The 57002-nt window shown below is 72.9% G+C and carries 46 protein-coding genes and 2 pseudogenes (2 of these 48 cut by a window edge); 25 read left to right on the plus strand and 23 right to left on the minus strand.

What is annotated here, in order from left to right:
• The 3 genes in view from IAG44_RS06245 to IAG44_RS06255 are tightly spaced (each overlapping or abutting the next) and all read right to left on the minus strand, a layout consistent with a single transcriptional unit that may run on beyond the window.
• Window positions 1–247 carry the 5' end (the start) of an iron-containing alcohol dehydrogenase family protein gene (locus tag IAG44_RS06245; RefSeq protein ID WP_187746119.1) on the minus strand. 815 nt of this gene lie to the left of the window's left edge, so the window shows 247 of its 1062 coding nt (coding positions 1–247); its start codon is at window positions 245–247; its stop codon lies off the left edge, out of view.
• Window positions 235–972 (minus strand): phosphocholine cytidylyltransferase family protein, encoded by a 738-nt coding sequence (locus tag IAG44_RS06250; protein ID WP_187746120.1) that lies wholly within the window; start codon window positions 970–972, stop codon window positions 235–237. Before IAG44_RS06250 ends, IAG44_RS06245 begins: the two co-directional genes overlap by 13 nt.
• Window positions 969–2771 carry a DUF5941 domain-containing protein gene (locus IAG44_RS06255; RefSeq protein ID WP_187746121.1) on the minus strand — a complete coding sequence of 601 codons (1803 nt, stop codon included), beginning with the start codon at window positions 2769–2771 and terminating at the stop codon, window positions 969–971. Before IAG44_RS06255 ends, IAG44_RS06250 begins: the two co-directional genes overlap by 4 nt.
• A gap of 412 nt (window positions 2772–3183) precedes the next feature.
• On the opposite strand from IAG44_RS06255, the gene IAG44_RS06260 reads away from it, so the two are divergent.
• Together IAG44_RS06260 and idi are read left to right on the plus strand one after the other, a co-directional pair.
• On the plus strand, window positions 3184–4119 hold the full coding sequence (locus IAG44_RS06260) for a cation diffusion facilitator family transporter (protein WP_187746122.1): 936 nt from the start codon (window positions 3184–3186) through the stop codon (window positions 4117–4119).
• Window positions 4120–4358: 239 nt separating this feature from the next.
• Window positions 4359–4952 carry an isopentenyl-diphosphate Delta-isomerase gene (gene idi, locus IAG44_RS06265; protein ID WP_187746123.1) on the plus strand — a complete coding sequence of 198 codons (594 nt, stop codon included), beginning with the start codon at window positions 4359–4361 and terminating at the stop codon, window positions 4950–4952.
• A 32-nt stretch (window positions 4953–4984) separates the two neighbouring features.
• On the opposite strand, the gene IAG44_RS06270 is transcribed toward idi, so the two are convergent.
• A complete protein-coding gene (locus tag IAG44_RS06270; RefSeq protein ID WP_187752536.1) occupies window positions 4985–5488 on the minus strand; it encodes an ATP-binding protein in 504 nt (167 codons plus the stop codon).
• A 214-nt stretch (window positions 5489–5702) separates the two neighbouring features.
• On the opposite strand from IAG44_RS06270, the gene IAG44_RS06275 reads away from it, so the two are divergent.
• Window positions 5703–6446 (plus strand): enoyl-CoA hydratase/isomerase family protein, encoded by a 744-nt coding sequence (locus IAG44_RS06275; protein WP_187746124.1) that lies wholly within the window; start codon window positions 5703–5705, stop codon window positions 6444–6446.
• 317 nt (window positions 6447–6763) lie between these two features.
• Window positions 6764–9091 carry a Tex family protein gene (locus IAG44_RS06280; protein ID WP_187746125.1) on the plus strand — a complete coding sequence of 776 codons (2328 nt, stop codon included), beginning with the start codon at window positions 6764–6766 and terminating at the stop codon, window positions 9089–9091.
• Between the two features lie 56 nt (window positions 9092–9147).
• Here the strand turns inward: IAG44_RS06280 and IAG44_RS06285 are convergent, their stop codons facing one another.
• Complete coding sequence (locus tag IAG44_RS06285; protein WP_187746126.1) at window positions 9148–10788, minus strand: ABC-F family ATP-binding cassette domain-containing protein; 1641 nt, start codon at window positions 10786–10788, stop codon at window positions 9148–9150.
• A gap of 91 nt (window positions 10789–10879) precedes the next feature.
• Here IAG44_RS06285 and IAG44_RS06290 point away from each other — a divergent pair, with 91 nt between their 5' ends.
• Window positions 10880–11821, plus strand: coding sequence for an FAD-dependent oxidoreductase (locus IAG44_RS06290; RefSeq protein WP_187746127.1), 942 nt, complete (start codon window positions 10880–10882; stop codon window positions 11819–11821).
• A gap of 78 nt (window positions 11822–11899) precedes the next feature.
• On the opposite strand, the gene IAG44_RS06295 is transcribed toward IAG44_RS06290, so the two are convergent.
• The 7 genes from IAG44_RS06295 to IAG44_RS06325 all read right to left on the minus strand — a co-directional run bounded on the left by IAG44_RS06295 (window position 11900) and on the right by IAG44_RS06325 (window position 21526).
• Window positions 11900–13846 carry a Xaa-Pro dipeptidyl-peptidase gene (locus tag IAG44_RS06295; protein WP_187746128.1) on the minus strand — a complete coding sequence of 649 codons (1947 nt, stop codon included), beginning with the start codon at window positions 13844–13846 and terminating at the stop codon, window positions 11900–11902.
• A gap of 60 nt (window positions 13847–13906) precedes the next feature.
• Entirely contained in the window at window positions 13907–14803 is an 897-nt protein-coding gene (locus IAG44_RS06300; RefSeq protein ID WP_187746129.1) for an adenosine kinase, read from the minus strand.
• Between the two features lie 2 nt (window positions 14804–14805).
• Window positions 14806–15225, minus strand: coding sequence for a macro domain-containing protein (locus IAG44_RS06305; protein ID WP_187746130.1), 420 nt, complete (start codon window positions 15223–15225; stop codon window positions 14806–14808).
• 42 nt (window positions 15226–15267) lie between these two features.
• Window positions 15268–16713, minus strand: a complete 1446-nt coding sequence (locus IAG44_RS06310) for an amino acid permease (protein WP_187746131.1) — start codon at window positions 16711–16713, stop codon at window positions 15268–15270.
• Between the two features lie 217 nt (window positions 16714–16930).
• Window positions 16931–19102 carry a 3-hydroxyacyl-CoA dehydrogenase NAD-binding domain-containing protein gene (locus tag IAG44_RS06315; protein ID WP_187746132.1) on the minus strand — a complete coding sequence of 724 codons (2172 nt, stop codon included), beginning with the start codon at window positions 19100–19102 and terminating at the stop codon, window positions 16931–16933.
• Between the two features lie 32 nt (window positions 19103–19134).
• A complete protein-coding gene (locus IAG44_RS06320) occupies window positions 19135–20349 on the minus strand; it encodes an acetyl-CoA C-acetyltransferase (protein ID WP_187746133.1) in 1215 nt (404 codons plus the stop codon).
• A gap of 55 nt (window positions 20350–20404) precedes the next feature.
• Window positions 20405–21526 (minus strand): CaiB/BaiF CoA transferase family protein, encoded by a 1122-nt coding sequence (locus tag IAG44_RS06325; RefSeq protein WP_187746134.1) that lies wholly within the window; start codon window positions 21524–21526, stop codon window positions 20405–20407.
• A 173-nt stretch (window positions 21527–21699) separates the two neighbouring features.
• Between IAG44_RS06325 and IAG44_RS06330 the strand changes: the two genes are divergently transcribed.
• A complete protein-coding gene (locus IAG44_RS06330; RefSeq protein ID WP_187746135.1) occupies window positions 21700–22878 on the plus strand; it encodes a saccharopine dehydrogenase family protein in 1179 nt (392 codons plus the stop codon).
• Between the two features lie 25 nt (window positions 22879–22903).
• On the opposite strand, the gene mmpA is transcribed toward IAG44_RS06330, so the two are convergent.
• The 3 genes from mmpA to IAG44_RS06345 form a co-directional block, all read right to left on the minus strand.
• Window positions 22904–23050 (minus strand): morphogenic membrane protein MmpA, encoded by a 147-nt coding sequence (gene mmpA, locus IAG44_RS06335; protein WP_187746136.1) that lies wholly within the window; start codon window positions 23048–23050, stop codon window positions 22904–22906.
• 65 nt (window positions 23051–23115) lie between these two features.
• Complete coding sequence (locus tag IAG44_RS06340) at window positions 23116–23823, minus strand: endonuclease V (protein ID WP_187746137.1); 708 nt, start codon at window positions 23821–23823, stop codon at window positions 23116–23118.
• Between the two features lie 140 nt (window positions 23824–23963).
• On the minus strand, window positions 23964–25070 hold the full coding sequence (locus IAG44_RS06345; protein WP_246561550.1) for a WD40/YVTN/BNR-like repeat-containing protein: 1107 nt from the start codon (window positions 25068–25070) through the stop codon (window positions 23964–23966).
• A gap of 832 nt (window positions 25071–25902) precedes the next feature.
• On the opposite strand from IAG44_RS06345, the gene ssgD reads away from it, so the two are divergent.
• From ssgD to IAG44_RS06365, 4 genes are all read left to right on the plus strand, one after another.
• Window positions 25903–26319, plus strand: coding sequence for a spore wall synthesis regulator SsgD (gene ssgD, locus IAG44_RS06350; protein ID WP_187746138.1), 417 nt, complete (start codon window positions 25903–25905; stop codon window positions 26317–26319).
• 281 nt (window positions 26320–26600) lie between these two features.
• Window positions 26601–28202 (plus strand): ABC-F family ATP-binding cassette domain-containing protein, encoded by a 1602-nt coding sequence (locus IAG44_RS06355; RefSeq protein WP_187746139.1) that lies wholly within the window; start codon window positions 26601–26603, stop codon window positions 28200–28202.
• Window positions 28203–28332: 130 nt separating this feature from the next.
• Window positions 28333–29109, plus strand: coding sequence for a dimethylargininase (ddaH, locus tag IAG44_RS06360; RefSeq protein ID WP_187746140.1), 777 nt, complete (start codon window positions 28333–28335; stop codon window positions 29107–29109).
• Between the two features lie 216 nt (window positions 29110–29325).
• Window positions 29326–30300: an acyl-ACP desaturase gene (locus IAG44_RS06365; protein ID WP_187746141.1), complete on the plus strand. Its 975-nt coding sequence runs from the start codon at window positions 29326–29328 to the stop codon at window positions 30298–30300.
• Between the two features lie 106 nt (window positions 30301–30406).
• Here the strand turns inward: IAG44_RS06365 and IAG44_RS06370 are convergent, their stop codons facing one another.
• Window positions 30407–30646: a WhiB family transcriptional regulator gene (locus IAG44_RS06370; protein WP_187746142.1), complete on the minus strand. Its 240-nt coding sequence runs from the start codon at window positions 30644–30646 to the stop codon at window positions 30407–30409.
• A gap of 143 nt (window positions 30647–30789) precedes the next feature.
• Between IAG44_RS06370 and IAG44_RS06375 the strand changes: the two genes are divergently transcribed.
• A complete protein-coding gene (locus IAG44_RS06375) occupies window positions 30790–31578 on the plus strand; it encodes a VOC family protein (protein ID WP_187746143.1) in 789 nt (262 codons plus the stop codon).
• Between the two features lie 191 nt (window positions 31579–31769).
• Here IAG44_RS06375 and IAG44_RS06380 read toward each other — a convergent pair.
• The 3 genes and pseudogenes from IAG44_RS06380 to IAG44_RS06390 form a co-directional block, all read right to left on the minus strand.
• Window positions 31770–32303, minus strand: a pseudogene (locus IAG44_RS06380) (LacI family DNA-binding transcriptional regulator); the annotation flags it as partial.
• 516 nt (window positions 32304–32819) lie between these two features.
• Window positions 32820–33296, minus strand: a pseudogene (locus IAG44_RS06385) (LacI family DNA-binding transcriptional regulator); the annotation flags it as partial.
• A gap of 52 nt (window positions 33297–33348) precedes the next feature.
• Entirely contained in the window at window positions 33349–34284 is a 936-nt protein-coding gene (locus tag IAG44_RS06390) for a multicopper oxidase domain-containing protein (RefSeq protein ID WP_187746144.1), read from the minus strand.
• A 190-nt stretch (window positions 34285–34474) separates the two neighbouring features.
• On the opposite strand from IAG44_RS06390, the gene IAG44_RS06395 reads away from it, so the two are divergent.
• Together IAG44_RS06395 and IAG44_RS06400 are read left to right on the plus strand one after the other, a co-directional pair.
• Window positions 34475–36934, plus strand: a complete 2460-nt coding sequence (locus tag IAG44_RS06395; RefSeq protein WP_187746145.1) for a ThuA domain-containing protein — start codon at window positions 34475–34477, stop codon at window positions 36932–36934.
• Complete coding sequence (locus IAG44_RS06400) at window positions 36934–39117, plus strand: OmpL47-type beta-barrel domain-containing protein (protein WP_187746146.1); 2184 nt, start codon at window positions 36934–36936, stop codon at window positions 39115–39117. The genes IAG44_RS06395 and IAG44_RS06400 overlap by 1 nt, the downstream gene beginning before the upstream one ends.
• Here the strand turns inward: IAG44_RS06400 and ligD are convergent.
• Window positions 39114–40127: a non-homologous end-joining DNA ligase gene (gene ligD, locus IAG44_RS06405; RefSeq protein ID WP_187746147.1), complete on the minus strand. Its 1014-nt coding sequence runs from the start codon at window positions 40125–40127 to the stop codon at window positions 39114–39116. The genes IAG44_RS06400 and ligD overlap by 4 nt on opposite strands.
• A 64-nt stretch (window positions 40128–40191) precedes the next feature.
• Between ligD and IAG44_RS06410 the strand changes: the two genes are divergently transcribed.
• Window positions 40192–41268 (plus strand): ATP-dependent DNA ligase, encoded by a 1077-nt coding sequence (locus IAG44_RS06410; protein ID WP_187746148.1) that lies wholly within the window; start codon window positions 40192–40194, stop codon window positions 41266–41268.
• Window positions 41269–41345: 77 nt separating this feature from the next.
• Window positions 41346–42344: a DUF3048 domain-containing protein gene (locus IAG44_RS06415; RefSeq protein WP_425508424.1), complete on the plus strand. Its 999-nt coding sequence runs from the start codon at window positions 41346–41348 to the stop codon at window positions 42342–42344.
• Between the two features lie 4 nt (window positions 42345–42348).
• On the opposite strand, the gene IAG44_RS06420 is transcribed toward IAG44_RS06415, so the two are convergent.
• Complete coding sequence (locus IAG44_RS06420) at window positions 42349–42819, minus strand: MarR family winged helix-turn-helix transcriptional regulator (RefSeq protein WP_187746149.1); 471 nt, start codon at window positions 42817–42819, stop codon at window positions 42349–42351.
• Window positions 42820–43013: 194 nt separating this feature from the next.
• Here IAG44_RS06420 and IAG44_RS06425 point away from each other — a divergent pair, with 194 nt between their 5' ends.
• From IAG44_RS06425 to pcaDC, 7 genes are read left to right on the plus strand one after another with little or no spacing between them, the layout of a single operon-like run.
• Window positions 43014–43769 (plus strand): CoA transferase subunit A, encoded by a 756-nt coding sequence (locus IAG44_RS06425; RefSeq protein ID WP_187746150.1) that lies wholly within the window; start codon window positions 43014–43016, stop codon window positions 43767–43769.
• Window positions 43769–44413 (plus strand): CoA transferase subunit B, encoded by a 645-nt coding sequence (locus IAG44_RS06430; RefSeq protein ID WP_187746151.1) that lies wholly within the window; start codon window positions 43769–43771, stop codon window positions 44411–44413. The genes IAG44_RS06425 and IAG44_RS06430 overlap by 1 nt, the downstream gene beginning before the upstream one ends.
• A complete protein-coding gene (locus tag IAG44_RS06435) occupies window positions 44410–45612 on the plus strand; it encodes a thiolase family protein (RefSeq protein WP_187746152.1) in 1203 nt (400 codons plus the stop codon). The genes IAG44_RS06430 and IAG44_RS06435 overlap by 4 nt, the downstream gene beginning before the upstream one ends.
• A gap of 48 nt (window positions 45613–45660) precedes the next feature.
• Window positions 45661–46434 carry a protocatechuate 3,4-dioxygenase subunit beta gene (gene pcaH / locus IAG44_RS06440; RefSeq protein WP_187746153.1) on the plus strand — a complete coding sequence of 258 codons (774 nt, stop codon included), beginning with the start codon at window positions 45661–45663 and terminating at the stop codon, window positions 46432–46434.
• Complete coding sequence (gene pcaG, locus IAG44_RS06445) at window positions 46434–47039, plus strand: protocatechuate 3,4-dioxygenase subunit alpha (RefSeq protein ID WP_187746154.1); 606 nt, start codon at window positions 46434–46436, stop codon at window positions 47037–47039. The genes pcaH and pcaG overlap by 1 nt, the downstream gene beginning before the upstream one ends.
• Window positions 47036–48355 carry a 3-carboxy-cis,cis-muconate cycloisomerase gene (gene pcaB, locus IAG44_RS06450; protein WP_187746155.1) on the plus strand — a complete coding sequence of 440 codons (1320 nt, stop codon included), beginning with the start codon at window positions 47036–47038 and terminating at the stop codon, window positions 48353–48355. The genes pcaG and pcaB overlap by 4 nt, the downstream gene beginning before the upstream one ends.
• Window positions 48352–49470 carry a bifunctional 3-oxoadipate enol-lactonase/4-carboxymuconolactone decarboxylase PcaDC gene (gene pcaDC / locus IAG44_RS06455; RefSeq protein ID WP_187746156.1) on the plus strand — a complete coding sequence of 373 codons (1119 nt, stop codon included), beginning with the start codon at window positions 48352–48354 and terminating at the stop codon, window positions 49468–49470. Before pcaB ends, pcaDC begins: the two co-directional genes overlap by 4 nt.
• A 96-nt stretch (window positions 49471–49566) precedes the next feature.
• On the opposite strand, the gene IAG44_RS06460 is transcribed toward pcaDC, so the two are convergent.
• Window positions 49567–52230, minus strand: coding sequence for an ATP-binding protein (locus IAG44_RS06460; protein WP_187746157.1), 2664 nt, complete (start codon window positions 52228–52230; stop codon window positions 49567–49569).
• Window positions 52231–52528: 298 nt separating this feature from the next.
• Between IAG44_RS06460 and IAG44_RS06465 the strand changes: the two genes are divergently transcribed.
• Entirely contained in the window at window positions 52529–53683 is a 1155-nt protein-coding gene (locus IAG44_RS06465; protein ID WP_187746158.1) for a DUF2510 domain-containing protein, read from the plus strand.
• Between the two features lie 918 nt (window positions 53684–54601).
• On the opposite strand, the gene IAG44_RS06470 is transcribed toward IAG44_RS06465, so the two are convergent.
• Window positions 54602–55213 (minus strand): TetR/AcrR family transcriptional regulator, encoded by a 612-nt coding sequence (locus IAG44_RS06470; RefSeq protein WP_187746159.1) that lies wholly within the window; start codon window positions 55211–55213, stop codon window positions 54602–54604.
• A gap of 191 nt (window positions 55214–55404) precedes the next feature.
• Between IAG44_RS06470 and IAG44_RS06475 the strand changes: the two genes are divergently transcribed.
• Both IAG44_RS06475 and IAG44_RS06480 read left to right on the plus strand, forming a co-directional pair.
• Entirely contained in the window at window positions 55405–56199 is a 795-nt protein-coding gene (locus IAG44_RS06475) for a phosphatase PAP2 family protein (RefSeq protein WP_187746160.1), read from the plus strand.
• On the plus strand, window positions 56196–57002 hold the 5' portion of the coding sequence (locus tag IAG44_RS06480) for a DMT family transporter (protein WP_187746161.1). Its footprint extends 318 nt past the window's final position; 807 of the gene's 1125 nt are visible here — the first part of the coding sequence; its start codon is at window positions 56196–56198; its stop codon lies beyond the right edge, outside the window. Before IAG44_RS06475 ends, IAG44_RS06480 begins: the two co-directional genes overlap by 4 nt.

Here is a 57002-nt window from a genome sequence, read left to right on the forward strand (position 1 = left end):
TTATGGCGCCGGCGAGCTGGATCGCGTCGTCGAGGGTGCCGCCCCCGACCTCGTACCAGCTCGCGCCCGGCAGCAGCGGCAGCAGCCGCTCCTTGAGGCGGGCCCCGGAGCCGGGGCTCACCGCGACGGCCAGCTTTCCCGAGTGCGAGATGCGCTCGTCGGCGAGGACCCCGGCCAGGTCGTCGAGGGCACCCGGGCGGATGTCCACGACGACCGGCGACGGGATCAGCCGGGTCAGTACTGGCATGCGATCTCCCGCCCCTTGGCCAGGTCGTCGTGGTTGTCGATCTCGACCCACTTGACGTCGCCGATGGGCGCCACGTCGATCTGGAAGCCCCGGTTGACCAGCTCCTGGTAGCCGTGCTCGTAGAACTGCTGCGGGTCGGTCTCCCAGACGGTCTTGAGCGCGTCGGCCAGCGCGTCGGTGGCCTCGCCCTCGATGAGGGTGACACCGATGTACTCGCCCGTCGCCTCGGCGGGGTCCATCAGCTTGGTGATCTTGCTGACGCCCTTCTCGGGGTCGGCGACGACCTTCATCTCCTCGTCGGCCAGGGACTTGACCGTGTCGAGGGCGAGGATGATCCGCTTGCCGTCGCCGCGCGCGGCGAGCAGCGTCCTCTCGACGGAGACCGGGTGGACGGTGTCGCCGTTGGCGAGGATCACGCCGTCCTTGAGGGCGTCACGGCCGCACCACAGGGAGTAGGCGTTGTTCCACTCCTCGGCCTTGTCGTTGTCGATGAGCGTGAGCGTCAGGCCGTACTTGGCCTCCAGGGCGGCCTTGCGCTCGTAGACGGCCTCCTTGCGGTACCCGACGATGATCGCGACCTCGGTGAGGCCGATCTCGGCGAAGTTGCCGAGGGTCAGGTCGAGGACGGTCGTGTCGCCGTCCACCGGCACCAGGGCCTTGGGCAGGGTGTCGGTGTAGGGGCGCAGTCTCCGGCCTGCGCCGGCCGCCAGCACGAGGCCGATCATGCGGATTCTCCTTCGTCGTGTACGGCTGGGGCGCCGGCCTTGTGTGCGGCGACCCAGAAGCGGATGCTCTCGACGAGCACCAGCAGGGCGACGGCCACGGCGAGCGCCGTGAGCGCGAGCGTGAACGGCTCCCCGGTGAGCAGGGCGGCGAGGACGCAGGCGAGCAGCGTCCGTCCCTCCTGCCCCCCGGTGGCGCGCACCAGCCAGGCCGGCGGCGCTCCGGCGCCACCGCGGATGCGGTACACCGTGTCGTAGTGATGGTAGGCGACGGCGGCCACCAGCCCGAAAGCCGCCGGAAGCGCTCCGTTCACCTCCGCGCGCGCGGCGAGGAGGAGGACGGTGGCGTACTCGGCGGTACGGAAGAGGGGGACGATCAGCCAGTCGAGGGGGCCGGTGAGGGGCCGGGCGGTGACGGTCGCCGAGGCGAGGACGTGGAGGGCGGCGAACAGGACGGCCCAGCCGCTGCCGTACCCCGCGAGGGCGACGGCGAGCAGCAGCGGTGCCGCGGTGCCGGCGACCGTGCCGACGCGGGCGAGGGTGCCGTGGTCGCGGACGCCGATCCGGCGTGCCACCGGGTGCAGCGCCTCGACGAGCGCGCCGTTGTCCGCCATGTCCGCCAGCGCCCGCGCGGAGCGCTCCGTGTTGGGCGTACGGCGGCGCAGCGAGCGCAGGACGCGGCCGGCGGTGGTGTAGAGGGCCGCGAGGCCGCAGCCGATCAGCAGGGCGTAGAAGGTGATCCGGGGGGTGGCGGCGGCCGTCAGGACCGCGATCATCGCCCAGCGTTCGCCGATCGGCAGGATGATCATGCGGCGCACCCAGACGGACAGGCCCACCTTCTTGACGGGGCCGGTCGCGGGCGGGGCGACGTCGTCCTCGGCCTCGTGGTAGGCGAAGTCGACCATGTGCCGCACGGTCTGCACCGCCATCGCGGCCAGCGCGAGCCCCCACACGTCGTCGCCGCCGCGCGCCGCTCCGAGGGCGAGGCCGGCGTAGTACGCGTACTCCTTGGCCCGGTCGAAGGTCGCGTCGAGCCAGGCGCCGAGCGTCGAGTACTTGAGGGCGTAGCGGGCGAGCTGGCCGTCCGTGCAGTCCAGGACGAACGACACGATCAGCAAGGCGCCGGCCGCGACGAACCCGGTGCGGGTGCCGGTCGCCGCGCAGCCGGCCGCGATCAGGGCCGTCAGCAGGGAGGCCGTGGTGACCTGGTTGGGGGTCAGGCCCCGGCGGGCGCACCAGCGGGCCAGGTAGCGGGAGTAGGGGCTGATGAAGAAGGTCGTGAAGAACCCGTCGCCCGACTTCACGGACGACCGGAGGCGGACGGCCTCCTCGTCGACGGCGGCGACGGCCTCCCGCGCCTCGCTCCTGGCCTGCGGATCCCGCGGGACGACGGCGACGAGGCTGCCGAGCGCGGGCCTGTGCACGGCGGCGCCCTCGGCGTCGAGGGCCGTGACGACCCGGTCGGCCAGGCTGTCGACGGCGGTGGCGGTACGGCCGCCCGCCGACGTCTCGCGCGCCAGCGCCCGCGTCAGCGTGGCCCGTGCGTCGGCGCGGGCCACCACGACGCCGGGGACGGCGGCCAGCGGGAAGCGGGGGTCGGTCAGGGCGAGGCGCAGCGCGTGGAGGTGGCCCACGAAGCGGGCGTCCACCAGCGCGACGCGCTCCTCGCAGGGGGTCCGCGCCATCGCGCGTTCCGCCTCGGCGGCGCCGGCGACCGTCCTGACCTCGAACCCCAGCGCTCTCAGGTCCGCCTCGATCGAGGATCCGGGGACCGGAGAGCCGGCGAGGATGGCGGTCGACAACCGAACTCACTCCCTGAGTGCCGGCGCGCCCCGGCCACGTACGACGTTTTCCCGATGCCCCGCTCCCGAAAGCGGGGCGGGCGGCATGACGGCAGAGGCTATCGGATAGCGGAAGGCTCCCGTTCACTGCCCGTTCAGCCGTGCTCAAGACCGTCCACACCGGGCCTGGGCGAGATCATCATGGGTGATCAAGGGGGTTGCGGACAAACCGCGGGCGGGGGTCGTCACCGGGGGTGAGGACGCGGTGCGGCGGGCGTGAGCGCGGGGCACGGACACGGCGGGCCGCGACTGTCTGACCTGCGGTTCGTTTGCGCAGGTCAGAGCACATGACAACGGTGTTCAGTGCCGCGTTGCCGGATACCCCCCACCCGTAGTTCACTGTGGGCCGGACGAGTGGCGGGAGGACGGTTTCATGGGGGCTGGACACGATCACGGGCACAGCCACGCGCCGCAGGGCGGGACGGCCGCGGCGGCGTACGCCGGGCGGCTGCGGATCGCGCTGGGGATCACGCTCGGTGTGATGGTCGTGGAGATCGTCGGCGGGATCGCGGCGGACTCGCTGGCGCTGGTCGCGGACGCGGCCCACATGGCCACCGACGCCGTGGGCCTCGGGATGGCGCTGCTGGCGATCCGGTTCGCGGGGCGGCCGGCGAGCACGCACCGGACGTTCGGGCTGGCCCGCGCGGAGATCCTGGCGGCGCTGGCGAACTGCCTGCTGCTGCTCGGGGTCGGCGGGTACGTGCTGTACGAGGCGGTGTCGCGGTTCTTCACGCCCGCGCCGACCGAGGGCGGGCTGATGATCGTGTTCGGCGCGATCGGCCTGGTCGCGAACATGATCTCGCTCACGCTGCTGATGCGGGGCCAGCAGGAGAGCCTGAACGTGCGGGGCGCGTTCCTGGAGGTCGTCGCCGACGCCCTCGGGTCGGTGGCGGTGCTGGTGTCGGCCGTGGTGATCCTGACGACCGGCTGGCAGGCGGCCGACCCGATCGCCTCGCTGGTCATCGGGCTGATGATCGTGCCGCGGACGGTCAAGCTGCTGCGCGAGACGCTGGACGTGCTGCTGGAGTCCGCGCCGAAGGACGTCGACATGGCCGAGGTGCGCAGTCACATCCTCGCGCTCGACGGGGTGGAGGACGTCCACGACCTGCACGCCTGGACGATCACCTCGGGGCTGCCGGTGCTGTCCGCGCACGTCGTCGTCCGCTCCGACGTGCTCGACGCGGTCGGCCACGAGAAGCTGCTGCACGATCTGCAGGGGTGTCTCGGGCACCACTTCGACGTGGAGCACTGCACGTTCCAGCTGGAGCCGAGCGGGCACGCGGAGCACGAGGCGCGGCTCTGCCACTGAGGGGTGGCGCGGGGTGCGGGGCTTGTTCGGGTGGTCGGACGATCGGATCATCGGGCAGGTTTGCGACGGGCCACTCGTCCGGGTTGCTTTGCCGCCCCGGGTCCCGCTCCGGGCGGTTCCGGGGCGTCCGGGGCGGGCAAGATCACCCTTCGGGCCCCGTTCCCGGCACGGCTCGACGTCGGGAGAGCCGGACGTGTGCGGCAGACTGGGGGGCGCCAGGACCGATGCTAAGGATGGGTATGCCGATCACACCTGCGACCACGACGCACAGTTCACCGAACGGCACCGCGGACCCGATTCTGCTCGAACTGGTCGACGAGGACGGCGTCACGATCGGCACCGCCGAGAAGCTGACCGCGCACCAGCCGCCGGGACAGCTGCACCGCGCGTTCTCGGTGTTCCTCTTCGACGAACAGGGCCGGCTGCTGCTCCAGCAGCGGGCCCTGGGCAAGTACCACTCCCCCGGCGTGTGGTCCAACACGTGCTGCGGCCACCCCTACCCCGGCGAGGCCCCGTTCGCGGCGGCGGCCCGGCGCACCCACGAGGAGCTGGGCGTCTCGCCGTCGCTGATGGCGCAGGCGGGCACGGTCCGCTACAACCACCCGGACCCGGAGTCCGGCCTGGTGGAGCAGGAGTACAACCACCTCTTCGTCGGTCTCGTGCAGTCGCCGCCGCGGCCGGACCCGGAGGAGGTCGGCGACACGGCCTTCGTGACGGCTGCGGAGCTGGCCGAGCGGCACGCGAAGGATCCGTTCTCCTCCTGGTTCATGACCGTCCTGGACGCCGCCCGGCCCGCCGTCCGCGAGCTGACGGGCGACATGGCCGGCTGGTGAGCCGGGGGCCGGCCGTCGCGCGAAGCGGCTGGTCAGCCCGTGCGCAAAGGTTTCAGCGGAAGGGCCGCCCAGATGACCTTGCCACCCGTCGTCGTGTGCTCGACGTCGCACACCCCGCCCGCCTCCCGGGTGACCTCCCGCACGAGCAGCAGACCCCGCCCGCCGGTCGGGCTGTGGGGGTTCTCCAGGGCGGTCGGGCGGTAGGGGTGGCTGTCCTCGACGGACACCCGCACCCATTCCGCGCCGACGGCCACCTCCAGCGCGAGCGTCGGGGAGAGCAGCGCCGCGTGCTTGACGGCGTTGGTCACCAGCTCCGACACGATCAGCAGGAGGCCGTCGACGACGTCGTCCGCGACGGGCACCCCCTGCCTGCGCAGCAGGTCGCGTACGGCCCTGCGGGCCTGCGGGACCGAGGCTTCCACCGCCGGCGCGGTGAACCTCCAGACTCCCTCGTACGGCAACGGGCCGGGCGCCTGTCCGGTCGTGCTGTCGCTGTCCTGGGGGCGTGGGTCGGGCCCGCGCCCGTGGTCGTCCATTGTCCGGTCGCCGCCTCTGTGCTCGGTTGTCACCACACGTCGAGTGTTGGGAGAGGGAGCGTTCACTCCGGTTGACTGGGCACAATTCGCCCGGCATCGATCGGTATTGATCGTTTCGCATGTCCTCAGGGGTGACGGTTTACGTTTGCGACCGGTTCGTTGATCACACGGTTGCCGGAATCGTCCCTCCGGGCGGCGGTTAGCATCGCCTCCCATGGAGCCCCGCCTGTCCCACCACGTCGCCGACTCGGTCGCCACCGTCGTCATCGGCCACACCGCCCGGCGCAACGCCATGACCCCCGCGATGTGGCGCGCCCTGCCGCCGCTGCTCGACTCCCTCGCGGGCGACCCGCGCGTGGGGGTGCTGGTGCTGACCGGTGAGGGCGGCACGTTCTGCGCGGGCGCCGACATCTCCGCCATGGGCGACTCGGCCGACGAGGCGCGGGAGCTGGCGGTGCTCGCGGAGGACGCCCTCGCGGCGTTCCCGAAGCCGACGCTGGCCGCCGTGCGGGGGCACTGCGTGGGCGGCGGGGCGCAGTTGGCGGTGGCCTGCGATCTGCGGTTCGCCGAGGAGGGCGCCCTGTTCGGCGTCACGCCCGCGAAGCTCGGCCTCGTCTACCCGGCGTCCACGACCCGCCGCCTCGTCTCCCTCGTCGGACCCGCCACCGCCAAGTGGCTGCTGTTCTCCGGCGAACTGATCAGCACGGAGCGCGCCCTGCGCACCGGTCTCGTCGACGAGGTACTGCCCGAGGGCGAACTCGACAAGCGCGTCGACGAGTTCACCCGCATCCTGCTCTCGCGCTCGCGCCTCACGCAGGCGGCGGCGAAGGAGTTCGTGAACGGGCAGGACGATCGCGAGGCGTTCTGGGCCGAGACCGAGCGCGGGAGCGGGGACATCGCCGAGGGGGTGGCCGCGTTCATGGAGCGGCGGGCTCCCCGGTTCGAGTGGCGGGTGTGAGGGGCCTTCCCCCGGGACCCCGCGTCGTACGGGGGCTGAGGGTCGTACTCCATGGCCAGTGATCCGGTGGCTGCCGGGGGCGGACGTGTCGGCGTCTGCGAAGACCTCTGCCGGGCCGGTCGCGTCGGGGCTCTGGGCGCCGTCGACGAGGGTGGTGCGTTCCGCCATGTTCCTGGTTCTTCGCGGGTGTTCGGGGGGCCGCGATGACGGGCTTCCCAGCTTTTCCGGCGTGGCCGATTCCGCGTCCGGGTCACCCGCTGTCAGTGGCACCTGCCACAATTGCGACGCAAGCTGACGTGGAGAAGGCGGTACGGGTCGTGACCGAAGCAGGGTCCATCGAAGGCAGGATCGCCGAGGAGCTCGGCGTACGGGAGCGGCAGGTCAGGGCGGCCGTGGAGCTGCTCGACGGCGGCTCGACGGTGCCGTTCATCGCCCGCTACCGCAAGGAGGCGACGGAGACGCTCGACGACGCGCAACTGCGCACGATCGAGGAGCGCCTGCGCTACCTGCGCGAGCTGGAGGAGCGGCGGGCGGCGATCCTGGAGTCGGTCCGCGAACAGGGCAAGCTCACCGACGAGCTGGCGGCGCGCATCCGGGGCGCCGAGACGAAGGCGCGCCTGGAGGACATCTACCTCCCCTACAAGCCGAAGCGGCGTACGAAGGCCCAGATCGCGCGCGAGGCGGGCCTCGAACCGCTCGCCGAGGGCCTGCTCGGTGACCCGTCCGTCGACCCGCTGGCCGCCGCTGCGGCGTTCGTGGACGCGGAGAAGGGCGTCGCCGACCCGCAGGTCGCCCTGGACGGCGCGCGGGCGATCCTCACCGAGCGGTTCTCGGAGGACGCCGACCTGATCGGCGAGGTCCGCGAGCGGATGTGGACGCGCGGGCGGCTGGCCGCGAAGGTCCGCGCGGGCAAGGAGGAGGCGGGCGCCAAGTTCGCCGACTACTTCGACTTCGCCGAGCCGTTCACGGCGCTGCCCTCGCACCGGATCCTGGCGATGCTGCGGGGCGAGAAGGAGGAGGTCCTGGACCTCGTCCTGGAGCCGGAGGAGCCCCAGGAGGGCGCCGTCTCCTCCTCGTACGAGCCGATCATCGCCTCCCGGTTCGGGATCGCCGAGCGGGGCCGCCCGGCCGACAAGTGGCTGCTCGACACGGTCCGCTGGGCCTGGCGCACCCGCATCCTCGTCCACCTCGGCATCGACATCCGCCTGCGCCTGCGCACGGCCGCCGAGGACGAGGCGGTGAACGTGTTCGCCGCCAACCTCCGCGACCTCCTCCTCGCCGCCCCCGCGGGCACGCGCGCGACGCTCGGCCTCGACCCCGGCTTCCGCACGGGCGTGAAGGTCGCCGTCGTCGACGCGACCGGCAAGGTCGTCGCCACGGACGTCATCCACCCGCACGTCCCGGCGAACAAGTGGGACGAGGCGATCGCCAAGCTCGCGCGCCTCGCGAAGGAGCACGCGGTCGAGCTGGTCGCGATCGGCAACGGCACCGCGTCCCGCGAGACCGACAAGCTCGCCGGTGAACTCATCACCAAGCACCCCGAGTTGAAGCTGACGAAGGTGATGGTCTCCGAGGCCGGCGCGTCCGTGTACTCGGCGTCCGTGTTCGCCTCGCAGGAACTGCCCGGTATGGACGTCTCGCTGCGCGGCGCCGTCTCCATCGCGCGCCGGCTCCAGGACCCGCTCGCCGAGCTGGTGAAGATCGACCCGAAGTCGATCGGGGTCGGCCAGTACCAGCACGACCTGTCCGAGGTGAAGCTCTCCCGCTCGCTGGACGCGGTCGTCGAGGACTGTGTGAACGGCGTCGGGGTCGACGTCAACACGGCGTCCGCGCCCTTGCTCGCCCGGGTCTCCGGGGTGACGTCGACGCTCGCCGAGAACATCGTGGCCCACCGCGACGCCAACGGGCCGTTCCGGTCGCGGACCGAGCTGAAGAAGGTGGCCCGGCTCGGGCCCAAGGCGTACGAGCAGTGCGCCGGGTTCCTGCGGATCCGGGGCGGGGACGACCCGCTGGACGCGTCCAGCGTCCACCCCGAGGCGTATCCCGTCGTCCGGCGGATGGTGAAGACGTCCGGGCAGGAGGTCGCCGCGCTGATCGGGAACACGGGGGTGCTGCGGTCGCTGCGGGCGGGTGACTTCGTCGACGAGACGTTCGGGCTGCCGACCGTCTCCGACATCCTCCGGGAGCTGGAGAAGCCGGGGCGCGACCCCCGGCCCGCGTTCAAGACCGCCACGTTCAAGGAGGGCGTCGAGAAGATCGCCGACCTCGCGTCGGGGATGGTCCTCGAAGGGGTCGTCACGAACGTGGCCGCGTTCGGGGCGTTCGTCGACGTCGGTGTGCACCAGGACGGTCTCGTGCACGTGTCGGCCATGTCCAAGACCTTCGTCAAGGACCCCCGGGACGTGGTGAAGCCGGGGGACATCGTCAAGGTGAAGGTCCTCGACGTGGACATCCCCCGCAAGCGGATCGCGCTGACGCTGCGGCTGGACGACGAGGCAGTTGCCTCCGGCGGGGGTGGGGAGCGGCGTCAGCGAGGTGGTGGGCGTCCGCCTCAGCAGCGGCCTGCGCCGGCTCCGGCCAACAGTGCGATGGCGGATGCTTTGAGGAAAGCGGGGTTGGTGAATCCCAAGAGGGGGAAGCGGTAAAGGTTTCGTGGGGGACTGCGGGGCCGATGTGGCTGGTCGCGCAGTTCCCCGCGCCCCTAAAAAACTTCCACCTGGCCTGCGTTGACCCGAAGGCGGCGGGTCACCCGCACCGCGTCCAGCATTCTGCGGTCGTGGGTGACCAGGAGCAGCGTGCCCTCGTAGGCGTCCAGCGCCGATTCCAGCTGCTCGATCGCCGGCAGGTCGAGGTGGTTGGTCGGCTCGTCCAGGACCAGGAGGTTGACGCCCTTGCCCTGGAGCAGCGCCAGGCCCGCCCTGGTCCGCTCGCCCGGTGAGAGCGTCGCCGCCGGGCGCAGGACGTGGTCCGCCTTCAGGCCGAACTTGGCCAGGAGGGTGCGGACTTCTGCCGGTTCCGTGTCCGGGACGGCCTCGCAGAACGCGTCCAGCAGCGACTCCGGGCCGTAGAACAGCTTGCGGGCCTGGTCGACCTCGCCGACCAGGACGCCGGAGCCCAGGGCCGCGTGGCCCGAGTCGAGGGGGAGGCGGCCGAGCAGCGCGGCCAGCAGGGTCGACTTCCCCGCCCCGTTCGCGCCGGTCACGGCGACCCGGTCCGCCCAGTCGACCTGGAGGGTGACCGGGCCGAACTCGAAGTCGCCCAGGCGCACGCGCGCGTCGCGCAGGGAGGCCACGACCGCGCCGGAGCGGGGCGCGGCGGCGATCTCCATGCGGAGTTCCCACTCCTTGCGGGGCTCCTCGACGACGTCCAGGCGTTCGATCATCCGCTGGGTCTGGCGGGCCTTCGCCGCCTGCTTCTCGCTGGCCTCGCTGCGGAACTTGCGGCCGATCTTGTCGTTGTCGTTGTTCGCCTTGCGCCGGGCGTTCTTGACACCCTTGTCCATCCAGGAGCGCTGCATCTGGGCGCGGTCCTGGAGGGCGGCGCGCTTGCCGGCGTACTCCTCGTAGTCGTCGCGGGCGTGCCGGCGGGCGGTGGCGCGCTCTTCGAGGTAGGCGTCGTAGCCGCCGCCGTACAGGTTGACCTGGCCCTGCGCGAGGTCGAGTTCGAGGACCTTGGTGACCGTGCGGGTCAGGAACTCGCGGTCGTGGCTGACGACGACCGTGCCGGCGCGCAGGCCGGTGACGAAGCGTTCGAGGCGGTCCAGGCCGTCGAGGTCGAGGTCGTTGGTGGGCTCGTCGAGGAGGAAGACGTCGTAGCGGGACAGGAGCAGCGAGGCGAGGCCCGCGCGGGCGGCCTGGCCGCCGGAGAGGGCCGTCATCGGCTGGTCGAGGCCGACGGCGAGGCCGAGGGAGGCCGCGGTCTCCTCCGCGCGTTCGTCGAGGTCGGCGCCGCCGAGGTCGAGCCAGCGCTCCAGGTGCAGGGCGTAGGCGTCGTCGGCGCCGGGGACGCCGTCGGCGAGGCCCTGGGCGGACTCGTCCATCAGGCGCTGGGCCTCGGCGACGCCGGTCCTGCGGGCCAGGAACTCGCGGACCGTCTCGCCGGGGCGGCGTTCGGGCTCCTGCGGGAGGTGGCCGACGGACGCGGTGGGCGGGGAGAGCCTGAGTTCGCCCTCCTCCGGGGCGGTCAGGCCCGCGAGCAGTCTGAGCAGCGTGGACTTGCCCGCTCCGTTGGCCCCGACCAGGCCGATCACGTCCCCGGGGGCCACGACGAGGTCGAGTCCGGAGAAGAGGGAGCGGTCGCCGTGGCCGGCGGCGAGGTTCTTGGCGACGAGGGTGGCGGTCACAGAGGGTAGATCCTAGCGGGGGTTCGGGGGTGGGGGCTTCGGGGTTTCCACGGACCGCTTGGAGGGCGGTCGTCGTGGGGAGGTTCGGGGGATGAGCCGTGACGTGGTGATCGTGGGTGGCGGGGTCGTCGGGCTGACGACCGGGGTCGTGCTCGCCGAGCGGGGGTGGCGGGTGCGGGTGTGGACACGGGAGGCGGTCGAGGAGACGACGTCGTCGGTCGCGGGCGCGCTGTGGTGGCCGTACCACATCGAGCCTCAAGTCGCCGCGCGCGGCTGGGCGTTGGAGTCGTTCGCGGTGTACCGGGAGCTGGCGGCGGACGTGCCGGAGGCCGGGGTGCGGATGGCCGAGGGGGTGCTCGGGGAGACGTCGCTCGACGAGGTCGGGTGGCTGGCCGGGACCGTGCCGGGGCTGCGGGCCGCGACGCCGGACGAGTACGCGGCCGGGCCGGGGTTGTGGGCGCGGCTGCCGCTCGTCGACATGGCCGCGTATCTGCCGTGGCTGCGGGGGCGGTTGGAGCGGGCGGGCGGGAGCGTGGAGCTGTGCACGGTGTCCGACCTCGCCGAGGCGGACTCGGCCGTGGTGGTGAACTGCGCCGGGCTCGGGGCGCGGGAGCTGGCCGGTGACGACGGAGTGCGGCCGGTGCGCGGGCAGTTGGTCGTCGTCGAGAATCCCGGGGTCGAGCACTGGGTGGTGTCCGACGGGGCGGACGGGTCTCTGACGTACTTCCTCCCTCAGCCCGGCCGGCTGCTGCTCGGCGGTACGGCCGAGGAGGGCGTCTGGTCCCGCACGCCGGATCCCGCCGTCGCGGAGGCGATCGTCCGCCGGTGCGCGGCGCTGCGGCCCGAGATCGCGGGGGCGCGGGTGCTGGGGCACCGGGTGGGGTTGCGGCCGGCCCGGGAGGCGGTGCGGCTGGAACGGGGGGTGCTGGGTGACGGTCGGGTGGTGGTGCATCACTACGGGCACGGGGGTGCGGGGGTGACGGTGGCCTGGGGGTGCGCCCGGGAGGCTGCGGGGATGGTGGAGGGGGGTTGAGGGGGTCGGGGGTGAGGGCTTGAGGCACGGCGCCGCAGGGGTTGGCCTGCGGCGCCGTGTGGGGTGGGGCGTGATGGGTTACGGCATGCGTCGGGCCTCGGGCAGCGGGCCCACGCCGTCCAGCGGGGCGTGGGTCCTCGGCGGGACGGGGAGTGTGCCGCCGGTCGCCCGGGTGAAGGCGGGGGCGCCGCCGACGAGGGGGAGGCTCGCCGAGGTGCGGGCGAGGTCGAGGGTCAGGGTCGGGGTGTCGGCAGGGGGTTCGACGAGGTTCTTGTCGGTGCCCGCGACGATCAGGGCGAGGCGGTGGCCCGCCGGGACGACGTGGTCGGTGGCGCCCAGGTCGATCGTGAGGGTGTAGGGCTTGCCCGGGGTGAGCGGGACGCCGTGGCCGGGGTCGGCGGAGGTGCCGAGGTCGGCCCAGCCCCGGCTGACGACGTTGTACTCGACGTCGGTCGTGCGGGCCGCCGTCTCCTTGAAGCAGGCGCTGTCGCCGGCCGTGCTCGCGCCCCAGCAGGTGCGGTTCGTGAGCGTCGAGATGCCCTCGCCCGCCGCCGCGTAGTCGCGGATGGTGTCGGGACCGAGGTCGACGAGGACGGCGGAGAGGTGGGCCGTCGGGGTCGTGGGCGTCGCGGTGACGGTGACCGTCGGGGAGCCGGCGAGGCGCAGGTCACGGGTGAGCGGGCCGGTGACGAAGCCGGCCTTCTCGGGCGTCGCGGTGTCGATGTGCGCGGCCCAGTCGGCCTCGTTCAGCGCGGGGTTGTCGGTGAACGTCTCCGTGCCGGTGCCCCGGCGCGGGCCGAGCGCGCCGACGCCCGGCCGGGTGCCGGTCGTGGGGTGGAGGGTCGTCGCCTTCGTGCCGGCCGGGGGCCAGGCGCGGGACGTCTCCCACTGGTCCGGGTGGCGTTCGACGTCGGCCGTGGGCTCGCGGTCGATGCCGTTGTCGTAGCCGAGGAGTTCGTGGTCGAACCAGCGGTGCAGGGTGTCGACCCAGGTGGCGCGGCGGAAGTCGAAGGGGTCGACGTGGCCCGTCTGGGAGAGCCAGATCTTGCGCTTGACGCCGTGCTGCGCGAGCGCGTCCCACCACTGGCCGAGGTGCTTCGTACGGACGTTGAGGTCCTGCACGCCGTGCACGGCGAAGACGCTGGCCTTCACCTTGCCGGCGTCCTTGACGTAGTCGCTGCCGGTCCACATGGGCGTCCAGTCGCCGGTGCGCGGCGCGCCGTCCCTGAGGCGCTGCTGCGCGGCGGCGCACTTGGCGCGGGCGGCGGGGCTCTCGACGGCGTCGGCGAGTTCGTCGGGGCCGCCGTCGTACAGCGGGGCGCCCTGCTGGAAGTAGTAGTCGTACCAGGAGGAGATCGCGCTGATCGGGACGATCGTCTTCAGGCCCTGGACGCCGGTCGCGGCGACGCCGTTGGCGATCGTGCCGTCCCAGCTCTTGCCGATCATGCCGGTGCGGCCGTTGGTCCAGTCGGCCTTCGCGGTGGTGGTGCCGGTACGGGTCGTGTACGCGGTGGCGCGGCCGTTCAGCCAGTCGACGACGGCCTTGGCCGAGCCGATGTCGGAGGGGCCGCCGATGTCGATACAGCCGTCGGAGCGGTTGGTGCCGGCGAGGTCGACGCCGATGAACGCGTAGCCGCGCGGCACGAAGTAGTTGTCGTAGAAGAGCGGCATCTGGACGACGCGCCCGTTCGCGTCGTACGTCTTGCGCTGGCCCTCGTTGCCCCGGCCGCAGCAGGAGTAGTAGGGGCTGGCGTCCATGATGACCGGCACCTTACGGCCCTGCTGGGCCGGTTCGCGCGGGCGGACGATGTCGACGGCCACGCGGTCCTTCTTGCCGTCGCCGTCCCCGTCCAGGCCCGTGTCGACCCAGACGGACTGGCGTATCGCCTTGTCGTAGGAGTAGACCGGCAGGCTCTCGCGGGAGGCCGCCTGGGCTGTCGTGGGGGTGAGGAGGGAGGCCGCCAGCAAGGTGAGCGTGGCCGCTGTGAGGGGTCTCCAGGTCGTGGAGCGCTTGCGTACAGGCATGCGCGGGACGGTACATCGGTCAACTCCTGTGCAGAAGACGGCGTTGGGGAGGCGGGGGTGTCAGGGGTGGGCCGTTCTGGGCAGGGCAGTTCTGGGCAGGGCCGATGTCTTGGTCGCCGGGACGGTGCACGCGTACGCGCCCGCGAGGGTGCCGTAGCGCGCGCACTCCTGCGGTGGCGCGCCGGTCACGGTGCCGTACAGGTAGCCGGCGGCGAAGGCGTCGCCCGCGCCGTTGGTGTCGACGACCTCGGCGGGCGGGGGTGCCGCCGGGACGTGGGTCAGGGTTTTGGCCGTCAGGACGTACGCGCCGTCGGCTCCCGCCGTCGCGACGACCGTGTGGGCCCTTCCGTTCGCCGCGATGCGGCGCAGTGCCGGCTCGATGTCCGGCAGGGCCGTCGCGGACAGGAACACGATGTCCGCGTGGCGCGCGAACGGTTCGTGGTACGGGTTCTCGCCGTCCCAGTCGTGCAGGTCCGTCGACAGGGTGGTTCCGGTGTCCCGCAGCGTCGTCAGCGCCTCGGCGCAGGGGTGGGTGAGGGACACGTGCGCGTGCCTGCTGCGGGCGGCCAGGCGCCTCAGGGTGTCCTCGGGGAAGCGTTCCTCGAAGCGGGTGCGGCTCGTGTCGTACAGCGAGAGCCTGCGGCCGTCCGGCGCGACCAGGTTCGTCGCCCTCTTCGTCCCGGCGGCCTGCGGCAGCGCGGTCAATTCGATCCCGTGCTCCCGGTGGAACCCCCGCACCAGCTCCCCCTCCGGGTCGTCCCCGAGAAAGTCCAGGTGGTGCACCCTCAGCCCGAGCGCGGTGAGCCCCAACGCCACGAAGTCCCCGGTCTGCCCCGCGCGGGCGTGGATGCCGTCGACCATGTGGCTGTCGGCGCACGGAAGGGGCAGTTCGGGCACCGGGACGATGGTGTCGACACCGGCACCGCCGAGGACGAGGACGTCGATGTCCTTGGTCACCTTCAGCCCTCCCCGTGGTCGTACACCGTCACGGTGAGGCCGCAGCCTATGCGCGGCATGTGGAGCGACGCCCCCAGCTCCCGGGCGGGCGCGGCCAGGCGGTCCAGCGCCGTGTCGATCGCCTCGTAGCGGACCGGCACGCTCTTGCTGCCCGTCCGGATCCCCCGCCGGCCGACCATGTTCGCCACCCGGATGTGCCGCTCCACCTGGACGAGTTGGAGCGCGCCGAGGCCGAAGTCGTTCTTCGCGCGCTCGCGGTGCCGGGCCCGGTAGGCCACCTCGGGCTCCGGCCGGCGCCGCGACAGCGCGAGCACGAAGCCCTTTCCCCATCCCCCGATGTCGTTGCGGACATGGGCGATCACCTTGACGCCCTTCACCGATGGTGTGGTGGCGTCACCCCTCGTGTATGTGATCTCCGACATGGGACCACGGTAGGCGACGCCACTGACAACGGGGCTGACCTGCTACTTCGTCAGGTTGGGGCGGTTTTCGGGGGTGGTGCGGCGCAGGGCGTACCAGCCGGCGACGAGGGCGGCGGCGATGACGGGGATCAGGAGGAGGGTCTTGCGGCCGACCTCCTCGTCGTTCCACATCATGCCGAGGCAGACGAGGAGGAAGGCGATCGTGGCGATCTCGGTGACGGGGGTGCCGGGGAGGCGGAAGTGGGGGCGTTCGAGCCGGCCCTCGCGCGCGCGGCGGACGAAGACCAGGTGGCAGATCATGATGATGACCCAGGTGCTGATGATGCCGAGCGAGGCGATGTTGAGGACGATCTCGAACGCCTGGCTCGGGACGAGGAAGTTGAGGCCGACGCCGAGGACGCAGACGGCGCAGGTCAGCAGGATGCCACCGTAGGGGACCTGGCTGCGGTTCATGCGGGCGGTGAACTTCGGCGCGGAGCCGGCCATCGCCATGGAGCGCAGGATGCGGCCCGTCGAGTAGAGGCCGGAGTTCAGCGAGGACATGGCCGCCGTCAGGACGACGAGGTTCATCACGTCGCCCGCGCCGGAGACGCCGATCTTCGACAGGACCGTCACGAAGGGGCTCTCGCCGGCCGAGTACACGGACCCCGGCAGCAGGAGGGCCAGCAGGACGACCGAGCCGACGTAGAACAGGCCCACGCGCCACATGATCGAGTTCACCGCGCGCGGGACGACCTTCTCGGGCTCGGCGGTCTCGCCCGCCGCGACGCCGACGAGTTCGAGCGCCGCGTACGCGAAGATGACGCCCTGCATGACGAGGACGACGGGCATGAGGCCGTGCGGGAAGACACCGCCGTTGTCGGTGACCACGTGCAGTCCGGGCGTCTCGCCGCCGACCTTGTGCCGCGTGGCCAGCAGGAAGATCCCGACGCACATGAACGCGACGAGCGTGGCGACCTTGACGATCGCGAACCAGAACTCCAGCTCGCCGAAGATCTTCACGGAGATGAGGTTGATCGCCAGGACGACCGCGAGGGCGATGAGGGCCAGCACCCACTGGGGGATGCTGGTGAACGCGCTCCAGTAGTGCGTGTAGAGGGCGATCGCGGTGATGTCCGCGATCCCGGTCGTCGACCAGTTGAGGAAGTACATCCAGCCGGCGACGTACGCGCCCTTCTCGCCGAGGAATTCGCGCGCGTACGACACGAAGGACCCGGAGGAGGGCCGGTACAGGACCAGTTCGCCCAGCGCGCGCACGACGAAGAACGCGAAGACGCCGCAGACCAGGTAGGCCAGCGCGAGCGCGGGGCCCGCGTTGTGCAGGCGCCCTCCCGCGCCCAGGAAGAGGCCGGTGCCGATGGCGCCGCCGATCGCGATCATGTTGACGTGGCGGTGCTTGAGGCCCTTGCTGTAGCCGGCGTCGCCCGCGTCCACGGGTGCCGGGGTCGTCGCCTCGGTCTCGGCCGTCTGCACGGCGTCCTTGCTCACGGGTGGTTCCACTCTCTGGTGCGCCCCTGCGGGTCCCGCCGGGGTGTCCGGACGTGCGTCAGCCTGCGCCTCCGGATGAAAGGCACAGGCCAGGGGCCCACCTTCCCCGAACTCCGCCCCACACGCGGTGACATACGTCACAAAGCGGGACTTGTCACAAAAGGGCGGAGGTCAGAGGGGGATGCGTCGTCCGTTCTTGGACCGAGGGGCGGGAGCGTCACCGGTCGGTGAAGGTCTCGCCCTGTTCGGCCTTGTGTACGAGCAGGGCGGGCGGGGTGAAGCGGTCGCCGTAGGTTTCGGCGAGTTCGCGGGCGCGGGCGGTGAAGCCGGGGAGGCCGCCGTCGTAGCCGTTGATGTACTGGAGGACGCCGCCGGTCCAGCCGGGGAAGCCGATGCCGAAGAGGGAGCCGATGTTGGCGTCGGCGACGGATGTCAGGACGCCTTCCTCGACGAGGCGGACGGTGTCCAGGGCCTCGGCGAACAGCATGCGTTCCTGCATGTCGCGGAAGGGGATCTCGGCGCCCGCGCGCGTGAAGTGCTCGCGCAGGCCGGGCCACAGGCGCGTGCGCCTGCCGGTCTCGTCGTACTCGTAGAACCCGGCGCCGGCGCCGCGTCCCTCGCGCCCGAACTCGTCGACCATGCGGTCGATGACGGCCTCGGCGGGGTGCGCGCTCCAGGTGCCGCCCGTCTCCTCGACGGCCCGCCGGGACTCGGCGCGGATCTTGCGCGGGAGGGTGAGGGTCAGCTCGTCCATCAGGGAGAGCACCTTGGCGGGGTAGCCGGCCTGGGCGGCGGCCTGCTCGACGGAGGCGGGTTCGATGCCCTCGCCGACCATGGCGACGCCCTCGTTGAGGAACTGGCCGATCACGCGGGAGGTGAAGAAGCCGCGCGAGTCGCCGACGACGATGGGGGTCTTCCTGATCTGCCGGACCAGGTCGAAGGCGCGCGCCAGCGCCTCCGCGCCGGTGCGTTCGCCCTTGATGATCTCGACGAGGGGCATCTTGTCGACGGGCGAGAAGAAGTGCAGGCCGATGAAGTCGCCCTGGCGCTCGACACCTTCGGCGAGGGCGGTGATGGGCAGGGTCGAGGTGTTGGAGCACAACAGCGCGTCGGGCGCGACGACGTGCTGGATCTCCTGGAACACCTTGTGCTTGAGGGCGGCGTCCTCGAAGACGGCCTCGATGACCGCGTCGCAGCCCGCGAGGTCGGCCGCCTCGGCGGTGGGGGTGATGCGGGCGAGCAGGGCGTCGGCCTTCTCCTGGGTCGTGCGGCCCTTGGCGACGGCCTTGGCGCACAGCTTCTCGGAGTACGCCTTGCCCTTGGCGGCCGCCTCGGGGGTGACGTCCTTGAGGACGACGTCGATCCCGGCGCGCGCGCACGCGTAGGCGATGCCGGCGCCCATCATCCCGGCGCCCAGGACGGCCGCCCGGCGGACCTGGCGGGGCTCGACGCCCCCGGGGCGGCTGGCGCCGGAGTTGACGGCCTGGAGGTCGAAGAAGAACGCCTGGATCATGTTCTTCGAGATCTGCCCGGCGGCGAGTTCGGCGAAGTAGCGGGCCTCGATGACCTGCGCGGTCTCGAAGTCGACCTGGGCGCCCTCGACGGCGGCGGCGAGGATGCGGCGCGGCGCCGGGTAGGGGGCACCTGCGGTCTGTTTGCGCAGGGTGGCCGGGAAGGCGGGCAGGTTGGCGGCGAACTTGGGGCTGGCCGGGGTGCCGCCGGGGATGCGGTAGCCGGGCCGGTCCCAGGGCTGCTGCGAGTGCGGGTGGGCGTCGATGAACGCGCGCGCCTTCGCGAGGAGTTCGTCGCGGGTGCCGGCGACGTCGTCGATCAGGCCGTTCCGGAGGGCTCTGGCGGGGTTGTACTGGGTGCCCTGGAGGAGGACCTTCAGGAGGGCGTCGGCGATGCCCAGGAGGCGCACGGTGCGCACGACGCCGCCGCCTCCGGGGAGCAGGCCGAGGGTGACCTCGGGGCAGCCGATCCTGGTGCCGGGGGTGTCCAGGGCGATGCGGTGGTGGCAGGCGAGGGCGAGTTCATAACCGCCGCCCAGGGCCGCGCCGTTGATCGCGGCGACGACCGGTTTGCCCAGGGTCTCGATGCGCCGCAGGTTGCGCTTGATCTCCAGGCCGCCCTCGAACAGTTCGCGCGCGGTGTCGGGGGTGACCCGGATGAGGTCGCGCAGGTCACCGCCCGCGAAGAACGTCTTCTTCGCGGAGGTGACGATGACGCCCTTGACGGTGTCCTTCTCGGCCTCCAGGCGGTCGGTGACGGCCGCGAGGGAGGCGCGGAAGGCGGCGTTCATGGTGTTGGCGGACTGGGCGGGGTCGTCGAGGACGAGGGTGACGACGCCTTCGCGGTCCTGTTCCCAGCGGATGGTGGTGGAGTTCATGGGTGCCTTCTCGGGGATCCGTCGGGAGGGGGTCAGACGCGCTCGACGACGGTGGCGATGCCCATGCCGCCGCCCACGCACAGGGTCGCGAGGCCGTAGCGCTTGTCCTGGCGCTCCAGTTCGTCGACGAGGGTGCCGAGGATCATCGCGCCGGTCGCGCCGAGCGGGTGGCCGAGCGCGATCGCGCCGCCGTTGACGTTGATCTTGTCCAGGGGGACGCCGAGGTCCCTGGCGAAGCGCAGGACGACGGCCGCGAACGCCTCGTTGATCTCGACGAGGTCGATGTCGTCGATGGTCAGGCCGGCCTTGGCGAGCGCCTTGCGGGTGGCGGGCGCGGGCCCGGTGAGCATGATGGTCGGCTCGGAGCCGGAGACGGCGGCGGAGACGATCCGCGCGCGGGGGGTGAGGCCGTGGCGCTCGCCGACCTCCCGCGAGCCGACCGCGACGAGGGCGGCGCCGTCGACGATGCCGGAGGAGTTGCCCGCGTGGTGGACGTGGTCGATCTTCTCGACCCAGTGGTACTTCTGCAGGGCGACGGCGTCGAAGCCGCCGAGTTCGCCGATGTCCGCGAACGACGGCTTCAGCGCGCCGAGGGAGTCGGCGGTGGTGCCGGGGCGCGGGTGCTCGTCGTGGTCCAGGACGGTGAGCCCGGCGCGGTCGACGACGGGGACGATCCCGCGCGCGAAGCGGCCCTCCTTCCAGGCGGTCGCCGCGCGCTCCTGGGAGAGGGCCGCGTACTCGTCGACGTCGCGCCGGGTGAAGCCCTCGATGGTGGCGATGAGGTCGGCGCCGATGCCCTGGGGCACGAAGTCGACAGCCAGGTTGGTCATCGGGTCGTTGAACCAGGCGCCGCCGTCGGAGCCCATCGGGACCCGGGACATCGACTCGACGCCGCCCGCGAGGACCAGGTCCTCCCAGCCGGAACGAACCTTGGCGGCGGCGGAGTTGACGGCTTCGAGGCCGGAGGCGCAGAAGCGGTTCTCCTGTACCCCGGCGACCGTGTCCGGCAGTCCGGCGGCGATCGCCGCGATCCGCGCGATGTCGGAGCCCTGGTCGCCGTGCGGGCCGACGACGCCGAGCACGATGTCGTCGATCGCCGCCGGGTCGAGGCTCGGCAGGCGTTCCTGGAGGGCGTGCAGCAGGCCGGTGACCAGGTCGATCGGTTTCGTGCCGTGCAGGGCGCCGTTCGCCTTGCCGCGCCCGCGCGGGGTGCGGATCGCGTCGTACACGTACGCTTCGGTGCTCAAAGGGGTTGGCCTTTCGGGGAAAAGTCGGTCCGGGCTGTGCGGGGCGGGGCGGGGGTCAGTCGCTCGCGAGCCCGGGTATGCCCCAGTCCCGGGCCACGTCCGCCGCGTCGGCGCCGGGCTGTGCGGGGGCGGTGCGGATCGTCGTGGGCGTCGCCGAGAAGCGGGGCGCCGGGGCGGGCTGGGTGATGCCGCCGTGGTCGGTGAAGGTGCCGCGCGCGGCGAGGTGCGGGTGATGCGGGGCCTCGCGCAAGGACAGCACGGGGGCCACGCACGCGTCGGAGCCCTCGAAGACGGCCGTCCACTCGTCCCGCGTGCGGGTCTTGAAGCGGGCGGCGGTCGCCTCGCGCAGAGCGGGCCAGCGGGTGGGGTCCTTGCGGGCGTCCGCGAAGCCGTCGAGGCCGAGGAGGGCCGTGAACTCGTCGTAGAACTGAGGCTCCAGGGCGCCGACGGCCATGTGTCCGCCGTCGGCGGTCTCGTAGGTGCCGTAGTACGGGCAGCCGCCGTCCAGGAGGTTGGCGGCGCGCCGGTCCTGCCAGCCGCCGGCCGCGAGCATGCCGTGGAGCATCGCCGTCAGGTGGGCGGTGCCGTCGACGATCGCGGCGTCGACGACCTGCCCGGTGCCCGTCGCGCGCGCGTGGTGCAGGGCGGCGAGGACGCCGACGACGAGGTAGAGCGAGCCGCCCGCGTAGTCGCCCAGGAGGTTCGCCGGGGCGGGCGGGGGCCGGTCCGGGGTGCCGGTGATGCCGAGGGCGCCGGTGACGGCGATGTACGCGATGTCGTGGCCCGCGCGGTGCGCGAGGGGGCCTTCCTGGCCCCAGCCGGTCATCCGGCCGTAGACGAGCGCCGCGTTGCGGGCGTGGCAGTCCCGCGGGCCGACGCCGAGGCGTTCGGCGACACCGGGGCGCAGGCCCTCGATCAGGACGTCCGCCCGCGCGGCCAGGTCGAGGACGCGGGCCGTGCCCCGCGGGGACTTGAGGTCGGCGATCACCGAGCGTTTGCCCCGGTTGGTGACGTCGAAGGCGGGGTCGATCGCGAGGACGGGACGGCCGGGGCGGTCCACCCGGACGACGTCGGCGCCGAGGTCGGCCAGGAGCATCCCGGCGAACGGGCCGGGGCCGATGCCGGCCAGCTCGACCACGCGCACTCCGGCGAGCGGTCCGTGCCCTGCCGTTGCCATCCAGCCCCCTCGCTGTCGTCACCGCCGATGCTAGGAACGTGTTCCCGCCGAACACAAGAGCAAGCGCTTGGAAACGGGCCCGGTCAGGTGGCCGGGGGCTTGATCGTGTCCCGCACCTCCCACGCTAGCCTCGGCCACTGACAACGGCGCACCGCACGACCCCAAGAGGTGTCATGAGCAGGCTGAAGAAGACGGATCGTCCGTACGACGTCGTGCTGTTCGGGGCCACCGGCTTCGTCGGCACCCTCACCGCGGAATACCTCGCCGCGCACGCCCCCGAGGGGCTGCGGTGGGCGATCGCCGGGCGGAACACGAAGAAGCTGGAGCGGTTGCGGGAACGGCTGCCCGGCGCCGAGTCCGTCGGGGTGCTGAGCGCGGACGTGGCCGACGCGGCGTCGATGCGGGCGCTCGCGCAACAGGCGCGCGTGGTCGCCACGACCGTCGGCCCGTACGTGACCCACGGCGACGACCTCGTGGGGGCCTGCGCCGACCACGGCACGGACTATCTGGACCTCTCCGGGGAGCCCGAGTTCGTCGACCTGACCTATGTGCGGCACGACGCACGCGCGCGGGAGACCGGGGCGCGGCTGCTGCACGCGTGCGGGTTCGACTCGATCCCGCACGACCTGGGGGCGTACTTCACGGTGCGTCAGCTGCCCGAGGGGGTGCCGCTGACCGTCGACGGGTTCGTGACCGCCGACGCGATGATCTCCGGCGGGACCTTCTCCTCCGCGCTGAACCAGTTCTCGCGCGGGCGCCAGGTGTTCGCCGCCGCCCGCGACCGGGCCCGGCACGAGCCCCGGCTGGTCGGCCGCCGGGCCACCGCGCCCGCGAGCGCGCCCCGGTTCGCCTCCGAGGTGGGCGCCTGGGCGCTGCCGCTGCCCACCCTCGACCCCCAGGTCGTCGTGCGGTCCGCGCGGGCGCTGCCCCGGTACGGGCCCGACTTCCGCTACCGGCACTACGCCGCCGTCCGCCGGCTTCCGATCGCCCTCGGGGGTGTCGCCGGGGTCGGTGCGCTCGTCGCCGCCGCGCAGGTGCCGCCCGTGCGCCGGTGGCTGTCCTCGCGCCTGGCGCCCGGGGAGGGGCCCGGCGAGGAGAAGCGGGCGCGCAGCTGGTTCTCCGTGCGGTTCGTCGGCGAGGGCGGCGGGCGGCGGGTGTTCACCGAGGTGTCCGGCGGGGACCCCGGGTACGGGGAGACGGCGAAGATGTTCGCGGAGAGCGCCATGGCGCTCGCGCTGGACGAGCTTCCGCCGGTGGCCGGTCAGGTGACGACCGCCGTCGCCATGGGCGACGCGCTGACGGAGCGGTTGCTGAAGGCTGGGATCAGGTTCCGGGTGGCGGCCCGGGTCTGAGGGCGCCGGGTCGGGTTCGGTCAGGTCAGAGCGGCCACTGCACGAGCGTGTAGATCATGCCGACGATCCAGCCGAACCCGGCCAGCACGGCGAGGATCAGGGCGGCGTTGACCGCGCGCTCGACGGGGCGGTCGGGGTCGGTGAGGGGCTTGGGGGCGCGGTGGCTCGTCATGCGTGCCAGCCTGCCGGGGGCGGGCGGGGCGTCACATCCGTACAGATACTCAGATCGCCCGATGGTCAGACCGGTTGCGCTGAGGTGCCCGTGGCCTCCTGGAGCGCCCGCCGGCACAGGGCGTCCGCTCGGCGCGTCGTCTCCGGGAGGCGGAAACGCGGGGTGAGCGCGAGGGTGTGGGCGCACGCGTCGTCCAGGGTGACGCGGTGGCCCACCGAGACGAACACCGGCTTCACGCCCGCGCGGGTGCGCAGTGCCCGGCCGACCTCCTCCTCGCCCGCCCTCAGGGGCGTCGACGATCCGCGCGGGGGCGCCGGTTCGTCGTGGGTGAAGGTGAACGGGTTCTTGGCGACGCCGATCGTCCGCAGGCCGGTGAGCACGCCCAGGTGGCTCGCCAGGCCGAAGCGGCGCGGGTGCGCCAGCCCGTACCCGTCGCACACCACGAGGCCCGGCTCGCACGGCAGGGCGTCCAGGGCCGCCATGACCGTCGGCAGCTCCCTGAACGCCAGCAGGCCCGGCACGTACGGGAACGAGATCCGCCCCACCGCCGTGATCTCCGCGACGACCTCCAGGCTCGCCGCGTCCAGCACGACGGCCGCCGCCGCTACGACGTCCCGCTCGTCGTCGTAGGCGACGTCCACCCCGGTGACGTGGCCGGTCCCGGGCGGTGGGCCCGGTTCGTCGAGCACGACGCGTGCGCGCAGGGCGTCCTGGATCGCGCGGGCCTCTTCTTCGGTGGCGGGCCAGTCGGCGGGGGTCTGTGCGGTCGTCATGGTGCGTCGAGGGTACGGGGGTCGGGCGGGAGCGGGAGCAGCCAGGGCTGCGGAGAGGGAGGCGCGGGGGCACGCGTGCGGGCTGTGCCGGCCGTCGTGATCACGCGCGCGTGCCGGGAGTGGTGGCGCCGGGTGTGCGGTCAGCGTTCCAGGCGGGCCGCTCTGCCCTGTTCGCCCGCCGCCCAGCAGGAGAGGTCGGGGGTGCAGTCCACGGTGTCGAAGGAGCCGGTGTCGAAGGGGCGCCAGGTGCGGCCCGCGTCGGTGGTGAGGTCGGTGCCCGTGGGGCCCACGGCGAGGGCCGTGGTGCGGCTGTGGGGCAGCCAGGCGGCGCCGGAGCGGTAGGCGGGCGGGGGTGTGGCGGCGGGGCGCCAGGTGCGGCCTCCGTCGGCGGTCGTGGCGACGGCCTGCGGGGAGGGCTGGTCCGCGCGGTAGTCGCCGCCGACGGCGATGCCGTGACGGGGGTCGCGGAAGGCCAGGGCGAAGACGCCGCGCGCGGGGTCGGCGGCCGGTATCGGGGTGTCGGCGGCGGTCCAGGTGCGGCCCCGGTCGCCGGAGTGCAGCACGCGTGCGCGGGCGCCGCCTCCCGTGGCCAGCCAGACGTCGCGCGGGCCCGAGGTGACCAGGCACTGGCCGCTCGCCGCGAAGCCCGCCTCGCCGTCCAGGGCGGCGGGCATGCCGGTGTCCGGGAGGACGGTCCAGGTGCGTCCGCCGTCGGCGGTGGACAGGATGCGGAACCTGCCGTCCACCGGGTCGCTCATGGCGAGGCCGTGGCGGCGGTCGAAGAAGGCCATGCAGTCGTAGAAGGCGCGCGCGTCGGTGTTGCGGAAGGACTCCGTCCAGGTCTGCCCGCCGTCGTCCGTCCGGTAGATCCGCGACGCCTCGCCCTCCCCGATCGCCAGCACCACCGCGCGGCGCGCGTCGAACGCCTCCACGTCCCGGAACTGCAGCTCCCCCGCGCCGGGCGGCGACACGTTCCGCCAGCTCGCCCCGCCGTCCGTCGTCCGCAGCACGGTCCCCTGGGTGCCCGCCAGCCACGCCGTGTCCCGGCTGACGGCCGCGAGCCCCCGGAACCGCACGGAGGGCGTCCCGGTGTCCTTCAACGCCCACCGGGCCCCACCGCGCCCGTCCGGGGCCGCCGCACCGGCCTGCGCGGGCGCGACCGCCAACGCGGCGAGCGCCACCCCGCAGGCCACTCCGAGCACGGCACCCTTACGCCCCGTGCCCGCCCTGCCACTCTCGCGTCGCATGATCCCCAAGCGCCTCATGGCGGGCGAAGCTAGCCCACGCTCCCGACGACGTCCAGAGGGGGCCGGGCCCTCCGCGCGCGGCACGCCGGGGCCGGGGCGGTCACCGGACGGCGGGGCGGCCCGAGTCCACGCGCGCGGCGCCGAAGAAAGGGCTGGTCATGGCGGGGCGGACAGGAAGCCGAGCCCCGCGCGCACGGGGAGAGACGGGCGGCAGAGCATGCCGATGCCGACCGTGTCGTGGACCCTGCGCGCGCGAGGCCCGTCGCCCAAGGACGCGCCGAGTGCGGCACAAGGGGAGCCTCCGCGCACGAGCGATCCGCAGTTGCCGGGGCTGCGGATGAGGCGGATGAGTCCGGAGCCTCAGCCTCCGCGCGCGCAAGCGCGAGAGAGGCCGGCGCACCCCGCTCACCGAGGACCTGCCTGCCGATCCCACGCGCGCGAAGAGTGAGTGCTTGCGTCAAGCCGCCGCGCGGCTCGGCCTTGCCCGAGCCCTGTGCAGGCCGGGCGCCGGGGGTGGTCGGCTTCGCCCTCGCCGCGCGTGCTCCCCCAGACGCCCGCGCGGCAACCGGCGCGCCGCCTCTCCCTCTCCAGCGCGTCCCCTCCGACCCGCCCCACCCTGCATGTCTCCCCCGCGCGTGGGTACCCCACCAATCCCTGTCGCTTCCGTCACCGGTGTGGTCGTTGTCCGCAGACGTCCCTCTGGTCCCGGCTCGTACGGTGACCGATGTCACTCGGAATTCATGTGCACGGATCGGCGGGTTCCGGCGTCTTTTCAAGTAGTCGAGCGTCGTCCGACCGGAAGTTCGTCCAGCAGTCACAAGGGAGCAAGGCGATGTCCACCGTCATCGAGCAGCCCGTAGAGGCCCGTCTGGTCGCCGCCGCGCCTCGGATGCAGAGCATCCCCGCCACCCTGCACTACGACCGGACCGATCCGTTCGCGGTGCACATGGCGTTCCCGGCGCCGGCCACGCTGGAGGGCGTCGAAGTGTGCTGGACGTTCGCGAGGGACCTGCTCGCGGCGGGTCTGGAGGGCCCGGAGGGTTCGGGTGACGTGCGGGTGCGCCCGTACGGCTACGACCGCACGGTGCTGGAGTTCCACGCCCCGGAGGGCATGGCCGTCGTGCACGTGCACTCGCAGGACGTACGGCGGTTCCTGAAGGCGACGGACGAGCTGGTGCCGGTCGGCCTGGAGCACCTGCAGCTCGACCTGGACCACGACCTGGCGGAGCTGATGCGGGACGCCATCTGAGCCCGGCGCCGCCCGAAACCCGCGCCCGCTAAATCCTTTGACACCCCTCGACCGCCCTCCCTACCGTGGCACACGCTTCTGTTGCCGCCGATTGGAGAAGGACGTTGCTCGTCTGAGGTCCCGAGACACCGCGTCGCACAGCCACCCGTCCGATGGTGCTGTGTGCGTTGCGTCCGACCTCGGCGTACGAGCCGTCCCGTAGCGGAATGGTGCCCCGAGCCGACCTCCGGTGTCTCGACACGCGTCTGCCCCTGACCGCATGCGCACACCGCGAGGCTTTCTTGAGTCGTTCCATCACCCTTTCCGCCCTCTCCTTCGTCTGGCCCGACGGCACGTCCGTCTTCGAGGACCTGGACGCCGCCTTCGCCCCCGGCAGAACGGGGCTCGTCGGGGTCAACGGATCCGGTAAATCAACCCTGTTGAAGCTGATCGCCGGCGAACTGACCCCGGCCGACGGCACCGTCCGGATCGCCGGCGAGGTCGGCTACCTGCCGCAGAACGTCACGCTGGGCACGGCCCTGAGGGTCGACGAGGCCCTGGGGATCGACCGGCAGCGGGCCGCCCTGCACGCCATCGAGGCCGGGGACGCCTCAGAGGCGCACTTCGAGGCCGTCGGCGACGACTGGGACGTCGAGGAGCGCGCGCTGGCCACCCTGAGCGAGCTGGGGCTCGGGCACATCGGCCTGGACCGCACGATCGGCGAGGTGTCCGGCGGCGAGTCGGTGCTGCTGCGGCTGGCCGCGCTGCTGCTGCGCCGTCCCGACGTCCTGCTGCTCGACGAGCCGACCAACAACCTCGACCTCCACGCGCGCGCACGCCTGTACGCCGCCGTGAGCGCCTTCCCGGGCGTCCTGGTCGTCGTCAGTCACGACCGTGAACTCCTCGATCTGGTCGACCAGATCGCCGACCTGCGCGCGGGCGAGATCACCTGGTACGGCGGCAACTTCAGCGCGTACGAGGAGTCGCTGGCCGTGGAGCAGGAGGCGGCCGAGCGGATGGTGCGCGTCGCGGAGGCGGACGTGCGCCGGCAGAAGCGCGAACTGAGCGACGCGCAGGTGAAGTTGGCCAAGCGCAAGAAGTTCGGCCAGAAGATGCAGGAGCAGAAGCGCGAGCCGAAGATCGTCATGGGGCTGCGCAAGCGGTCCGCCCAGGAGGCGGCGGGCAAGCACCGGATCCTGCACCAGGAGCGCCTGGCGGAGGCCAGGGAGCGGCTGGACGAGGCGGTGGAGGCGGTCCGGGACGACGACGAGATCCGCGTCGACCTGCCGTTCACGGCCGTGCCGCCGGGCCGGGGCGTGCTGACGCTGCTGGACCTGGAGACCGTGTACGGCGCGCGCGTGGGGAGCCTCGATCTGCGCGGGCCCGAGCGGGTGGCGCTGGTCGGGCGCAACGGGGCGGGCAAGACGACGCTGCTGCGGACGATCGCCGGGGAACTGGCGCCGGTCGCGGGCGAGGCCACCGTCCATGTCCCCGTGCGGTTCCTGCCGCAGCGGCTCGACGTGCTGGACGACGAGCTGACGGTGGCCGAGAACGTGGCCAGGTTCGCGCCTGACGCGACGAACAACCGGGTCCGGGCCCGGCTGGCCCGGTTCCTGTTCCGGGGCGGCAGGGCGGACCAGAGGGCCGGGACGCTGTCGGGCGGCGAGCGGTTCCGGGCGGCGCTGGCCGCGCTGATGCTCGCCGAGCCCGCGCCGCAGCTCCTGCTGCTGGACGAGCCGACGAACAACCTGGACCTGGCGAGCGTGCGCCAGTTGACGACGGCCCTGGAGTCGTACGAGGGCGCGCTGGTCGTCGCGAGCCACGACCTGCCGTTCCTCAGGTCGATCGGGGTGACGCGGTGGCTGGAGCTGGACGGCGGGCTGCGCGAGGGCGTCCCGGGGTGACTCACCGGTATCTCAGCTGGGCCACAGCCTCACGGCAGGGCTTTTGCCCCACGCGCGCGGGGTTGCATGATGGCGGACCGGCGCCGTTTCCAGGGCGCCGGGAAGCCGTCGCCGATTCGGAGAACTGGACGTGCCCAGCAAGAAGGCCCTCATCCGCCGCCCCGGCCCGCGCCTCGCCGAAGGACTGGTCACGCACATCGAACGCCGGAAGGTCGACCACGCGCTCGCCCTGGAGCAGTGGGAGGCGTACGTCGAGGCGCTGTCCGCGCACGGCTGGGAGACGGTCGAGGTGGAGCCGGCCGACGACTGTCCGGACGCGGTGTTCGTCGAGGACACCGTCGTCGTGTTCCGCAACGTCGCCCTGATCACCCGTCCCGGCGCGCGCTCGCGCCGGGGCGAGACGGCCGGGGTGGAGGAGGCGGTGGCCCGGCTGGGCTGCTCGGTGAACTGGATCTGGGAGCCGGGCACCCTGGAGGGCGGCGACGTCCTCAAGGTCGGCGACACGGTCTACGTCGGCCGGGGCGGGCGCACCAACGCGGTCGGCATCCAGCAGCTGCGGGCGGCCTTCGAGCCGCTGGGCGCGCGCGTGGTGGCCGTTCCGGTCAGCCGGGTGCTGCACCTGAAGTCGGCGGTCACCGCACTGCCCGACGGGACGGTGCTCGGGCACATCCCGCAGGTCGACCGGCCGTCCCTGTTCCCGCGCTTCCTGTCGGTGCCGGAGGAGTCCGGCGCTCACGCGGTGCTGCTCGGCGGGCACACGCTGCTGATGGCGGCGAGCGCGCCGAAGTCGGCGGAGCTGCTGACCGACCTCGGGTACGAGGTGGTGACCGTCGACATCAGCGAGTTCGAGAAGCTGGAGGGGTGTGTGACGTGTCTCTCGGTGCGGCTGCGCGAGCTGTACGACTGAGCGGCTGATCCCGTCACTCGGACGGCCCCGGGACCTGCGGGTTCCGGGGCCGCCGGGATCTTCGGGCGATCGAGTGCGGCCCAGCTGATCAGGGCCCTTTACAACGCCCTTAACCTACGGTCTCGTAACCTACGGCTTCGTAGCCTACGATCCCGTAGGTTCCGGCACCGCTCGCCGGAGTGTCCCGCTCCGTTTTCGCGTCCCCCTGGAGTACTCGTGACGATCACCTCTCCCCACCTGGGCAGCTCCGCCGGCTGGACCGACGCCCGGCTGCTGTACGCGCTGGAGGAAGTGGTCGAGAAGGAACTCGACCGGCACCTGAAGGTCACCAAGGACTGGATGCCGCACGAGTACGTCCCCTGGAGCGACGCCCGCAACTTCCCCGGCTTCTTCGAGGACGGCGAGGCGTGGGGCAAGGAGCAGTCGAAGGTCACCGAGATCGGCCGGATCGCCCTGGTCGTCAACCTGCTGACCGAGGACAACCTGCCGAGCTACCACCACGAGATCGCCACCCTCTTCGGGCGCGACGGCGCCTGGGGCACGTGGGTGCACCGCTGGACGGCCGAGGAGGGCCGGCACGGCATCGTCATGCGCGACTACCTGCTCGCCTCGCGCGCGGTGGACCCCGACAAGCTGGAGCAGTTCCGCATGGCCCACATGAGCGAGGGCTTCGAGTCGGACAACAGCCACTCCATGCTGCACTCCGTGGCCTACGTCTCCTTCCAGGAGCTGGCCACCCGCATCTCGCACCGCAACACCGGCCACCAGTCCGGCGACCCGGTCTGCGACCGCATGCTGGCCCGGATCGCGGCCGACGAGAACCTGCACATGATCTTCTACCGCAACCTCCTGAAGGCCGCGTTCGAGATCGCCCCCGACCTCACGATGCAGGCCGTCCGGGACGTCGTCGTCAACTTCCGGATGCCCGGTCACGGCATCCCCGGGTTCGAGCGGGCCGCCGCGCAGATGGCCATCGGCGAGGTCTACAACATGCGCATCCACCACGACGACGTGCTCGCGCCCGTGCTGCGCTTCCTCAAGGTCATGGAGATCGACGGACTCGGCCCCGAGGGGCGCCGGGCGCAGGAGGAGCTGGGCATGTTCATGGGCGGGCTCGACGCGGAGGCGCGGAAGTTCGACGAGAAGCTGGCGGCGCGCAAGGCGCGGATGGCGGCGCGCGCGAGCGCGTGAGCGCCGGCTGAGCGAGCCGGGGGACGGACACGGGGCGGGCCTGCCGACGCGGGCCCGCCCTGCCGTCGTCGGTGGCGTACGGCGTCATCCGTGGCGTCCGGCGTCGTCAGTGGCGTCTGAGGTGGTGGCGTTCCTTCTCCGAGAGGCCGCCCCAGACGCCGAACTGCTCGTCGTGCCTGAGGGCGTGGTCGAGGCAGGCCGGGCGGATCGGGCACAGGCCGCAGATCCGCTTGGCCTCGCGGACCGAGCTGCCCGGTTCCGGGAAGAAGAACTCCGACCCGGTCTGTGCGCACAGGGCCTCCTGCTGCCAGGAGAGGTCGGGGACGTACCTCGTGTCGGTGGACATGGCGGGATCGTGCCGGGCGGGGGAAAACGTTTGATCAACGAGGGATCAACGGCCCGGTGCGCGGGGCTTCGGGGGCGGTTGTCAGTGGGCGGTGCGAGACTCGGCGACAGGTAGGGACGGGACTCTCGCCGAGGAGGCTGACGATGCTCACCACACGGTTCGTGAAGGGCGCTGTGAACTGGATCGACCTCGGGACACCCGACGTCGGGGGCGCGAGCGAGTTCTACGGCGCGCTGTTCGGCTGGCGGTTCGTGTCGGCGGGGCCGCAGGCGGGCGGGTACGGGTTCTTCCAGCTCGACGGCAGCGCCGTCGCGGGCGGGATGGAGACGACGCCGGAGCAGGGGCCGCCGTCCTGGACGCTGTACTTCCAGACGCCGGACGCGCGTGCGACGGCGCAGGCGGCCGAGCGGGCGCACGGGCGCGTGGTGGTCAAGCCGATGGAGGTCATGGACCAGGGCACGATGGCGATCCTCGCGGACGAGGCCGACGTGGTGTTCGGCCTCTGGCAGCCCGCGCTGAACCCCGGCCTCGGCCTCGTGAACGTGCCGGGGTCCCTGTGCTGGACCGAGCTCTACACGGCCGACGTCGCCGCTGCCGCCGCCTTCTACCACGCCGCCCTCGGGCACGAGACCTCCGCGATGCCCTACCCCGGCGGCACCTACACCTGCGTCAACCCCGAGGGCCAGGGCGAGGACGCGATGTTCGCCGGCTACGTCCCCCTCGCCGACGCGCCCGACGAGGACAGCGCGTACTGGCTCCCGTACTTCGAGGTGCCCGACACGGACGCGGCGGTCGCGACGGCGGTGGAGCGGGGCGCCAGCGTACGCTCACCGGCCGTCGACCTGCCGGGCGTCGGCCGGTTCGCGAAGCTGGCGGATCCCTACGGGGCACGGTTCGCGGTGATCACGAGCGCGACGGAGGGGGAGAGCTGAGGGGGCAGGGCGGGCCGGGGTGAGCTGAGCGAGAAGGCTGAGGGGGCGGAGTGGGGCCGGGGCGGGTTCAGCAGGCAGGCCGAGGGGGCGGAGTGGGGCCGGGGCGAGCTGAGCGGGCGGGCCGAGAAGGCGGGGCGGGGCCAGGGCGGGCTAGTCGACCAGGCGAGGCGGGGCCAGGGTCCACGCCCGCCTCACGCCGACGTTCTCCGTACCAGCACCGTCGGCAGCACCACGCTCCTCAGGGGGAGCGTCGGCTCCGGGGGTGTGCGGGAGAGGCGGCCCAGGAGGAGGCGGGCCATGAGGCGGCCAGCCTCCTCGATGTCCTGGCGGACGGTCGTGAGGGGCGGGTCCGTCTGCTCGGGGACGGGGAGCATGTCGTCGAAGCCGATGACGGCGACGTCCTCGGGCACCCGGCGGCCCTGTTCGCGCAGGACGCGCAGGGCGCCCGAGGCGGAGAGGTCGTTCGCGGCGAAGACGGCGTCCAGGTCGGGGCGGCGGGCCAGCAGTTCACGCATCGCGTGTTCGCCGCCGGCCGGGGTGAAGTCGCCCTCGGCGAGCAGCGCGGGGTCGGTGTCGCCCACGACGTCGAGGTAGCCGTCCAGCCGGTCGACCGCCGAGGTCTGGTCGAGGGGGCCGGTGATGTGGGCGACGCGGGTACGGCCGAGGGCGACGAGATGCCGCACGGCGTCCTGGGCGCCGCCCCGGTTGTCGCTGTCGACGTACAGCGTCCCGCCCTCGGCCCACCGCCCGGCCCCGTACGCGCTGCCGCCCGCTGGTCCGGCGCCCGCGTCACCGAAGCGCCCCGCCGCCCCCTCGTGCCTCGCCGGCTCTCCGTACCCCGTCGGCTCCCCCGCGGCCCCAGCGTCCGCCCGCTCCTCGACACCCCGGCGCCGCCCCGGCAGCCCACCGCCGGACCACTCGCCGCCATTCCCGTCCCCGCCCCCGTCCACACCCGGGCGCCGCTCCACCGACCCGCCACCGGACCACGCCCCGTCGCCCACCCCCGCCCGCGCGCCATCCGCCCGACCTTGATCGCCACCCGCCCCGGCGCCGACCACCCGCCCCCGACTGCCACCCTCCCCGTCCCGATCGCCGCCCGCCCCGCCACGACCGCCACCCTCTCCGCCCCGATCGCCACCCGCCCCGTCCCGGTCACCCCGCGCCCCCGGCCACTCCCCCGCGCCCGCGTCACCCCGCCGGTCCGTGCCCCCCGGTCTCTCGCTCCGGGGCTCCGCCATGTCCCACCCGGGTCTGCCGCCGATCACCATGGGGACCCCGGCGCGCCGGATCAGGCCCGGCAGGGGGTCGTCGAGGTGGAGGGAGAAGACCAGGGCGCCATCGACGTGGCCGCCCGCCAGATAGCGGGCCACGCGGGCGTGGTCGCCGCGGCCTTCTGTGAGGAGGAGGACGAGTTGGTTGTCGTGGGCGGTCAACTCTTTGCTGATGCCGCGTAGTTGGCGGCCGAAGAAGGGGTCGGCGAAGACGCGGGACTCGGGTTCGGCGATGACGACGGCGACGGCGTCGTGGCGGCGGGTCACCAGGCTGCGGGCGGCCTGGTTGGGGACGTACCCGAGTTCGTCGACGGCGCGCCGCACGCGTTCGACGAGCGGTTCCCGTACGCCGTCCCCGCCGTTGACCACGCGGGAGACGGTCGCGCGGGACACCCCCGCCCGCGCGGCCACGGCCTCCAGGGTGGGACGCGGGGCGGTGTCGGTCACGTCGTCTCCTCCGCAGAGCCGGTCTGTGGAAAAGAATAGTCAAGCCGAACTCTCAGTGTTCGTGCGGCGGTTCGTACCCGGGGATGGTGCCGTCGGGCTTCTTCACGAGGAACAGGCCGACCATGCCCATGTCGGAATGGCTCTGGACGTGGCAGTGGTACATCCAGGCGCCCGCGCCGACGCCTTCGCCCGCGACGACCTGGAAGCCGAAGGAGTCGGCGGGGCCGACGATCTTGTTGTCGATCACACGGGTCGGGTCGTCGGGCCCGGTGAGCAGGCCCGTGCGGTTGTCGGCCCAGCGGTGACCGTGCATGTGGAACGTGTGGTAGTACTCGCCGTGGGTGATCATGATGAACTCGACGCGATCCCCCACCGTCGCCTCGAAGTCCGGCCCCGAGTGGGCAGGTTTGTTGTTGATGAGCATGTCGTTGAAGACGATGGTGTGGGTCGCGTCCGGCAGGACGTCGCCCTTGCGGCGCACGATCACCGGCCCGTACAGGCCCTTGCGGATACCGCCGGTGCCGTGTTCGGTGCCGACGACGTGGTCGTGGTAGTGCCAGTAGCCCGCGCTGCCCGCGCGCCAGGTGCCGTCGGCGCGGCGGCCGGGGAGATGGGTGCGCCAGGTGTAGGTGCGGGTGGCGCCGGGCTCGACGTGGCTGCGGTTCATCTTCGTGCCGTCGCTGGTGATCTCGTAGTCGAGGCCGTGGACGTGGAGGCTGACGGGTACGTCGAGGGTGTTCTCGAACGCGATGTGGACGGTGTCGCCCTCGTACAGTTCGATGAGGGGGCCGGGGACCGTCGCCCTGCCCTTCTCGAAGCCGTAGCCGAGTTGCCCGTCGGGAAGGCGCTCGGCGTACATCGTGAGGTGTCTGACCTGGCCGCCGGAGGGCGCCGCGACGGCTGTCCGGGCGGCGGGGGTGAGGCCGATCGAGGCGGCGACGGCCGCGCCGCCGAGCAGGGTCCGCCGGTCGAGTCCGGTTCCGTCCATGGCCAACTCCCCGTCCTGAGAAGGATTGTGCGGAGGCGTACCTGTGATGAACCTGTGAGACGGTACCGGTCCCGGGGCTGTTTCTCCACACTGAGGACAAAGTTGGGGGAATCACGGCCATAGGTGTTGGCGAACGGCACAAAGCCGTCTAGCTTCCTTGGCGCTGACCGCCGTGACCGAGGAGGTGCCCGTGCACTTACGAGGATCGAGCAGGAGAAGACGGATCTGGCCGGCCGTCGGGGTGGTGGTCGCGGGGCTGTTGTCGGCGCCCGCCGCCGCGCAGGCCCTGCCGCCCCAGGCGAGGCCGGTGGTCAAGTCGCCGCCGGGCGGCGCGGATGTGCGGGTGCTGGTCTTCTACGGATCGGCGGCGGCCGGCGAGGAGTCGCCGGTCGTGAACGCGGGGATCGCCGCGATCGAGCGGATCGGCCTGTCGGGTCCGGCCGGCCAGCGGTTCGCGGTGGAGGCGACGGACGACGCCCGGGTCTTCACCGACGGTGCGGCGCTGGGCAGTTACAACGCGATCGCGTTCCTCACGGGCGGCGGTGACGTCCTCGACCCCGACCAGGAGGCGGGTCTTGAGGCGTACATGGAGGCGGGCGGCGGTTTCCTCGGCATCCATGACGCGGCCCGCGCAGAGCCGTACTCCGACTGGTTCACCGGCCTGATCGGCGCCCGCCCCGCCGCGACGAGCCCAACAGCCGTACAGCGCGCGGTAGTCGAGGTGGGCGACCGTCAGCACCCGGCGACGAAGGACCTGCCGGTGCAGTGGAAGCGCGCCGACCGTTGGTTCAACTGGGCGACGAACCCGTCCGGCGACGTCCACACGGTCGCCCGGGTCCGCGAACGCAGCTACCAGCCCGGGACCGGCGCCAACGGCTGGGACCATCCGGTGAGTTGGTGCCGTGACTACGACGGCGGGCGGTCCTTCTACACCGGCATGGGCGGGACGGTGTCGTCGTACGACGAGACGGACTTCCGCGCCCATCTGCGCGGCGCCGTGCTGTGGACGACCCGGCTCGCGCAGGGCGACTGCACGGCCACGATCACCGCCAACTACCGTGCGGAGCGCCTGACTCAGCCCAACCAGCCGGGCCTCAGCGACCAGATCGGCGAGCCGCACGGCCTAGTCGCCGCGCCCGACGGACGGGTGCTCCACATCGGCCGGGGCGGCGGGGACTCCTCGCAGCCGGTGGTCACCGACTGGAACAACCCGGACATCGGCAAGGGCAAGGGGCAGGTCCACGTCTGGGACCCGAGGACCAAAAAGGTCACGCTGGCCGGGGAGTTGAGCGTCTTCGGCAACAAGGGCGGCGGCGACGAGCTGGTCAAGGTCGAGGAGGGCCTGCTCGGCATCGAGCTGGACCCGCGCTTCGAGGACAACGGCTGGGTGTACCTGCACTACACGCCCCACGCGCGGCTGAACCGGGACACGCGGATCGCCGAACGCCGGGTCTCCCGCTTCACGTTGGACCTCGCGACGAACAAGTTGGACCTCGGCAGCGAGAAGACGCTCCTCACGTGGCCGGTGCAGGTGCACAGTTGCTGCCACGCGGGCGGCGGGATGGCCTGGGACTCGAAGGGCAACCTGTACATCGCGACGGGTGACAACAACTCCAGCCGGTTCAGCGACGGTTACTCCGGCAACAACCCGGAGCCGAACTACAAGGGCGTCTCCTTCGCGGACGCGCGCCGCACCGCCGGGAACACCAACAACCTCAACGGCAAGATCCTGCGCATCCACCCGGAGCCGGACGGCACGTACACGCTGCCCGCCGGGAACCTGTTCACCGGGCAGGAGACCGCCGAGGGCGGCGGCAAGACGCGCGGCGAGATCTACGTGATGGGCGTCAGGAACCCGGCGCGCATCTTCGTCGACCGGCGGACCGACGTCCTGTACGCCGGCTGGGTCGGGCCCGACGCGAGCGCCCCGTCGACGACGTGGGGTCCGGCGAAGTACGACACGTTCGCCGTCATCACCCAGGCGGGCAACCGGGGTTGGCCGTACTGCATGGGCAACAAGCAGCCCTACCGCGACCGGAACCTGCCGGATCCGTCGAAGCCGCTCGGCTGGTACGACTGCGACCGCCCGAAGAACGAGTCGCCGAACAACGACGGCCTCGTCAACCTGCCGCCGGTCACCGGCAACAACATCTGGTACTCCCCGCAGGGCGGCGCGCCGGACTATCCGCGTGACGCCAGCGGCGTCCCCTCCTACCAGCAGGCGCAGGCGACGTATCTGCTGCCGTGGCTCAAGGGCGGCGGGCAGGCCGCGATGAACGGGCCCGTCTACCGCTACGACCCGGCGAGCGCGAGCGGCGTCAGGTGGCCGGCCTACTGGGACGGCAAGTGGTTCGTCGGCGACTTCTACGACGGCGACCAGCCGCGCCACGCCGTCATCATGGACCCGGCGAACCAGGGATCGGGCGGACTGCCCGTGCACGCCGAGTCGTTGAAGAAGATCGTGCCGGTCGGCAACGACCGGATCAGGAACCTGATGGACTGGAAGTTCGGTCCCGACGGCGCGCTGTATCTCCTCGACTACGGGCGGGGTTTCTTCACCTCGGACGCCAAGTCGGCGCTGTGGCGGGTCACTTACACGGGCGGCGGGCCGACCCCGGCCGTCGGACAGCTCGCGCGGGGAGGCCAGTGATGGGGCAACGGAGAGTCCTGACCGCCCTGTTGGCGGCCGCCCTGATGCTGCTGGGTTTGCAGGCCGCCCCCAGCAGTGCCCGACAGGCCGTCCAGGACCAGGTCCTGACCTGGACGTCCGGTGACGACATCACCAAGTACACTTCGGCACCGGCGACCGCCGTGGCCGGCAAGGCGACGATCGTCTTCGAGAACAGCGCCGCCACCGGCAACACGACGGGCATGCCCCACACGCTGACGTTCGTGACGAGCGACCCCGAGTTCAACAGCGACGTCCAACTCAACATCCTGGCCAACCCGTTCGACGACCAGGCCGGACGCCACACCGCCGAGGTGACCCTCACCCCGGGCCGCTACCTCTACCACTGCACGATCCCCGGCCACGGCCAGATGCGGGGCGTCCTCGTCGTCACCGAGGGCACCGGCGAGGACACCACGCCGCCCGAGGCGGACGCCCGGATCACCGGGGTCCAGAACTCCGAGGGCGCGTACGTCGGTTCGGCGACCGTCGCGCTCACCGCGACCGACGCGGGCTCGGGCGTCGACCGGATCGAGTACGCGATCGGCGACGAGGACGTCTGGCAGCCGTACACCACGCCGGTCGTCGTCGACCAGGTCGGCCAGTACTCCGCCCGCTACCGGGCGTTCGACAAGGCGGGCAACGTGTCCGCCGAGAAGACCCTTCAGTTCACGGTCGTCGCGCCGCAGAGCGACGACACGACCGCGCCGGAGACCTCGGCGACGGTCAGCGGTGAACAGCGGGATGACGGCGCCTACGTGGACATGGCGACCGTCACCGTCACCGCGTCCGACACCGGTTCGGGCGTCAACACCATCGAGTACGCGCTGGGCGAGGGGAGTTGGCAGCCGTACACCGCGCCCGTGATGGTGCATCAGGTCGGTACGCACACGGTCCGCTACCGGGCCACCGACAAGGCGGGCAACGTGTCGGCGGTCAAGGAGGTGCGGTTCACGGTGGTCGCGACGCCCGCGCCCGACACCGTGCCGCCGGTGACCGGGGTGAGCGTCACCGGGACGCGCAACTCGGACGGTGCGTACGTCGGCAGCGCGCGGGTGACGGTGAACGCGACGGACGCGGGCGGTTCGGGGGTCGACCGGATCGAGTACTCGATCGACGCCGGGCCGTATCTGGCGTACGGGGCGCCCGTGGTCGTCGACCGGGCGGGCACGCACACGCTCGCCTACCGGGCGACGGACCGCTCCGGCAACACGTCGGCGGCGCGGACCGTCACCTTCACCGTCGTCGGCAGCTCGGTCCCGGCCCCCAACTGCCCCGAGTTCGACGAGCGGTTGACGGTCATCGTCGGGACGGTCGACTCGGGGGTGCCCAACCGGCTCACCGACTCCCGGTGCCGGATCAACGAGTTGATCGAGGACGAGAAGGAGTGGACGTCCCACGCGCTGTTCCTCAAGCACGTGAAGACCGTCCTGGACGGCCTGTTCGGGGACGGGGCGCTCGACGGGCGCGAGTACGACGCGATCAGCGCGGCGGCCCGCGCGTCCGGGATCGGCACCCCGGGACAGACCGAGGGCTACCGCACGATCATGGACGGGACGGCGGCGTCGTTCGCCAAGTGGCAGCAGGTGGGCGGCGGTTCGTTCGCGCTGAACGCGGACGGCTCGATCACCAGCGGCACCACACGGGCGGGCCTCGGCATGCTGTGGTTCCCGCAGCGCGCGTACGGCGACTTCTCGCTGCGTCTGCAGTGGCGTGACGACGCGCCGGGCACCGGGAACGCCAACTCCGGTGTGTTCGTGCGGTTCCCGTGGGTCCACGACCACCCCGAGGAGCCGCGCCCGGAGTGGGCCGCCATCAAGTACGGGCACGAGGTGCAGGCGTTCGACTCGCCGTCCGGCGACATGTACAAGTCCGGGTCGGTGTACGGCTTCGACCGGGTCGGGCTGGCCGGGGCGCAGGTGACGCAGAAGGGCACCTGGAACGACTACGAGATCCGTGTGGTGGACCAGCACTACTCGGTGTTCCGCAACGGTGTGCTGATCAACGAGTTCGACAACACCGGCGGCCAGGCGTTCACCCCGCCCCGCGCGGACGATCCGGGGACCGACGGGCGGCGGTACGCGTCCGGGTACATCGGGCTCCAGGTCCACGGGACGACGGACGTCGTGTCCTTCCGGGACGTCAGGATCAAGGACCTCTCCTAGTCGCTGTCACGGGCTCGGCTCGGCTGGACCCGCTTGGGCTCCCCCGGCATCTTGGGGTACTCGGGCGGGTACGGCAGGTCGCCGAGTCCGTGGTCGTGTTCGTCGCGGTGGGCGAGGTCGAGCAGGGCGTCCAGCGAGAACGCGTGGTCGTCCATGTCCGCGTGCACGTCGCCGAGTTCGGCGAAGCGCGCGGGCATGGTCGCGAGGTCGAAGTCGCGGGGGCGGGCGTCGTCCAGCTCGTCCCAGCGCAGGGGTGCGGAGACCGGGGCGTGCGGGTGGGGGCGGACGGAGTAGGCGGAGGCGATCGTGCGGTCGCGGGCGGTCTGGTTGTAGTCCAGAAAGACCCGTTCACCCCTTTCCTCCTTCCACCACTTGATGGTCACCTGGTCCGGCATCCGGCGTTCCATCTCCCGGCCGACGGCGATGGCCGCGCGGCGGACCTCGGTGAAGGTCCAGCGGGGTTCGATCGGGACGAAGACGTGCAGGCCGCGTCCGCCGGAGGTCTTGGGCCAGCCGCGCAGGCCGCCGAACTCGTCGAGCACGGACCGCAGTTCACGGGCGGCGCGGACGGCGTCGGCGTAGTCGGTGCCGGGCTGGGGGTCGAGGTCGATGCGGAGTTCGTCGGGGTGGTCGACGTCGGCGCGGCGGACGGGCCAGGGGTGGAAGGTGAGGGTGCCGTACTGGGCGGCCCACAGGGCGGCGGCTTCTTCGGTGGGGCACATCTCGTCGGCGCTACGTCCGCTGGGGAAGGTGATGTGGGCGGTGGGGATCCAGTCGGGCATGGTCCTCGGGGCGCGCTTCTGGAAGAAGTGCTCGCCGTCCACGCCGTCGGGGTAGCGCTCCAAGGTGGTGGGGCGGTCGCGCAGGGCGCGCAGGATACCGGGGGCGACGGCCTGGTAGTAGCGGGCGAGGTCCAGCTTGGTGAAACCGCGCTCCGGGAAGAACACCTTGTCCGGGCTGGACAGGCGCACCGTCCGCCCGCCCGCCTCCAGTTCGACCGCATCGCCCATGGGGCCACCGTAGGCGAACCTCGCATATCAGGCATTTCAGAACATCACGGGTCAGACTTCTGCCATGGATCTGCCGGTGATGCCGCCCGTGAAGCCCATGCTCGCCAAGTCGGCGGCGAGGATCCCGCCGGGCATGCAGTACGAGGCGAAGTGGGACGGGTTCCGGGCGATCGTGTTCCGCGACGGGGACCAGGTGGAGCTGGGCAGCCGGACGACGAAGCCGCTGACCAGGTACTTTCCCGAACTGGTGGCGGCGCTGAGGGAGCGGCTGCCGAAGCGGTGCGTGCTGGACGGGGAGATCGTGATCGCACGGGGCGGGCGCCTGGACTTCGACGCGCTGACCGAGCGGATCCACCCGGCGGACTCCCGGGTGCGCACCCTCGCCGAGCGCACCCCGGCGTCGTTCGTCGCGTTCGACCTGCTCGCCCTCGCCGACACGGCCCTCCTGGACGTCCCGCTCGGCGACCGGCGCGCCCTGCTGGAGCGCGCGCTGGACGGGGTGGCCGCGCCGGTCCATCTGGCGCCGGCGACGCGGGACACGGCCGTCGCCGCGCGCTGGTTCGAGCAGTACGAGGGCGCGGGGCTGGACGGTGTGATCGCCAAGCCGCTCACGCTGCCCTATCTCCAGGACGAGCGCGCGATGGTCAAGGTCAAGCACGAGCGGACGGCCGACGCGGTCGTCGCCGGGTACCGGTTCCACAAGAGCGGTCCGGTGGTGGGTTCGCTGCTGCTGGGGCTGTACGACGACGCGGGCACGCTCCAGCACGTGGGGGTGTCGGCGTCGTTCACGATGGCGCGGCGCGCGGAGCTGGTGGCGGAGCTGGAGCCGCTGCGGATGGCCGAGGTCTCGGGGCATCCGTGGGCGGCCTGGGGGGACGCCGCCGCGCACGAGTCGGCGCGGCTGCCGGGGGCGCCGAGCCGCTGGTCGGGCAAGAAGGACCTCTCGTGGGTGCCGGTGCGGCCCGAGCGGGTCGCGGAGGTGGCGTACGACCACATGGAGAACGGCGTCCGCTTCCGCCACACGGCCCGCTTCCGGCGCTGGCGCCCGGACCGGACACCGGAGAGCTGCACGTACGCGCAGCTGGAGGAGCCGGTGGGGTACGACCTCGGGGAGATCCTGGGGACGACCCGGACGGAGTAACAGAGCGAGCGCGATCGCTTTTGATCGGGTATGGCACCAAGCGACCGATTCAGCGCCCCTATGAGGGAGACGAACTGGTGGCATCCGTGAACATCACCCGATCGAACCCGAAACGAACGAGCCCCGCGACAGGTACACCCCCGACCCGTACACGCACCGCCGCCGCCCTGCTCGCGACGGCCCTCACGGCGGCCCTGGTCGCGGGCTGCGCGACCACCCCGCGCGCGGGCGGCGACGATTCCGTCAACGGCTCCCTGAAGCCCCGCGCGCGTACCGGCCCGGTCCTCGCCGTGAAGATCGACAACGCGCGTGCGGCCCGCCCCCACACGGGCCTGGGCGCGGCGGACGTCGTGTACGTCGAGCCGGTGGAGGGCGGGATGAGCCGGCTGATGGCGGTGTACGCGACGAAGCTGCCCCCGGCGGTCGGACCGGTGCGCAGCGCGCGCCAGTCGGATCTGGAGCTGCTGCGCCAGTTCGACCGCCCGGTGCTCGCGTTCTCGGGCGCCCAGCGCAAGCTGCACCCGCTGATCGACCGGGCGCCGCTGCGGGCGGTCGAGCCCGGCGAGGTGTCCGGGGCGTACTACCGGGGCCGTTCGAAGCGGGCGCCGCACAACCTCTACCTGCGGCCCCGGCGGCTGGTGCGCGCGGCGCCGGGGGCCGGCGCGCTGGAGGCGACCGGGTTCCGGTTCGGGCCTGCGCCCTCGGGCGGGCGGGCGACGGTCTCGCGGACGGTGCGCTATCCGGCGGCCCGGTTCACGTTCACCTGGTCGGCGGCGCGGGGGCGCTGGCTGGTCGCGATGGACGGCAGGGCGGCGCGGACGGTGGCTCCGGCGACGGTCGTCGTGCAGTACGTGAAGGTCCGCAAGAGCCGGTTCCGTGACGTGCTCGGCAATCACACGCCGTATCCACAGACGGTCGGTTCGGGGCGGGCGAGCGTGTTGCGGGGCGGCCGGGCGTACGACGTGGTGTGGGAGCGGGCGCGGGCGGCGGACGGGACGCGGTTTCGCACGCGCGACGGGCGGCGGGTGGACTTCGCGCCGGGGCAGGTGTGGGTGGTGCTCGCGCGGGCGTCGTGAGGGGTCAGTGGACCTCGGGCGCGTAGGCGGGCTCGCCGGGGTTGCGCAGTTCCTCCGCCGCGTCGGCGAGCTTCTGGACGAGGGCGAAGAACACGGCCTGTTCGGCGACCGTCAGGGGCGCGAGGAAGACCTGGTTCATGCGCGCGGTGCGCACGGTCAGCTTGCGGTGGACGCGGACGCCGTCCTCGGTGAGCCGCAGCAGCCAGCGGCGGCCGTCCTGCGGATCACGGACCTTGTCGATCAGGCCGCGTTTGCCGAGGCGGCTGATCACCTCGGCGATCGTGGACCGGTCGAGGCCCACCCGCTCCCCCACGGTGCGCTGGTCGAGTCCCGGTTCGGCGACGAGCGCGTTGAGGACGGCGAACTGCGGGGAGGTGGTCTCCTCCGAGACCATCGTGTTCCACAGCAGGTAGTGCGCCTGCTGGAGCCGCCGGGCCAGGTGCCCGGGGTGGGTGGTGAGGTCCACGGCGCCCATGGTCACTCCCCTCGTCGAATTCGTTGGTGCACTGAACGATACCCGCAGGGCCCGCACCCTGTCTTTACTCTGCGCACACACGTGACCTGCTTCAATGCAAGGGTCTTGACGGTCGGCCGTCACGGTGGGAGCGTGAGGACATCCTCGCTGAAATGCTCAGTGTGCTGAGCAATTGGAGAGATGGGGCTCGACGGATGGACAAGGTGGTCGCCACGGCCCGGGAGGCGGTGGCCGATGTGCCGGACGGCGCGTCGCTCGCGGTGGGCGGGTTCGGACTGAGCGGTGTGCCGACCGTGCTGATCGAGGCGCTGTTCGCGCGCGGATCGGGCGGGCTCTCGGTGGTCTCCAACAACTGCGGGGCGATGGAGAGCGGGCTCGCGGTCCTCCTCGCGGCCGGGCGCATCGCCCGCGTGACCGGCTCCTACATCGGCGCCAACAAGGAGTTCGCCCGCCAGTACCTGGCCGGTGAGCTGGAGGTCGAGCTGATCCCGCAGGGCACGCTGGCCGAGCGGCTGCGCGCGGGCGGCGCCGGTATCCCCGCCTTCTACACGCCCGCCGGAGTGGGCACCCAGGTCGCCGAGGGCGGCCTGCCCTGGCGGTACGACGGCCAGGGCGGTGTCGCGCTCGCCTCCCCGCCGAAGGAGGTGCGCGAGTTCGACGGCACCGAGTACGTCCTGGAGCGCGGCATCCGCACCGACTTCGCGCTGGTGCGCGCCGCGAAGGGCGACCGGCACGGCAACCTCATCTTCAACAAGTCGGCCCGCAACTTCAACCCCCTCGCGGCGATGGCCGGCCGGGTGACGATCGCCGAGGTCGAACAGCTCGTGGAACCCGGCGAGATCGAGCCCGACGCGGTCCACCTGCCGGGGATCTTCGTGCAGCGCGTGGTCGCGCTGACGCCCGAGCAGGCCGCCGACAAGAAGATCGAGCAGCGGACGGTGAGCAGCTGATGGCCTGGACACGCGAGGAGATGGCCGCCCGTGCCGCGCGCGAGCTGCGCGACGGCCAGTACGTCAACCTCGGCATCGGCCTGCCGACGCTCATCCCCAACCACCTCCCGCCGGGCGTCGAGGTGGTCCTGGAGAGCGAGAACGGCATCCTGGGCACCGGCCCCTACCCGGCGGAGGACGCCGTCGACCCCGATCTGATCAACGCGGGCAAGGAGACCGTCACGGTCCTGCCGGGGGCGAGTTTCTTCGACTCCGCGCTGTCCTTCGGGATGATCCGGGGCGGGCACATCGACGTCGCCGTCCTCGGCGCGATGCAGGTCTCCGAGCGCGGTGACCTCGCCAACTGGGCCATCCCCGGGAAGCTGGTCACCGGGATCGGCGGGGCCATGGACCTGGTCCACGGCGCGCGGACCGTCATCGTCGTGATGGCGCACACCGCGAAGGACGGCTCGCCGAAGATCCTCACCGAGTGCGCGCTGCCGCTGACCGGCAAGGGGTGCGTGGACCGGATCGTCACGGACCTGGGCGTGCTGGACGTCACCGGGGACGGGCTGGTGCTCGTCGAGACGGCTCCCGGGGTGAGCGCGGAGGAGATCGTGGCGAAGACCGAGGCGAAAGTGACTGTGCTGGAGGGGCTGGCATGAAGGACGTCTACATCGTCGACGCGGTCCGTACGCCGTTCGGGCGCTACAACGGCGCTCTCGCGGGCGTGCGGCCCGACGACCTCGCCGCGCACGCGATCCGCGCGCTCCTCGCGCGCAGCCCTGAGCTGGATCCGGCGCTCGTGGACGACGTGTACCTCGGCAACGCCAACGGCGCGGGCGAGGACAACCGCAACGTCGGGCGGATGGCCGCGCTGCTGGCCGGGCTGCCCCCGTCCGTGCCCGGGGTGAGCGTCAACCGGCTGTGCGGGTCCGGGCTGGAGGCGGTGATCCAGGGGGCGCGCGCCATCGCCGTCGGGGACGCGTCCGTCGTTGTCGCGGGCGGCGTCGAGTCCATGACGCGGGCGCCGTACGTGCTGCCGAAGAGCGACAAGGCGTTCCCGGCCGGGCACGCCGAGCTGTACTCGACCACCCTGGGATGGCGGATGGTCAACCCGAGGATGGATCCGCAGTGGACGATCCCGCTCGGGGAGTCCGCCGAACTCATCGCCGACAAGCACAAGATCGGGCGCGAGCAGCAGGACGAGTTCGCGCTGGCCTCACACCGCAAGGCGACCGCCGCCCGGGAACAGGGCCTGTTCGACGCCGAGCTGGCGCCGGTGCCGATCCCGCAGCGCAAGGGTGAGGCGGTCGACTTCGACGCGGACGAGTGCGTGCGCCCCGACACCTCCCTCGCCGCCATGGGCAGGCTGAAGCCGTCGTTCCGGACGGAGGGCGGGACGGTCACGGCGGGCAACGCGTCGCCGCTGAACGACGGGGCGGCGGCGCTGCTGCTGGTCGACGAGGAGGGGCTGCGGCGCAGCGGGCGGGAACCCCTCGCGCGGGTCTCGGCCGTGGGGGTCGCCGGGATCGAGCCCCAGTACTTCGGGCTGGCGCCCGTGGAGGCGGTCCAGCGGGCGCTGGGCAAGGCCGGCAAGGGGTTCGGGGACCTCGACGTCCTGGAGCTGAACGAGGCGTTCGCCGCGCAGGTGCTCGGATGCGTCGCGGAATGGCCCGAGTTCGATCCTACGGTGCTCAACCCGCAGGGCGGGGCCATCGCGCTCGGGCATCCGCTGGGCGCGTCCGGGGCGCGGCTCGCGGGGACGGTGGCGCATCAACTGGCCCGCAGGGGCGCCGGGGTGGGGGTCGCCACGCTCTGCATCGGCGTCGGACAGGGGCTGGCGCTGGTGCTCGAACGGTAGGCCGGCCATACGCCCTTCAGCGTCCGGTCCCCGAGGAGGAAAGGAACCATGACTCTCACCCAGCACGACATCGACCTCGAAATAGCCGCCGAGCGCGACGCCTACGAGAAGCGGCTCGCCGGCGGAGCGCCCGTCGAGCACCACCCGCGCCGCGACTACGCGCCCTACCGCTCCTCCGTCCTGCGCCACCCCAAGCAGCCCCTCGTCGCCATCGACACCGGCAAGGACCCCGAGCTGGTGGAGCTGTGCTCCCCCGCGTTCGGCGAGCGGGACATCACCGAGATCGACAACGACCTGACCCGGCAGCACCACGGGGAGCCGGTCGGCGAGCGGATCACGGTCTCCGGGCGGGTCCTGGACCGCGCCGGGAAACCCCTGCGGGGGCAGCTCGTCGAGATCTGGCAGGCCAACTCCGCCGGCCGGTACGCGCACCAGCGCGAGCAGCACGACGCCCCGCTGGACCCGAACTTCACGGGCGTCGGCCGGACCCTCACCGACAGGGACGGCCACTACACGTTCACGACGATCCAGCCGGGCCCCTACCCGTGGCGCCAGCACGTGAACGCGTGGCGGCCCGCGCACATCCACTTCTCGCTGTTCGGGAGCGCGTTCACGCAGCGGCTCGTGACGCAGATGTACTTCCCGGCCGACCCGCTGTTCCCGTACGACCCGATCATCCAGTCGGTCACGGACGACGCGGCGCGCCAGCGCCTGGTGGCGACGTACGACCACGACCTGTCGGTGCCCGAGTTCTCGATGGGCTACCGCTGGGACATCGTGCTGGACGGCCCGCGGGCCACCTGGATGGAGGAGGGGCGCTGATGACCAGGATCGACACGAGCCGCCCGGAGACCGTGCTGCCGACGCCGTCGCACACGGTGGGCCCGTTCTACGGGCACGCGCTGCCGTTCCCCGGCGGCGGGGACATCGCGCCCGTGGGCCACCCGCAGGCGATCACCATCCAGGGGTACGTGTACGACGGCGAGGGCCGTCCGCTGCCGGACGCCCTGCTCGAAGTGTGGGGCGCGGGCCCCGACGGCGAGGTGGCGCGGACCGACGGATCGATGCGCAGGGACCCGGCGACCGGCGGGTTCCTCGGGCGCAACGGCGTCGAGTTCACCGGCTGGGGCCGGATCCAGACCGACACCAACGGGCACTGGTCGGCGCGGACCCTCAGGCCCGCCGCGCGCGGGGCGAGCGCCCCCTACCTGAGCGTGTGCGTGTTCGCGCGCGGACTGCTGGTGCACCTCTACACGCGGATCTACCTGCCGGACGACGCGCCCGCGCACGCCACCGACCCGCTGCTGACGCGCCTTTCGCCCGACCGGCGCGCCACGCTGGTCGCCGCCGAGGACGGGCCGGGCGCCTACCGGTTCGACGTCCGCCTCCAGGGCGAGGGCGAGACGGTCTTCCTGGAGTTCCGGTGAGCGACGGCGGCCTCCTCGCCCCCGGCTGGACCGGCTCCCCCGCCGCCGGTGCGACGGACGACGCCGCGTACCTGCGGGCGATGCTCGACGCGGAGGCCGCGCTGACCCGGGCGCAGGCCGCGCTGGGCCTCGCCCCGGCCGAGGCCGCGCGGGCGGTCACCGAGGCCGCCGACCCCGCCCGGTTCGACGTCCACGCGCTCGCGGAGCGCGCCCGCGCGGGCGGCAACCCGGTGATCCCGCTGGTCGCCGACCTCACCGAGGCCGTCGGCCCCGTGCACGGGCCGTACGTGCACCGGGGCGCCACCAGCCAGGACATCCTGGACACGGCCGCGATGCTGGTCGCGGCCCGCGCCCTCGACCTGGTCCTCGACGACCTCGACCGCGTCCAGCACGCGCTCGCCGGCCTCGCCGCCGCCCACCGCGACACCGCGCTGCCGGGGCGCACGCTCACCCAGCACGCCGTCCCGACGACGTTCGGCCTGAAGGCCGCCGGCTGGCGCTCTCTGGTCCTGGACGCCCGCGACCGGCTGAGCGCCGTCCGCCGCTCGCTGCCCGCCCAGCTCGGCGGCGCCGCCGGGACGCTGGCCGCCTTCACCGTGTACGGCGCCGGTGACGCGGGCGCGCTGCCGGGGGTGTTCGCCGCCGAACTGGGGCTGCGGGAGCCGGAGTTGCCGTGGCATGTGCTGCGGACGCCGGTCGCGGACCTCTCCGGCGGGCTGGCGTTCGCGGCGGGGGCGCTCGGGAAGGTCGCCGTCGATGTGCTGGCGCTGGCGCGGACCGAGGTCGGGGAGGTCGCCGAGGGCAGCGGGGGCGGGTCGTCCGCGATGCCGCACAAGGCGAACCCCGTGCGCGCCACGCTCGTCCTCGCCGCCGCCCGGCGCGCCCCGCAGCTCGCGGCGACGCTGTACGGGGCGCTGGTCGCCGAGGACGAGCGGCCCGCCGGGGCCTGGCACGCCGAGTGGGAGCCGCTGCGGGACCTGCTGCGGCTGGTCGGCGGGGCCGCCCGGGACGCCGTCGAACTCACCGGGAACCTGCGGGTGTTCCCCGAGGCGATGCGCGAACACCTCGGTCTCACGCACGGGTTGATCGTGTCGGAGCGGCTGGCCGCCGAGCTGTCGGACGCCGTGGGGCGGGCGCGGGCCAAGGAGCTGCTGACCTCGCTCGCGCGGCGGACCTACGCCGAGGGCCGCCCGCTCGCCGAACTCCTCGCCGGTGAACCCGAGTCGAAGGGCCTCGACCTCGCCGAGCTGACCGACCCCGCCCGCTACACCGGCCTCGCCGGTGTCCTCACCGACCGTGCTCTGGAGCGACGTTGACCGAGAAGCTGATCGACCACCGTGCCGAGGGCCCGACGTCCGCGCCGCCGCTGCTGCTGGGGCCGTCGGTGGGGACGTCGTCCGCGCTGTGGGACAAGGTCGCGCCCGAGCTGTCGGTGACGCGCCGGGTGGTGCGGTGGGAGCTGCCGGGGCACGGCGGGTCGGCGGCGGAGCTGATCCGGGCCGGGGCGACGATGGCCGACCTCGCCGAGCTGGTCGTGCGGCTCGCGGACTCGCTGGGCATCGAGCGGTTCGCGTACGCCGGGGTGTCGATCGGCGGGGCCGTCGGGATGGAGCTGGCGCTGCGGTGGCCCGAGCGGGTCGAGTCGCTGGCCGTGATCTGCTCCTCGGCGCACTTCGGCGGGGCCGGGCCGTGGGAGGAACGGGCCGCGCGGGTGCGGCGGGAGGGGATGGGGTGGCTGCTGGAGCCCACCGCCGGGCGGTGGTTCGCCGGGGAGTTCCGGGAGCCGGGGCTGCTGGCCGACCTCGCCGCCACCGATCCCGGCGCGTACGCGGCCTGTTGTGACGCGCTCGCCTCGTTCGACGTGCGCGGCCGGCTCGGGGAGATCCGCGCGCGGACGCTGGCGATCGCCGGGCGCGAGGACCCGGCGACGCCTCCCGCGCACCTGCGGGAGATCGCCGACGCCGTGCCCAGGGCCGCGCTCGTCGAACTGCCGGGGGCCGCGCATCTCGCGCCCGCGCAGTGTCCCGAGGCCGTGCTGGGTGCGCTGCGCGCGCACCTCGGGGGCGGGGCCTCGCTCGGGATGGCGGTGCGGCGTCAGGTGCTGGGGGACGCGCACGTCGACCGGGCGCAGGCGCGGCAGTCGGCGTTCACCGCGCGGTTCCAGGACTTCATCTCCCGGTACGCGTGGGGGGAGATCTGGACCGACCCCACGCTCACGCGGCGCGAGCGCAGTCTCGTCACGCTGACCGCGCTCGTCGCGCACGGGCACCTCGACGAGCTGGCGATGCATGTGCGTGCCGCGCGCGGGAACGGGCTCTCGGCCGAGGAGATCGGGGCGGTGCTGTTGCAGACGGCCGTGTACTGCGGGGTGCCGGCGGCGAATGCGGCGTTCGCCGTGGCGCAGAGGGTACTGGAAGAGGAAACGGGGTGATTCTGCCGGTGAGCATGCGCGGCGCCGTCGTGGCTTGTCGCGCAGTTCCCCGCGCCCCTAAAAGATTCGGTTCCGGCCGGTTTAGAGGGTGCCGTCTCACTCCATCCCCGCCAAGGCCCCTTCCGCCTGCTGCACCAAACCGTCCGCCCCGCACGACCTCGCCAGGTCCAAACCCCGCCTGAGTTCCGACGTCGAGCGGGACAGGATGCCGTACTCGATGCGGGCGGCGGCGTGTTCGTACTGGCAGGGGGAGGATTCGAGGTAGGTGACCGCCTGGGCGGCGAGGCGGACGGCGCGTTGGCCCGTTTCGAGGGCCGCCGCGCAGCGCAGGGCCTCGCCGATCGCCGTGTCCGTGCCGAGGCGCTCCGCGCGGGCGCGGGTCTCGGCGGCGAGCTGGGCGGCCCGTGCGGGGTCCTGGCCGGCCAGGGCGCGGGCGAGATCGACGGCCCAGGGGACCATGACGGGGTTGAGGTGCCCCCGGGCGGCCGCCGCCTTCTGCGCCTCCTCCAGCTCGTTGACCCCTTCCGCCGTGCGGCCCACGGCCAGCAGGAGGCGGCCCCGGACCGAGCGGGGGTCGGGCAGGACGATCGTCGACGGGTAGGGCGGCGCGAAGTCGTACTGCTCGGCGACGCGCCAGGCCTCGTCCACGTGCCCGCGCGCGAGGAGGACGTCGACGAGGTTGCAGATCGCCGACCAGTACAACGGCAGTCCACGGCCCACGCGTTCGGCGAGGCGCAACGATTCACGCAGGGATTCCTCCGCCTCCTTGAGCCGCCCCCGGCGGCGCAGCCCGAGGCCCAGATAGGCGTGGGCGAGGGAGAGGTGGCCGCCGCTCCAGCCGGCGGAGGTGTAGGCGCGCAGGGCCTCGTTGAAGAGGGTGGTGGCCCGGTCGAGGCGGTCGGTGTAGGCGTACGCGGACGCCAGCATCATCGGCAGCTCTATGCCCCACGTGGTGTCGGTCCAGCCGAGGCCGGGCGCGAGGCCGCCGTTGACGAGGGCCCGGTCGCACAGTTCGGTGATCTCCTCGGCGTTCTCGCCCCGGCACGTCGCGTCGAAGCCGCGCAGGATGAGCAGCGCGCGCTCGCTGTTGTCGCGGCCCGTGCAGGTCCCGGCGAGTTCGGCGAGCCGCTGGGAGCTGCCGGGGGCGGACGCCTCGCCCAGCAGGAGCCGTTCCCACATGAACTGGACGGCCGTCAGCCGCATCCGCGCGGGCCCCGGCTCGTGGAGCGCGGCCTCCGTCTGGACCGTGCGGACGGCCTCCTCCAGCTCGTTGTTGTGCAGCAGCGCCTGCGAGAGCCGGCACACGGCGTCCACGCGGACGTCGCCGTCGAGGCCCGGGAGTTCGAGGGCGCCGCGCAGGTGGCCGATCGTCTGGGACGGCGAGGTCAGCAGGCTCGCGCAGCCGAGTTCGTACAGGACCTGCGCGCGGACCCCGGCGAGCGGCGGTTCGGCGAGGGCGCGTTCCAGGCAGCGGCGGGCCGCGTCGGGCGCGCCGACGGCGAGGTGCGCGCGGGCCGCCTCGCGGAGGTGTTCGACGAGGTCGGCGTCGCCCTCGGGGCGTACCTCCATGAGGTGACGGGACGCGGCGGCGATGCCCCGGCCCGCGTCGAGGACGACCTTGGCGGCGACGCCGTGCATCGCGCCGCGCAGGTACTCGGGGATGTTGCTGTAGACGGCCGTCGCGATCAGCGGGTGGACGAAGACGAGGTCGCCGTCGTCCGCGGGGCCGGGCGCGGTGAGGATGCGGGCGGTGCGCAGGACCTCGACGCAGCGCAGGGCCTTGTCGCGGCCGAGGCCCGCCAGGCCGGCCGCGTGGTCGACGAAGATGCCGGTGCCGAGGATCGCGGCGGCCCACGCGAAGCGGGTCGCCTCGATGCCGAGCCCTTCGAGGTGGGCGACGAAACCGCCGTCGTGCGCGGCCTTGTTGATGGCGCGCAGCTCCTCCGCCGTGGACTCCGTGGGTTCCAGGTCGCGGTCGGCGACCTTCGCGAGGAGTTCGACCGTGTAGTACGGGTTTCCGGCGGCGACGGCCCACACCTCGCGGCAGAACGGGTCGTCCGCGCGCTCGCCCAGGGTCGCGCGGGTCAGGTCCGCGACGGCCGCCGGGGAGAGGGCGGTCAGGCCGCGCACGCCGTCGCCCGCGAGCGCGTCGACGGCGTCCAGGTGGGCGGCGCTCTCCGGGTCGGCCTCGCCGGGGCGGTGCGCGACGACGACCAGGACGGGGAGGGCGGCCAGGCGTTCCGTGAACGCGGCGAGCCAGCGCAGGGTCTCCTGGTCCGCCCAGTGCGCGTCGTCGATCAGCAGGACCAGGGGGTAGTAGCGACTCGCGAGGCGCCGACCCGCCGCGACCAGGCCGTCGTACACGCCCTGCGGGTCGGCGGGCGGCGGCCCTGGTTCCGTGATGCCGAGGGCCGGGCCCGCGATGTCGTACCAGTCGCCCAGGTAGTCGCGGCCCTCCTCCGGGAGGAGGGCCAGCAGGGCGGGCTGCAGGAGCTGGCGCACGACGTGGAAGGGGACCGACCTCAGGGTCTCGCCGGCGCGGGCGGACCACACGGTGCAGCCGGCGGCCTCCGCCGCGCGGCGGGTCTCCGCGAGCAGCGCCGTCTTGCCGAGGCCCGCCTCGCCCCGGAAGACCAGGAGTTGGCCCGTGGGACACGTCTCGTCGCGCAGGCGGTCCACCGCTCGGGCGATGACGCCGACTTCCGCCTCGCGCTCCCACAGGGCGGCCGAGGTGGCCGCCGGCGGCCGTACCTCCGTCATCCCGTTACCTCCCCAAGTCGCCCGAACGACGTACAAACCTTGAGCGTAGCCGTACCGGTGGGGTCTTCGGGGGTGGTCCGGGCAGGCGTTCCCCTCCCGGGTGACGGCGGGCGGGGGCGCGGAGGGTGTGCGGCCTGCGCGGGGTGGGGTCCCGGGTCAACGTCCGTGCACGGGGCGTCGGGTTGACGATGTGACGGGCGTCGAAATCACGCCATGTTCTGGCCATGGCTGGGGGTTCGCGGGGGATCCTCCGGTTCCCTCTCATACGGCTTTCACCGACGCCTCATACGGTGGGGGCATGACGCAGGCGATTCCTCCGGGGTGGTACCCGGATCCGGGGCAGACGAGTGACGGTCCTACCTCCGAGCGGTGGTGGGACGGCGGGGCGTGGACGGAACGGACCCGGGTCGCGGGGACGGAGACGGAGACAGAGACGGAGGGGAGTGGGGCGCAGGAAGCGCCGGAGGCTCCGGGCAACACGGGGGCTGCGGGTACTACGGGTACTACGGGAGCTCCCGGGTACTACGGGGCGTCTCAGGGTGAGGTGCTGTCCGGTGGGTATCCGACGGCTCCTCAGGGGTACCCCGTGTACCCCGCTGGGCAGGCCGGCTATCCCGAGCAGCCGCCGTATCCCGCCGGGCCGGCGGGCGGGTCCAGGAACCGTGTGCGGACGGGGATAGCCGTGGCCGCCGCCGTCGCCGTGCTCGCGAGCATCGGGGCCGGGGTGTACGCGCTGACCAAGGACGACGGGGGCGGCGGCACGCCGGGGACGGCTCAGGGGCCGGGCGGGCAGGGCGGGCCCGGTGGACAGGGCGGACCCTTCGGCGGGAACGGCGGCGGCTCGGGTGGGTCCGGGGGTTCCGGCGGGTCCGGGGGTTCCGGGGGCGGTACGCCGTCGCCGGGGCAGTCGGAGGCGCCGGAGGTCAAGAGCGGGGCCGTCACCGATCCGATCAACGGGATCAGCATCCCCATTCCGGCCGGGTGGACAGGGCAGCAGATACAGGTCGGGGCGCAGGTGAACTCCGACTCGACGTATCCGTGCCCCGGGGACACATCCCAGAGCTGCACCAAGGGCGGGGTGTACTCGGCGCCCGCGATCGCGCTGGGGAGTCGCGGGTCGACCGCCGAGGAGGTCGCCAAGGCCGACATCTCCGCCAACGCCGAGCAGTCCTACGGCGGTACGACCTACGGCGCGATCACCTCCCACGAGGTCCTCGCCTCCCAGGCCGTGACCGTCGCCGGTCAGAAGGGGTACCTGGTCCGCTGGAAAGCGGTCACCAGCAAGGGCGCCGACGGCATCGTCGAGTCCGTCGCCTTCCCCTCCCCCGCCGACGCCACCCGCTTCGTCGTCCTGCGCTTCGGCATCGACGCCGACCAGAAGATCTCCGTCATCGACCAGATCACCACGGGCATCAAGGCGGCTTCCACGGACGGGAGCGGCCGCGACGTCTGACCACCACCGGGCGGGTGGACGCGGGGCGCCGTGGCAGCGGCGGCGTCCCGCCGGACGGTGTGACCGTGCGGGCCGCCGGCCTTCGCCCGGAGCCGACGAGGCTGCTGCCACCGGCTCCGCGCCGGTGCACCACCCAGCGGGACATCACCGTGCCGGCCACGCCGGACACGGTCCCCGCGCCGCAGCGAACCCACGTCCGCGAGCCTCGAACGAGCGGGGCAGGCCCGCCCGCACGAGCCGAAGCCGACGCACGCGGACCGGGACACAGGCGGCTCCGCACGGTGCGTCCTCCGGCCACGCAGGACTGACCCGCACCCCAGAACCCCGGCCCACGAGCCTCGGCCCCCTGGCCGACGGAGCGGAACCGGCAGGGCACGCAGGGTCAGGCCGGCTCGTACAGCGCGGAGCCGGGGAATCGGGGGAGCGAGGGCCGGCGCCGGACGGCGCGGGCGTGAAGCACGCGGATCGGGGGCGGCTTCGTGCAAGGCGGGCTTGGGGTGCACGAGGCGCGGGCGGGTGTGCGACATCTCGGGGTGCTCCAGCGGGCGCGACCCGCGGGGGCGTTCCCGGCAGGTTCAAGGGGCGGGGACGCGCGTCCCGGCGCGCACAGCCTGACCAGTCCACCCCGCGCCCGCCTGCCCAGTCCACCCCGCACCCGGATGCGCCCCCCTGCGGCCGCCGTCTCGCCTCCGGCACGCCATCGGACGGTCACCGCCCCCGCGCATCCCGGCGTCGCCTCCGTGCGGCCGTCCCTCCTCGCCCCCGCGAGTCCGCGCCGTCACGAAAAATCCCGCCCGGGTGGGGCCCTCCTCCGCTCAAGGTGGGCTCCACCCGGGCGGGGTGGTGCGCCGCGCCCGTCCCCACGGTGCGGCGCGGCAGGCCGGTGTCCAGTCATCCCGTGGACGGCCGGCCTGGGTTCTAGGGGAGGCCGAGGGCGGGGAGGACGGCGGCCTCGACGAAGCGCAGGAGGTAGGCGGGGTCGGCTTCCTGACCGTCGAGGACGGGGCGGACGCGCAGGACGCCGTAGAGCTGGACGGGGACGAACTCCAGGGCGGGGTGGTCGGCCGGGATCTCGCCGCGGTCGACGCCTCGGCGGAGGATCTGGCGGACGGCGTCCACCTCGGGCTCGATCAGCGTCTCGCGGAGCGCCTGGCGGAGTTCGGGGTCCTGGATCGCGGCGTGGCCGAGGGCCTGCATGAGGGCGGTGTCCTTGCCGGCCGCGTCGGCGCCGGCGAGGGCCGCGGCGCGCAGGTCGCCCGCGAGGGACCCGGTGTCGATCCCGGCGAAGCGGACCTCGCGGCAGGAGCGCAGGGCCGCCGCGACGAACTGGGGTTTCGTCTTCCACTGCCGGTACAGCGTGGACTTGCTGCACCGCGTGCTCGTGGCGACCCCGTCCATGGTGACGGCGTCGTACCCGCACGTGCGGAGTTGTTCGAGGACGGCGTCGAAGAACTCCTGCTCGCGTTCGGGCGTGAGCTTGGAGCGGCGCGATGTGGCCGTCTCCGGCACCTCCGCGGCCTGCGACGTCATCGTTCTTCCTCTCCCTTTCGGGCCCCGCCGGGTTCATTCCCGCTGGGCGGTGTGATCAATGTGGCGAACGTCAATCGAAACTCAAGTGTACCGGTACGCGGTCGTATCGGTACACTGGCGTATCGATACGCTTTCGTATCGACACTGCGGCCACCGTCGCAGCGCACCACCCTGAACGAAAAGGTCTGGGGATGAATGCCCGCACCGAGCCTGGAGAAGAGGCGGGGCCCGCAGCGGCCCGGCCGCCGATAGTCCGCGAGCTGCTGCTTGTCGCAGGGCTCTTCCTCGTCTACAAGTTCGGTCGCCAGCTGGCGACCGGGCACACCGGGGAAGCGTTCCGCAACGCGCACCACGTGTGGGACTTCGAACGCTGGGCCCGTCTCCCCTCCGAACTCGACGTGCAGGACCTGCTGCTGCACGGCGACACCCTGGTGAAGGCCGCGAACACCTACTACGCGACCGTCCACTTCCCCGCCACCCTGGCCTTCCTGGTCTGGCTCTACCTGCGCCGCCCCGCCCACTACGTGTGGACCCGCCGGGTGCTGGCCGCCGTCACCGGCGCCGCGCTGGTCGGCCACCTCTTCTTCCCGCTGGCCCCGCCCCGGATGCTGGCCGGCACCGGCCTGATCGACACCGCGCGGGTCTACGGCCCCTCGGTGTACGGCCCGCCGCAGACGGACCACCTCTCCAACCAGTTCGCGGCGATGCCGTCGCTGCACTTCGGCTGGGCCCTGATGCTGGCGATCGGCATGATCGTCGCCACCCGCTCGCGCTGGCGCTGGCTGTGGCTGCTGCACCCGGCGCTGACGCTGCTGGTGATCGTCGGCACGGCCAACCACTACTGGCTGGACGCGATCGTCGCGGGCGCGCTGCTCGGCCTGGCGCTGACGTTCATCAGGCCCCCTGGGACCCGTACCTCTCAGGTCGTACCGGCGCCTCAGGAGCAGGCCGAGCCGGTCAAGGAACTCGTGGGAGCGGGCCGATGAGCGCCACCCTCGTAGCCGTCGTCCTGTCGCTGTTCTCGGCGGTGGCGTACGCCGCCGCGGCCGTCGCGCAGGAGCGCCTGGCGTCCCGGTCGTCCGGGGCGGGGCTGCTGCGGATGGTCCGGCGCGGCGCCTGGTGGGGGTCGGTGCTGCTGAACGGCGGGGGCGCGCTGCTGCACGTCGTGGCTCTCAAGTACGGTCCGCTGACCGTGGTGCAGCCGCTGGGCGCGCTGACGCTGGTGGCCGCGGTGCCGCTGGGCGCGCGGATCGCCGGGCGCCGGGTGAGCCGGGCCGAGTGGCGCGGGACCGCGTTCACGCTCGCCGGGCTCGCCGCGATCCTGGTCGTCGCGTCGGGGCCCGCGCCCAAGGCGGTGCTGGACGGGTCGCAGTCGGTGGCCGTCGCCGCCGCGACGGTCGCGGTGATCGCGTTCCTCGCCCGGCCCGGCGCCAAGCCCGGCCTGCGGCACGCCACCGCGTCCGGGTTCGCCTCGGGCGTCGCCTCCGCGCTGACCCAGACGGTGACCGTCGCCCTGACCGACGGCTCGCTGCCGCTCTACCAGGTGCTGGGCATCGGGCTGCTGGTCGCCGCGTTCGCCACGGCCGGCCTGCTGCTGTCGCAGACCGCCTACCAGGACGGCCTCGGCGCCCCGCTCGCCATGGTCACCCTCTCCAACCCGGTCGCCGCCGCCGTCGTGGGCCTCACCCTCCTCGGTGAACGCCTCCAGGGCGGGCCCGCCGGCATCCTCCTCGCCCTCGCGGGCGCGGGCCTCGCGGGCTGGGGCGTGGTCCTGCTGTCCCGGGCGACC

The sequence above is a fragment of the Streptomyces roseirectus genome (genome assembly GCF_014489635.1).
Classification (GTDB): Bacteria; Actinomycetota; Actinomycetes; order Streptomycetales; family Streptomycetaceae; genus Streptomyces; species Streptomyces roseirectus.

What these genes read in the sequence shown, in the direction of transcription:
- IAG44_RS06250 (WP_187746120.1), bottom strand. Translation starts at nt 972, where the DNA reads ATGATCGGCCTCGTGCTGGCGGCCGGCGCAGGCCGGAGACTGCGCCCC.
- IAG44_RS06260 (WP_187746122.1), top strand. Translation starts at nt 3,184, where the DNA reads ATGGGGGCTGGACACGATCACGGGCACAGCCACGCGCCGCAGGGCGGG.
- idi (WP_187746123.1), top strand. Translation starts at nt 4,359, where the DNA reads ATGCCGATCACACCTGCGACCACGACGCACAGTTCACCGAACGGCACC.
- IAG44_RS06270 (WP_187752536.1), bottom strand. Translation starts at nt 5,488, where the DNA reads ATGGACGACCACGGGCGCGGGCCCGACCCACGCCCCCAGGACAGCGAC.
- IAG44_RS06275 (WP_187746124.1), top strand. Translation starts at nt 5,703, where the DNA reads ATGGAGCCCCGCCTGTCCCACCACGTCGCCGACTCGGTCGCCACCGTC.
- IAG44_RS06290 (WP_187746127.1), top strand. Translation starts at nt 10,880, where the DNA reads ATGAGCCGTGACGTGGTGATCGTGGGTGGCGGGGTCGTCGGGCTGACG.
- IAG44_RS06295 (WP_187746128.1), bottom strand. Translation starts at nt 13,846, where the DNA reads ATGCCTGTACGCAAGCGCTCCACGACCTGGAGACCCCTCACAGCGGCC.
- IAG44_RS06305 (WP_187746130.1), bottom strand. Translation starts at nt 15,225, where the DNA reads ATGTCGGAGATCACATACACGAGGGGTGACGCCACCACACCATCGGTG.
- IAG44_RS06315 (WP_187746132.1), bottom strand. Translation starts at nt 19,102, where the DNA reads ATGAACTCCACCACCATCCGCTGGGAACAGGACCGCGAAGGCGTCGTC.
- IAG44_RS06325 (WP_187746134.1), bottom strand. Translation starts at nt 21,526, where the DNA reads ATGGCAACGGCAGGGCACGGACCGCTCGCCGGAGTGCGCGTGGTCGAG.
- IAG44_RS06330 (WP_187746135.1), top strand. Translation starts at nt 21,700, where the DNA reads ATGAGCAGGCTGAAGAAGACGGATCGTCCGTACGACGTCGTGCTGTTC.
- mmpA (WP_187746136.1), bottom strand. Translation starts at nt 23,050, where the DNA reads ATGACGAGCCACCGCGCCCCCAAGCCCCTCACCGACCCCGACCGCCCC.
- IAG44_RS06340 (WP_187746137.1), bottom strand. Translation starts at nt 23,823, where the DNA reads ATGACGACCGCACAGACCCCCGCCGACTGGCCCGCCACCGAAGAAGAG.
- IAG44_RS06345 (WP_246561550.1), bottom strand. Translation starts at nt 25,070, where the DNA reads ATGCGACGCGAGAGTGGCAGGGCGGGCACGGGGCGTAAGGGTGCCGTG.
- ssgD (WP_187746138.1), top strand. Translation starts at nt 25,903, where the DNA reads ATGTCCACCGTCATCGAGCAGCCCGTAGAGGCCCGTCTGGTCGCCGCC.
- IAG44_RS06370 (WP_187746142.1), bottom strand. Translation starts at nt 30,646, where the DNA reads ATGTCCACCGACACGAGGTACGTCCCCGACCTCTCCTGGCAGCAGGAG.
- IAG44_RS06375 (WP_187746143.1), top strand. Translation starts at nt 30,790, where the DNA reads ATGCTCACCACACGGTTCGTGAAGGGCGCTGTGAACTGGATCGACCTC.
- IAG44_RS06390 (WP_187746144.1), bottom strand. Translation starts at nt 34,284, where the DNA reads ATGGACGGAACCGGACTCGACCGGCGGACCCTGCTCGGCGGCGCGGCC.
- IAG44_RS06400 (WP_187746146.1), top strand. Translation starts at nt 36,934, where the DNA reads ATGGGGCAACGGAGAGTCCTGACCGCCCTGTTGGCGGCCGCCCTGATG.
- ligD (WP_187746147.1), bottom strand. Translation starts at nt 40,127, where the DNA reads ATGGGCGATGCGGTCGAACTGGAGGCGGGCGGGCGGACGGTGCGCCTG.
- IAG44_RS06410 (WP_187746148.1), top strand. Translation starts at nt 40,192, where the DNA reads ATGGATCTGCCGGTGATGCCGCCCGTGAAGCCCATGCTCGCCAAGTCG.
- IAG44_RS06420 (WP_187746149.1), bottom strand. Translation starts at nt 42,819, where the DNA reads ATGGGCGCCGTGGACCTCACCACCCACCCCGGGCACCTGGCCCGGCGG.
- IAG44_RS06425 (WP_187746150.1), top strand. Translation starts at nt 43,014, where the DNA reads ATGGACAAGGTGGTCGCCACGGCCCGGGAGGCGGTGGCCGATGTGCCG.
- IAG44_RS06430 (WP_187746151.1), top strand. Translation starts at nt 43,769, where the DNA reads ATGGCCTGGACACGCGAGGAGATGGCCGCCCGTGCCGCGCGCGAGCTG.
- IAG44_RS06435 (WP_187746152.1), top strand. Translation starts at nt 44,410, where the DNA reads ATGAAGGACGTCTACATCGTCGACGCGGTCCGTACGCCGTTCGGGCGC.
- pcaH (WP_187746153.1), top strand. Translation starts at nt 45,661, where the DNA reads ATGACTCTCACCCAGCACGACATCGACCTCGAAATAGCCGCCGAGCGC.
- pcaG (WP_187746154.1), top strand. Translation starts at nt 46,434, where the DNA reads ATGACCAGGATCGACACGAGCCGCCCGGAGACCGTGCTGCCGACGCCG.
- IAG44_RS06460 (WP_187746157.1), bottom strand. Translation starts at nt 52,230, where the DNA reads ATGACGGAGGTACGGCCGCCGGCGGCCACCTCGGCCGCCCTGTGGGAG.
- IAG44_RS06465 (WP_187746158.1), top strand. Translation starts at nt 52,529, where the DNA reads ATGACGCAGGCGATTCCTCCGGGGTGGTACCCGGATCCGGGGCAGACG.
- IAG44_RS06470 (WP_187746159.1), bottom strand. Translation starts at nt 55,213, where the DNA reads ATGACGTCGCAGGCCGCGGAGGTGCCGGAGACGGCCACATCGCGCCGC.
- IAG44_RS06475 (WP_187746160.1), top strand. Translation starts at nt 55,405, where the DNA reads ATGAATGCCCGCACCGAGCCTGGAGAAGAGGCGGGGCCCGCAGCGGCC.